This is a genomic window from Pseudomonas sp. rhizo66 (assembly GCF_031931925.1).
Taxonomy (GTDB): Bacteria; Pseudomonadota; Gammaproteobacteria; order Pseudomonadales; family Pseudomonadaceae; genus Aquipseudomonas.
In genome coordinates this window covers 1-55999 of the sequence record NZ_JAUJWZ010000029.1, presented here as the reverse complement: position 1 = coordinate 55999, position 55999 = coordinate 1, and the positions used below count along the sequence as shown (strand labels likewise).

General features: G+C 58.3%; 58 protein-coding genes, 2 tRNA genes and 1 pseudogene (1 of these 61 cut by a window edge). 33 read left to right on the top strand and 28 right to left on the bottom strand.

Annotated elements, in window-relative coordinates:
* The 6 genes in view from QZR14_RS26425 to QZR14_RS28190 are tightly spaced (at most 56 nt apart) and all read right to left on the bottom strand, a layout consistent with a single transcriptional unit that may run on beyond the window.
* Positions 1–489 carry the beginning of a putative porin gene (locus QZR14_RS26425; protein ID WP_311998149.1) on the bottom strand. It extends 1209 nt beyond the left edge of the window, so the window shows 489 of its 1698 coding nt (coding positions 1–489); the start codon lies at positions 487–489; the stop codon falls past the left edge of the window.
* A 39-nt stretch (positions 490–528) separates the two neighbouring features.
* The gene (locus tag QZR14_RS26420) at positions 529–1233 is read right to left on the bottom strand and encodes an energy transducer TonB family protein (protein ID WP_311998148.1); all 705 of its coding nucleotides are present in this window, start codon (positions 1231–1233) and stop codon (positions 529–531) included.
* Positions 1234–1236: 3 nt separating this feature from the next.
* A complete protein-coding gene (locus QZR14_RS26415) occupies positions 1237–1662 on the bottom strand; it encodes an ExbD/TolR family protein (RefSeq protein WP_003201710.1) in 426 nt (141 codons plus the stop codon).
* An 11-nt stretch (positions 1663–1673) separates the two neighbouring features.
* Positions 1674–3470 carry a DUF2341 domain-containing protein gene (locus tag QZR14_RS26410; RefSeq protein WP_311998147.1) on the bottom strand — a complete coding sequence of 599 codons (1797 nt, stop codon included), beginning with the start codon at positions 3468–3470 and terminating at the stop codon, positions 1674–1676.
* A gap of 14 nt (positions 3471–3484) precedes the next feature.
* Positions 3485–5083, bottom strand: coding sequence for a ShlB/FhaC/HecB family hemolysin secretion/activation protein (locus QZR14_RS26405; RefSeq protein ID WP_311998146.1), 1599 nt, complete (start codon positions 5081–5083; stop codon positions 3485–3487).
* Positions 5084–5139: 56 nt separating this feature from the next.
* On the bottom strand, positions 5140–5751 hold the full coding sequence (locus QZR14_RS28190) for a transposase (protein WP_442967428.1): 612 nt from the start codon (positions 5749–5751) through the stop codon (positions 5140–5142).
* 542 nt (positions 5752–6293) lie between these two features.
* On the opposite strand from QZR14_RS28190, the gene QZR14_RS26395 reads away from it, so the two are divergent.
* Both QZR14_RS26395 and QZR14_RS26390 read left to right on the top strand, forming a co-directional pair.
* Positions 6294–8576, top strand: a complete 2283-nt coding sequence (locus QZR14_RS26395) for an AAA family ATPase (protein WP_311998145.1) — start codon at positions 6294–6296, stop codon at positions 8574–8576.
* Complete coding sequence (locus tag QZR14_RS26390) at positions 8563–9372, top strand: hypothetical protein (protein WP_311998144.1); 810 nt, start codon at positions 8563–8565, stop codon at positions 9370–9372. The genes QZR14_RS26395 and QZR14_RS26390 overlap by 14 nt, the downstream gene beginning before the upstream one ends.
* Positions 9373–9508: 136 nt before the next feature.
* Here QZR14_RS26390 and QZR14_RS26385 read toward each other — a convergent pair whose 3' ends face one another.
* The 4 genes from QZR14_RS26385 to QZR14_RS26370 all read right to left on the bottom strand — a co-directional run bounded on the left by QZR14_RS26385 (position 9509) and on the right by QZR14_RS26370 (position 12920).
* Positions 9509–10717: a DSD1 family PLP-dependent enzyme gene (locus tag QZR14_RS26385; protein WP_311998157.1), complete on the bottom strand. Its 1209-nt coding sequence runs from the start codon at positions 10715–10717 to the stop codon at positions 9509–9511.
* A 74-nt stretch (positions 10718–10791) separates the two neighbouring features.
* Positions 10792–12120: a D-arabinono-1,4-lactone oxidase gene (locus tag QZR14_RS26380; RefSeq protein ID WP_311998156.1), complete on the bottom strand. Its 1329-nt coding sequence runs from the start codon at positions 12118–12120 to the stop codon at positions 10792–10794.
* Between the two features lie 76 nt (positions 12121–12196).
* Entirely contained in the window at positions 12197–12550 is a 354-nt protein-coding gene (locus QZR14_RS26375; protein WP_250604883.1) for a c-type cytochrome, read from the bottom strand.
* A 166-nt stretch (positions 12551–12716) separates the two neighbouring features.
* Positions 12717–12920 carry a hypothetical protein gene (locus QZR14_RS26370; protein WP_311998143.1) on the bottom strand — a complete coding sequence of 68 codons (204 nt, stop codon included), beginning with the start codon at positions 12918–12920 and terminating at the stop codon, positions 12717–12719.
* Between QZR14_RS26370 and QZR14_RS26365 the strand changes: the two genes are divergently transcribed.
* The 4 genes from QZR14_RS26365 to QZR14_RS26350 all read left to right on the top strand — a co-directional run bounded on the left by QZR14_RS26365 (position 12919) and on the right by QZR14_RS26350 (position 17091).
* Complete coding sequence (locus QZR14_RS26365; RefSeq protein ID WP_311998142.1) at positions 12919–14544, top strand: NADP-dependent glyceraldehyde-3-phosphate dehydrogenase; 1626 nt, start codon at positions 12919–12921, stop codon at positions 14542–14544. The two genes, QZR14_RS26370 and QZR14_RS26365, sit on opposite strands and share 2 nt — an antisense overlap.
* A 129-nt stretch (positions 14545–14673) precedes the next feature.
* Positions 14674–15024: a DUF3302 domain-containing protein gene (locus tag QZR14_RS26360; RefSeq protein ID WP_250604878.1), complete on the top strand. Its 351-nt coding sequence runs from the start codon at positions 14674–14676 to the stop codon at positions 15022–15024.
* Between the two features lie 5 nt (positions 15025–15029).
* Positions 15030–15989 (top strand): HlyD family secretion protein, encoded by a 960-nt coding sequence (locus tag QZR14_RS26355; protein WP_250604876.1) that lies wholly within the window; start codon positions 15030–15032, stop codon positions 15987–15989.
* Between the two features lie 61 nt (positions 15990–16050).
* The gene (locus QZR14_RS26350; protein ID WP_311998141.1) at positions 16051–17091 is read left to right on the top strand and encodes an FUSC family protein; all 1041 of its coding nucleotides are present in this window, start codon (positions 16051–16053) and stop codon (positions 17089–17091) included.
* 3 nt (positions 17092–17094) lie between these two features.
* Here the strand turns inward: QZR14_RS26350 and QZR14_RS26345 are convergent, their stop codons facing one another.
* Complete coding sequence (locus QZR14_RS26345; RefSeq protein ID WP_311998140.1) at positions 17095–17988, bottom strand: DMT family transporter; 894 nt, start codon at positions 17986–17988, stop codon at positions 17095–17097.
* Positions 17989–18137: 149 nt separating this feature from the next.
* Between QZR14_RS26345 and QZR14_RS26340 the strand changes: the two genes are divergently transcribed.
* Entirely contained in the window at positions 18138–18575 is a 438-nt protein-coding gene (locus QZR14_RS26340; RefSeq protein WP_311998139.1) for an Lrp/AsnC family transcriptional regulator, read from the top strand.
* A gap of 147 nt (positions 18576–18722) precedes the next feature.
* On the opposite strand, the gene QZR14_RS26335 is transcribed toward QZR14_RS26340, so the two are convergent.
* Positions 18723–20078 carry a hypothetical protein gene (locus tag QZR14_RS26335; RefSeq protein ID WP_311998138.1) on the bottom strand — a complete coding sequence of 452 codons (1356 nt, stop codon included), beginning with the start codon at positions 20076–20078 and terminating at the stop codon, positions 18723–18725.
* Between the two features lie 403 nt (positions 20079–20481).
* Positions 20482–21153 carry a Bax inhibitor-1/YccA family protein gene (locus tag QZR14_RS26330; RefSeq protein ID WP_007915443.1) on the bottom strand — a complete coding sequence of 224 codons (672 nt, stop codon included), beginning with the start codon at positions 21151–21153 and terminating at the stop codon, positions 20482–20484.
* Positions 21154–21275: 122 nt separating this feature from the next.
* On the opposite strand from QZR14_RS26330, the gene QZR14_RS26325 reads away from it, so the two are divergent.
* The 3 genes from QZR14_RS26325 to QZR14_RS26315 all read left to right on the top strand — a co-directional run bounded on the left by QZR14_RS26325 (position 21276) and on the right by QZR14_RS26315 (position 22037).
* Positions 21276–21363, top strand: a tRNA-Ser gene (locus QZR14_RS26325).
* A gap of 212 nt (positions 21364–21575) precedes the next feature.
* Positions 21576–21785 (top strand): hypothetical protein, encoded by a 210-nt coding sequence (locus QZR14_RS26320; RefSeq protein ID WP_311998155.1) that lies wholly within the window; start codon positions 21576–21578, stop codon positions 21783–21785.
* Positions 21786–21851: 66 nt separating this feature from the next.
* Positions 21852–22037 (top strand): hypothetical protein, encoded by a 186-nt coding sequence (locus tag QZR14_RS26315; RefSeq protein ID WP_095118629.1) that lies wholly within the window; start codon positions 21852–21854, stop codon positions 22035–22037.
* A gap of 133 nt (positions 22038–22170) precedes the next feature.
* On the opposite strand, the gene QZR14_RS26310 is transcribed toward QZR14_RS26315, so the two are convergent.
* Positions 22171–22428, bottom strand: coding sequence for a hypothetical protein (locus tag QZR14_RS26310; protein WP_311998137.1), 258 nt, complete (start codon positions 22426–22428; stop codon positions 22171–22173).
* A 341-nt stretch (positions 22429–22769) separates the two neighbouring features.
* On the opposite strand from QZR14_RS26310, the gene QZR14_RS26305 reads away from it, so the two are divergent.
* Positions 22770–22931, top strand: coding sequence for a hypothetical protein (locus tag QZR14_RS26305; RefSeq protein ID WP_191630981.1), 162 nt, complete (start codon positions 22770–22772; stop codon positions 22929–22931).
* A gap of 172 nt (positions 22932–23103) precedes the next feature.
* Here QZR14_RS26305 and QZR14_RS26300 read toward each other — a convergent pair whose 3' ends face one another.
* On the bottom strand, positions 23104–23442 hold the full coding sequence (locus tag QZR14_RS26300) for a hypothetical protein (RefSeq protein WP_311998136.1): 339 nt from the start codon (positions 23440–23442) through the stop codon (positions 23104–23106).
* Between QZR14_RS26300 and QZR14_RS28185 the strand changes: the two genes are divergently transcribed.
* The 3 genes from QZR14_RS28185 to QZR14_RS26285 are packed head-to-tail and all read left to right on the top strand — an operon-like array spanning position 23408 to position 25142.
* The gene (locus QZR14_RS28185) at positions 23408–23698 is read left to right on the top strand and encodes an ectoine synthase (protein WP_442967427.1); all 291 of its coding nucleotides are present in this window, start codon (positions 23408–23410) and stop codon (positions 23696–23698) included. The genes QZR14_RS26300 and QZR14_RS28185 overlap by 35 nt on opposite strands.
* Before the next feature lie 48 nt (positions 23699–23746).
* Entirely contained in the window at positions 23747–24958 is a 1212-nt protein-coding gene (locus QZR14_RS26290; protein WP_311998134.1) for an MFS transporter, read from the top strand.
* Positions 24933–25142, top strand: coding sequence for a hypothetical protein (locus tag QZR14_RS26285; protein WP_150652895.1), 210 nt, complete (start codon positions 24933–24935; stop codon positions 25140–25142). Before QZR14_RS26290 ends, QZR14_RS26285 begins: the two co-directional genes overlap by 26 nt.
* Before the next feature lie 9 nt (positions 25143–25151).
* On the opposite strand, the gene QZR14_RS26280 is transcribed toward QZR14_RS26285, so the two are convergent.
* Positions 25152–25565, bottom strand: coding sequence for a cupin domain-containing protein (locus QZR14_RS26280; RefSeq protein WP_311998133.1), 414 nt, complete (start codon positions 25563–25565; stop codon positions 25152–25154).
* 123 nt (positions 25566–25688) lie between these two features.
* Positions 25689–26588, bottom strand: a complete 900-nt coding sequence (locus tag QZR14_RS26275; RefSeq protein ID WP_311998132.1) for a transcriptional regulator GcvA — start codon at positions 26586–26588, stop codon at positions 25689–25691.
* Positions 26589–26696: 108 nt separating this feature from the next.
* Between QZR14_RS26275 and gstA the strand changes: the two genes are divergently transcribed.
* Together gstA and QZR14_RS26265 are read left to right on the top strand one after the other, a co-directional pair.
* Entirely contained in the window at positions 26697–27308 is a 612-nt protein-coding gene (gene gstA / locus QZR14_RS26270) for a glutathione transferase GstA (RefSeq protein WP_311998131.1), read from the top strand.
* 86 nt (positions 27309–27394) lie between these two features.
* The gene (locus QZR14_RS26265; RefSeq protein ID WP_134177145.1) at positions 27395–27775 is read left to right on the top strand and encodes a RidA family protein; all 381 of its coding nucleotides are present in this window, start codon (positions 27395–27397) and stop codon (positions 27773–27775) included.
* Positions 27776–27916: 141 nt separating this feature from the next.
* Here the strand turns inward: QZR14_RS26265 and QZR14_RS26260 are convergent, their stop codons facing one another.
* Positions 27917–28387, bottom strand: a complete 471-nt coding sequence (locus QZR14_RS26260; RefSeq protein WP_311998130.1) for a hypothetical protein — start codon at positions 28385–28387, stop codon at positions 27917–27919.
* Between the two features lie 223 nt (positions 28388–28610).
* Here QZR14_RS26260 and QZR14_RS26255 point away from each other — a divergent pair, with 223 nt between their 5' ends.
* Positions 28611–30599 carry a peptidase U32 family protein gene (locus QZR14_RS26255; protein WP_311998129.1) on the top strand — a complete coding sequence of 663 codons (1989 nt, stop codon included), beginning with the start codon at positions 28611–28613 and terminating at the stop codon, positions 30597–30599.
* Between the two features lie 114 nt (positions 30600–30713).
* Here the strand turns inward: QZR14_RS26255 and QZR14_RS26250 are convergent.
* A tRNA-Gln gene (locus tag QZR14_RS26250) sits at positions 30714–30788 on the bottom strand.
* 319 nt (positions 30789–31107) lie between these two features.
* On the opposite strand from QZR14_RS26250, the gene QZR14_RS26245 reads away from it, so the two are divergent.
* A complete protein-coding gene (locus QZR14_RS26245; protein WP_311998128.1) occupies positions 31108–32142 on the top strand; it encodes an alpha/beta fold hydrolase in 1035 nt (344 codons plus the stop codon).
* A gap of 55 nt (positions 32143–32197) precedes the next feature.
* Here QZR14_RS26245 and QZR14_RS26240 read toward each other — a convergent pair whose 3' ends face one another.
* From QZR14_RS26240 to QZR14_RS26220, 5 genes are all read right to left on the bottom strand, one after another.
* Positions 32198–32554: a DUF6124 family protein gene (locus QZR14_RS26240; RefSeq protein ID WP_311998127.1), complete on the bottom strand. Its 357-nt coding sequence runs from the start codon at positions 32552–32554 to the stop codon at positions 32198–32200.
* Between the two features lie 119 nt (positions 32555–32673).
* The gene (locus QZR14_RS26235) at positions 32674–33039 is read right to left on the bottom strand and encodes a DUF6124 family protein (RefSeq protein WP_250604845.1); all 366 of its coding nucleotides are present in this window, start codon (positions 33037–33039) and stop codon (positions 32674–32676) included.
* Positions 33040–33638: 599 nt separating this feature from the next.
* A complete protein-coding gene (locus QZR14_RS26230; protein ID WP_311998126.1) occupies positions 33639–34664 on the bottom strand; it encodes a GlxA family transcriptional regulator in 1026 nt (341 codons plus the stop codon).
* Positions 34665–34789: 125 nt separating this feature from the next.
* The gene (locus QZR14_RS26225) at positions 34790–35950 is read right to left on the bottom strand and encodes a radical SAM/SPASM domain-containing protein (protein ID WP_311998125.1); all 1161 of its coding nucleotides are present in this window, start codon (positions 35948–35950) and stop codon (positions 34790–34792) included.
* A 124-nt stretch (positions 35951–36074) separates the two neighbouring features.
* Complete coding sequence (locus tag QZR14_RS26220) at positions 36075–36968, bottom strand: LysR family transcriptional regulator (RefSeq protein WP_250604840.1); 894 nt, start codon at positions 36966–36968, stop codon at positions 36075–36077.
* Between the two features lie 115 nt (positions 36969–37083).
* Here QZR14_RS26220 and QZR14_RS26215 point away from each other — a divergent pair, with 115 nt between their 5' ends.
* The 9 genes from QZR14_RS26215 (at position 37084) to QZR14_RS26175 (ending at position 44878) form a co-directional block, all read left to right on the top strand.
* Positions 37084–37485, top strand: a complete 402-nt coding sequence (locus tag QZR14_RS26215; RefSeq protein WP_311998124.1) for a RidA family protein — start codon at positions 37084–37086, stop codon at positions 37483–37485.
* Between the two features lie 73 nt (positions 37486–37558).
* Positions 37559–38116, top strand: coding sequence for a helix-turn-helix domain-containing protein (locus tag QZR14_RS26210; RefSeq protein ID WP_250604836.1), 558 nt, complete (start codon positions 37559–37561; stop codon positions 38114–38116).
* Between the two features lie 75 nt (positions 38117–38191).
* The gene (locus QZR14_RS26205) at positions 38192–38782 is read left to right on the top strand and encodes an HD domain-containing protein (protein WP_311998123.1); all 591 of its coding nucleotides are present in this window, start codon (positions 38192–38194) and stop codon (positions 38780–38782) included.
* Between the two features lie 139 nt (positions 38783–38921).
* Positions 38922–39641 carry an SDR family oxidoreductase gene (locus QZR14_RS26200; protein WP_250604832.1) on the top strand — a complete coding sequence of 240 codons (720 nt, stop codon included), beginning with the start codon at positions 38922–38924 and terminating at the stop codon, positions 39639–39641.
* 129 nt (positions 39642–39770) lie between these two features.
* Complete coding sequence (locus tag QZR14_RS26195; RefSeq protein WP_311998122.1) at positions 39771–40634, top strand: putative selenate ABC transporter substrate-binding protein; 864 nt, start codon at positions 39771–39773, stop codon at positions 40632–40634.
* Positions 40631–41428: a phosphonate ABC transporter ATP-binding protein gene (locus tag QZR14_RS26190; RefSeq protein ID WP_250604828.1), complete on the top strand. Its 798-nt coding sequence runs from the start codon at positions 40631–40633 to the stop codon at positions 41426–41428. Before QZR14_RS26195 ends, QZR14_RS26190 begins: the two co-directional genes overlap by 4 nt.
* The gene (locus tag QZR14_RS26185; protein WP_311998121.1) at positions 41422–42246 is read left to right on the top strand and encodes a PhnE/PtxC family ABC transporter permease; all 825 of its coding nucleotides are present in this window, start codon (positions 41422–41424) and stop codon (positions 42244–42246) included. The genes QZR14_RS26190 and QZR14_RS26185 overlap by 7 nt, the downstream gene beginning before the upstream one ends.
* Positions 42243–43010, top strand: coding sequence for a phosphonate ABC transporter, permease protein PhnE (gene phnE / locus QZR14_RS26180; RefSeq protein WP_311998120.1), 768 nt, complete (start codon positions 42243–42245; stop codon positions 43008–43010). Before QZR14_RS26185 ends, phnE begins: the two co-directional genes overlap by 4 nt.
* A 188-nt stretch (positions 43011–43198) precedes the next feature.
* Positions 43199–44878, top strand: a complete 1680-nt coding sequence (locus QZR14_RS26175) for an MFS transporter (RefSeq protein ID WP_311998119.1) — start codon at positions 43199–43201, stop codon at positions 44876–44878.
* Positions 44879–45326: 448 nt separating this feature from the next.
* Here QZR14_RS26175 and QZR14_RS26170 read toward each other — a convergent pair whose 3' ends face one another.
* The 3 genes from QZR14_RS26170 to QZR14_RS26160 all read right to left on the bottom strand — a co-directional run bounded on the left by QZR14_RS26170 (position 45327) and on the right by QZR14_RS26160 (position 48526).
* Positions 45327–46097, bottom strand: coding sequence for a DUF72 domain-containing protein (locus QZR14_RS26170; RefSeq protein ID WP_250605462.1), 771 nt, complete (start codon positions 46095–46097; stop codon positions 45327–45329).
* An 88-nt stretch (positions 46098–46185) separates the two neighbouring features.
* Positions 46186–47973: a thiamine pyrophosphate-requiring protein gene (locus QZR14_RS26165; RefSeq protein WP_250604818.1), complete on the bottom strand. Its 1788-nt coding sequence runs from the start codon at positions 47971–47973 to the stop codon at positions 46186–46188.
* A 277-nt stretch (positions 47974–48250) separates the two neighbouring features.
* Positions 48251–48526, bottom strand: a complete 276-nt coding sequence (locus QZR14_RS26160; RefSeq protein WP_311998118.1) for a DUF2798 domain-containing protein — start codon at positions 48524–48526, stop codon at positions 48251–48253.
* Positions 48527–48650: 124 nt separating this feature from the next.
* Here QZR14_RS26160 and QZR14_RS26155 point away from each other — a divergent pair, with 124 nt between their 5' ends.
* The 6 genes from QZR14_RS26155 (at position 48651) to QZR14_RS26130 (ending at position 55841) form a co-directional block, all read left to right on the top strand.
* Positions 48651–49577, top strand: a complete 927-nt coding sequence (locus tag QZR14_RS26155) for a LysR family transcriptional regulator (protein WP_311998117.1) — start codon at positions 48651–48653, stop codon at positions 49575–49577.
* Between the two features lie 88 nt (positions 49578–49665).
* On the top strand, positions 49666–50742 hold the full coding sequence (locus QZR14_RS26150) for an alpha/beta hydrolase family protein (protein WP_311998116.1): 1077 nt from the start codon (positions 49666–49668) through the stop codon (positions 50740–50742).
* A gap of 2 nt (positions 50743–50744) precedes the next feature.
* Positions 50745–51155, top strand: coding sequence for a GFA family protein (locus QZR14_RS26145; RefSeq protein ID WP_123450170.1), 411 nt, complete (start codon positions 50745–50747; stop codon positions 51153–51155).
* Between the two features lie 76 nt (positions 51156–51231).
* On the top strand, positions 51232–52071 hold the full coding sequence (gene yghU / locus QZR14_RS26140) for a glutathione-dependent disulfide-bond oxidoreductase (RefSeq protein ID WP_311998115.1): 840 nt from the start codon (positions 51232–51234) through the stop codon (positions 52069–52071).
* Between the two features lie 256 nt (positions 52072–52327).
* Positions 52328–54505, top strand: a complete 2178-nt coding sequence (locus tag QZR14_RS26135) for a TonB-dependent siderophore receptor (RefSeq protein ID WP_311998114.1) — start codon at positions 52328–52330, stop codon at positions 54503–54505.
* Positions 54506–54647: 142 nt separating this feature from the next.
* Positions 54648–55841: a GAF domain-containing sensor histidine kinase gene (locus tag QZR14_RS26130; protein WP_311998113.1), complete on the top strand. Its 1194-nt coding sequence runs from the start codon at positions 54648–54650 to the stop codon at positions 55839–55841.
* On the opposite strand, the pseudogene QZR14_RS26125 reads toward QZR14_RS26130, so the two are convergent.
* Positions 55838–55927: pseudogene (locus tag QZR14_RS26125) on the bottom strand (LysE family translocator); the annotation flags it as partial. The gene QZR14_RS26130 and the pseudogene QZR14_RS26125 overlap by 4 nt on opposite strands.
* Positions 55928–55999: the final 72 nt, after the last annotated feature.

The following is a 55999-nucleotide window of genomic DNA, read 5'->3' as shown; positions in this document are numbered from 1 at the left end:
CGGGCCGTTGTTGTTGAGCTTGGCGAAGTCGACGATCTCGTTGCTGTTGCTGTCCGAGTAGTAGCGCGATTCGTCACGCAGACGAATGTCGCCGTCGAAACTGATGCGCGCTGCCCATTCCGGGAAGCTGTTGGGCGCGGCCCAGTTTTCCTGTTTGGCGGTGGCCATGACTTCGGCTTTGACCTGGTCGCGAATCTGGTCACGCACCGCTGCCGGCACATATTGCACACGGACATCGCCCGGCGCCGCCACTGGCCCGGCCGCGACGGCGGTGGATGCCGCTGCTTGCTTCGCCTGGGCCGCTTCGTTCTGCGCCTGAGCGATCAGCGCGTCGGCCTTGTCCTGTTTCAGAATGCCCTGCTCGACCAGCAAGCGGATCAGATTGATCGTGGCGTTCTCCGAGGGCGCAGGCGCTGCCACGGCCTGACCGACCAGGGTCGCAATGACCATGCCGACCGCCAGGGACAATCGATTCACATTGGAAATCATCTGCACACAACTCCTTTTGCCGAAGCGTAAATAAGTGAATTAACCCGGACGCCGTCCTTGCAGGGACAGGCGCACAGGCAACGTGATGGAGGCCGGTGGCCGTTCGCTCAGCGCCGGCGCACCGCGTAACGCGGCCAGCACTTGCTTATCAATTTCGGGGTTGCCGCTGGGCTTGATCAGCTCGACCCGGGTGATCTCGCCGACGCTGCTCAGCCAGACATCGGCCTGCAGCGAGAACGCGAGGTTGCGCAGCTCAGGGTTCTCACGCAGCAAACGCTGGAAGGTGAACGCCAGAAACTGGCTGTACGTCCCCGTGCCCAGACGCCCGCCACCAGTGCCAGCCATGCCGCCACCCTTGCCCGCGCCGATGTTGAAAGCGTCGTTGCCGGACTGCGCATCGCCGTCCATTTGCATCGGGTTGGCCAGATCATCCGCCGGGGATGGCGGCGCTTCTTCCTCGGGCTTGACCTCCTCCGGCTCCGGCGTTGGCTCCGGCTCGACGACTTTTTCTTCCACCGGGGTTTCCGGCTCCGGTGGTTTTTCCGGCGGCGGTGGTGGCGGTGGCGGCAACGGAATGATCGTCGGCACCTTCGGCGCTTCGCGGCGGATGCCGCTCATGTCATTGGCCCACTGCCACAGAAACCATGCGGCGAGCGCACCGATGAGCAATCCGGCGCCCCACTTCGCGTAACGCAGCGCTGGTTTTTTCACCGGCAGTGGCTCGATCGGAAGTTGTGCAGTCATGACTCAGCCCTGACTCGGTTTGCCGGTGACGAGACCGACCTGGGACAGTTCGAGCCGGCGCAACAGATCCAGCACTTCGATGACTTTCTGGTATTGCACGGTCGCGTCGCCGCGCACGATCACCGGGAAATCCGGGCTCTGCGCCTTCTCGATGCGCAGACGTTCTTCGAGTTCGGCCAGGGTCACCGGGTAGGCATCGAGAAACACCTGGCCGCCGTCGTTGACCGAAATCGCCTTGGTCTTGGCCTCGGACAGCGACACGGATGCGCTGGCCTTGGGCAGGTTGATCTGGATCCCGGAAACCTGTGCGGTGGCGGTGAGGATGAACATCACCAGCACCACCATCAGCACGTCGACCAGCGGGGTGATGTTGATGCTGTCCACCGCGGCATCGTCATCATCGTCGTGGGAGGCATTTACAGACGCCATGTCAGTGCTCCTCAGGCCGGTACGGAGTGGTTGGCGTGATGGCCGCGATGCGCCGCCTCACTGAACTGGCTCTCGCCGTGCATCTCCGCCAGTCGGGTGATGAACTCGTCGACGAACACGCGCATGTCGGCGCTGACTTCCTTGTTGCGGGTAATCAAGCGGTTGTAGCCAAACAGCGCCGGGATCGCGACGAACAGGCCCATGGCGGTAGCGAGCAAAGCGGCGGCCATACCGGGAGCGATGGCGTTGATGTTGACGTCACCGGCCATCGCCGTGCCGAGGAACACCACCATGATCCCCAGCACCGTGCCGAGCAGACCGATGTACGGGCCGCCGGCGATGGCGTTGGACAGGGTCGAGAGCTTCGAGCTCAGTTGCTGGTTTTCACGGGTGCGCACGCCGTCCATGGAGCAGCGGATGGCTTCGATGGTCGCCGCAGACACCGACGAGGTATCGGCGCCCTGTTCGCGACGGGTGCGGATCTCTTTGACCGCCACCAGGTACAGGCGCCACAGCGACGAATGCTGCAAGCGCTGGGTGAGTTGCGCGTCGTCGGCGAACATCTCCAGACGTGTGCCGACCTTGGCGAACTGCACACGGAAGTCTTCGTTGGCGGCAGTGACGCGGCTGAGGCTGCGGTTTTTGCGCAGCATGATGATCCACGACTGGAACATCATCAGCACCAGCACGGCGATGATTACCCAGGCGTCGATTGGCACCGCGTTGAGCAGGAAGCCCAGGCTGCCGAAACCGAAACCGGATTGCTCTTCATCGACGCCGTAAGCGACCAGTTTCGACTCGGCGCCTTGTGAGGTGGCGTCGGCCAGCAACAGCGGCGCCGGACGGGCAACTTTCGACAGACGCAGTTCGTCGATAGCGCCCACGAAGGGCTGGAGTGAACCCTCGTGCAGATCGGCGCCGATCGCCATGACCGAGTTGAAGGCCGGCATCGCCTGGGCGAGCGTCGCGCCTTCGCGGCCATTGATGTACAGGGTAACTTTGGCGCCTTCAACGGTCAGCGCAACGTGTTGCCATTGGCCCGGATTCAGCGCTTGTGTGGCGACAGCACGTTGGCCATCGATCTCCACAAACGGCACGCCTTGGCTCGCACCGATCAGCAAGCTGTTGGCGCCTTCGCGACGAGCGAGAATCAGTTGCTCGCCACTGGCCTGATCCAGACGCAGCCACGCACTGAAGGTGAACGCGCTACCGGCGTTGTGTTGCAGCGAAGGACTGGCCGGCAGCAACAACGGCTGGCCGCTGAACTGCAAGGCGCGCCCGACGACGCCGTCAATCGCCGCACCGGTCGCGCTTTGTGCGGTATTGCCGTAGGCCGTGGTGTCTTTGGCCGGGGTGCCGGTGGCGCCGTCGAAGTGATAGAGCGCGGTGTAATTCGGGTCGAAGGTCAGTTGGCCGTTGCCGGTCGCCGGCGCCTTCTGATTGCCGTAGTACATCCAGATGTCCTGGCGCTGACCGCCCTCGACATTCGGCACATCGACCCAGATCAGTGCCATGCCCATCAGCGCATCAAAACTTTCGATCTGGTGGTTGAGCACGGTTTTGTCATCGGCGGCGACAAAGCGCAGGTCCGAACCGTCCTCTTTCACTCCGTCGAAAGTGAAGTTGCCGGTGTGCAGGCGCACCAGCAGCGCAGTGCGGCCAAGAGCCTGATTGATCGCCGCACCTTGCGGCGTGGTGTCGACGGCGATCTGTTTGCGGTAGTGCCAGTCGTCCTGCCACCAGGCCTGAGCCGTGGCCGGGAGCACGAAGCCCAGGCAGATCAACAACGAAAGGAAGAGGCGCTGCATGAACGTGCTCCTTGTCAGAAAGTGGCTTGAAGGTTGAAGTGCAGGCGCGATTCCTGTTTCGAGGTGTTCGGCCCTTCGAGTAGCGGAAAGCCCCAGTCGAGGCTGCCAGACAGCCATTTGCTCAGGCTGGCGCGGGTGCCGAGGCCGACGCTGGCCAGGGCGTAATTGGCGTCCTGGTCCGGCAGTTCGTCGCGCAGATACAGTTGCGCGCCTTCGGCGAAGGCGTAGAAACGCCAGTCCTGCATCCACGTGCCGGCGTACTTGGCCAGCGACGGCGTGCGCAGTTCCTGGCTGAGCAGCAAGCCGTCATCGCCGGTGCGTTCGGCGGCCAGATAACCGCGCACCGAAGTCGCGCCGCCAGCGGAGAATTGTTCGTTGGAAACCAGTGGCCCCGACGCTAACTGGAACGCCGCTTTGCTTGCGCTTTGCCAGTCGCTGTCGAAGGTCCAGGTGTAATTGGTGTCGCCCTTGAGCACGGCAAAACTCGGCTTGGCGCGGTAGCGCTTGTAGTCGAAATCTTCGTCGGAACTGCCGTAGCCGAAAATGCTGCGGGTGGCTGCCACCAGGCTCAGGCCGAGGCCGAGTTGGCTCTTTTCGCTGTAGCGATAGCCGTTGTAAGCGAAGGTGAATGGCGCGTACTGCAGGGGGACTTTGTCGCTCTCGCCGGACAGGGTCAGGCGTTCGTCGAAGTCCTTGAAGTCGATGCCGGCCGACAGCGAGTTCGACCAGTTGCCGCTCGACGGCAGCGTGTAAATCGCCGAGACGCCGTAGCTGTGGCCCTTACCGAGCACGTTGCTGCCACCGATGGTGGCGACGTTGCTGTCGGACTGGTAACCGGAGAACTGCACGCTCCAGCGCTCGCTCAGCGGCGCGGTGTAGGAGCCCGACCAGACCTTGGCGTTGTCGGTCTCCTGCGGCGCGGTGAAGTAGGTCAGGTTGATGCTGTGGCCGAGTTGCCAGAGGTTGTTGTAGCCGAGACTGGTGACGGTGCGCAGCTTTTCGGTGTCGGCACTGTAGTCGTTGTTGAGGCCGACGCTGGCGGTCCACGGGTTCTGGTCTTCGACCTGCAAATCGACGTCCATGGTGCCGGGGCGCTGACCTTCGCGCACCAGCGGCATGACTTGCCGGCCCGGGGTTTTGTTCAGTTGCGCCAGTTCGCCCTGAACCTTGGCGAAATCCGGTACCTCGCCTTCTTTCAGCGCCGGAACGTCGTCGCGGATGTCCAGCGGCGAATAGTGCTTGGCGCCGACTACACGCACGCGGCCGACCTTGGTTTCGCTGACTTGCAGATAAACGATGCCGTCGGCCACGGCTTGCTCCGGCAGCTCGACGAACACCGATTGGTAGCCGCGTTCCTGATAGGCTTTCTGCAACGCATCGCGTGCGCCTTCGATATCGCTGAGGGCTTTTTGCGGGCCGAGAAACGGGTACACCGCCTCTTCAATCGCCCGCGCATCGAGCACGGTGTTGCCGCGCACGAAGTATTCATTGACGTCGACCAGGCGCTGAGCCGCAGCGCTTTCGGCAGCTTCTTCGGCCAACGCCGGCTGCGCGCCCGCCGTCACCAGCAGCCAGCCCCACAGCGCCAGCCGTGACTTGAAAATCGGTTCCACACTACCCCCTGAATTCGCGATGACCTGTTGGCGTTTCGAACGCCGCGTGTATGGCGTCAATTGCTGGCTGTCGAGGCGCAGGCGTGTTTGCCCAGCCACGTGTGCAAAAGCGCAAAGTTCAAGGAGAACTCGGGCATTTGCAGCAACGCGCCGCAGAACACTTCGCCGATGATTTTTTGAATGAGCAGCACCGCCCGTGGCTCGTTGAGCAACGTGGCGATGTCGCGACTGAGGGCGTTGAAGCTCCAGACTTTCTGGTTCAGGCCCAGGCCGACGAACCAGCGGAACAGCAGGTTGTAATTGAGCTGTTCGTAGAGCTGCTGCTCGCTGGGCACCGAATACAGAAGTTGCAGGAGCAGGATGTGCATCACCGTTTGCGCGGGAATCAGCATGCCCGGCTCGGCATTGAGGTCGTGCAGGAGTTCGCGGTGGGCGTTGAGCAAGTCGTCGATCTGCGGGCGCAGCAACACCAGCGAATGCCCCGGCGGAATGTAGCTGGAGACCTCTTTCAAGGCGCCCTGCCAGTCATCCTGCGAGACAATCCAGACCCACGGCGCGCCGTAGCGATACACCGAAACCGGCTTCTTGCGCGCCGCTTCGACGATCTTCGACAGGCGTTGATCGAGTTCCTGCATGCCCACTTTCGAGTAGCGTTCCATAGTCCCCATTGCCTCACTCCCGGCGTCCCGCCTCGGCTTGTGAAAAGCGCCCCGTAGGGCCCCTCAAGCGCGTTACATAGGCATGACCGGACTGGCGATGTGCTACCGAACTTTTGTCATAAAAGCTTCATTACAGAGGGAGGGTATTACGCGATTTTTGCGTCGTACCTGGAGCATTATGTTGGGCGGGTTTGGTGTGTCAGCCAAATTGATGATGGCTGACAGGAAGCCTCCTCGAACCGGCGGACTCTTATAGGGATAGCGGCAGACTTGGCCTCAAATTCAAAGCGATTAATTTCGATGATATTGTCGGTACACACCTCCATTAACTATCCCACCTGCATCGAGCGATAACCCTATAACTTCCAGTAAAAATGACACGAAATCACTGCCTTTGCTTAAACGCACAACTGAGATTTCGACTCGGACCTTGCGCAGCACACTGAAAAACTGATATCAATATGCCACTCAAGAAAAAACTCCCGCAGTTTCAGTTTCTTGGCTGATGAATAAGCCGCCTAACATTATAGAAACGATTTCGGATATTAATTATGTATTACGACACACGCGAACTGAGATCACTCTCAATTCTAAGAAAGATTAAAAATACACCTAGCCTACTAGCTGTTTCAGAAAAAGATTTTTTCTACGCGTGCGCTTCAATAGTTTCTCATCTAATTCTTAGCAACCAGCCAGCAGCCAAAGGCCGAAATGAGTCTTCCCGGCAGATCGACGAAATTCAGAAGTGGGCAAGAGATTTTTCTTTCCCAGTAAATCATGAACTTCTAGCATTAACTCATTACCTGCTAAGCCGCCCACTAGAAACCCTAAACAAAATCGACCTTACGGACTTGCTTAATTATATTGTCGATCGTTTGATTGAGCTTATAACGGGACTTGATCATCGACACTGTAAAATCGTATCTGGTTTCGCCGGCTTTATTTTCAACCACACCCGCCACGATGTAATTGATGTATTACCCAACATTGCCGATCTGACGCTCGGTGTCCGCGACCATGGAATAAAATATTCATTCCTGATGTCCGGACAAATAGCAATCGACCAAAAAGAGCTAATCAACTTAAAGCTTAACTGCAACTCAATTCTTCCTCGATTCGTCTCAGATCTTGACGAGTTTTCTATTCCGAACACTGATCAAGCTTACCTGATCGACGCTATCTCCCAAGAAGCCGGACGTTCTAATCAAGAGCAACATATCAACAAAATGACCTCGGAAGAGATATACAAGAGAATCTCTGAAGGTTCCCGTGACGAGGGTTTTTATATATTGACGCGCACAGCAAGGGTGGCCAACTCTGCGAAATTCAAGCACCAATGGTCTTCCCACAGAGAAAAAATCGAAGCTATTATAGCTTTCGACAGTTACTATCAGGGTCGCGCGAGAAAGTTTTTATTTATCATCATCAACAATACGCCCAACCAAAGAAAACAGACGCTCTACATCAACATTTCTGACAACCCTGCGATAATCTCTCTTGATGCAATTGAGAGATCGATATTGGCCGCAGCCATTTATCTTTCCTGGAGATTTGAATCTTCACCACCGAACAACACACCTCAGAAAGTGACAAGCATACTTAATAGCCAGTTCAGAAATGGCTATCGGGATATCAATGGACTATGCAAAACAACTAATAGAACCCCCGCCTACAGCCACAACTTATTCAACGTCAACAAATATGTGAATCTCACACATCAGACGTCGCCAACTGCGGATTACAACAGCTTAGAACTCATTGAAAAACTAAGCCCAAAAGAAGCAGTAAGTTTGTATATCATTGGAAATAACGGTGCTGGCAAAAGCGTACTGCTCGGAAACTTGGCAACCCAACTAATAGAAGAAAAGAGATCTTCCACCGGCATTACGCTTTCGCAATCCAACCGATTTCCAAACCCTAAAGACGAGGAACACTTCAATTCTTTTTCCCCAACTAAAACATCCAGAAACCAGCTCATTGACATGATACCAAAATCATTCTCAAGAGTTTGCTGCGACACTAATAAATTACGAACTTTTTTACGCTGTTTAGAATTACTGAGTTTTACGCAAGATCTTTTTTTGGGCGCGAAACCACATTCAAAAAAACGCGCCACCGTCGACATTGAATCACTTATCACAATCAGCTCCGATGCCCTTGAGAACGACATCAGTTTGCGTGAAGTACACCAAGATTCCTCCACGCTCATATTAGTCAAGAAGAACAACCCTGATCATTATGTGTTTTTTTCCGATTTAAGCTCTGGAGAACAGAACGTCATCACACTGCTTACTCTTTGTATCGATAGCGCAAAATACGGAAAAGTTCTTTTGCTGGACGAGCCAGAAATCAGCTTGCATGTAAGCTGGCAGCAACTCCTCCCTCAAATCCTCGACATGATTTGCCAAGAACTGCAAACTTCAATCGTAACAGCAACCCACTCGCCGCTACTTATTTCAAACACCGCACTCGAACACACTTATTGCTATGTACTCGAAGACGGAAAGTTAAATTATATCGAGCCAAAAAATCGTCGCTCTGTAGAAACATCCCTAGTCTCAATCTTTAACACCTACACACCATTAAACAAGGAGATCTACGAGCGTTGCGCGCGCCTTGTTGCACTGACGATCCAGAGAAGAAATAGCGCTAACCCCATCAAACCAGAGGAGCTGAGCGACAGTTTAAAACAACTTGAGGAACTGGAAGAAACAGTAAAACGCTCTTCCGTTATCAACCAAGACAACCGACACAAAAGTGATCTTGAATTAATAAGCAAAGCAAGGGTCGCAATTATGGCAGTACGTGACGAGGATCAGCATGGCTGGATTTAAAACAATTTCAAACGCAAAAATAAAAGCACTGGCTAAAAGTTACGAAAACAATTGCATCAGTGACAAAGCCTATTTGGTAGAGGCTCAGGATTACATAAAAACCATGATGGAAAAAGCCATCACCGAGCATCAGCTTCGCCAGTCCGGATTCGGCATAAACACAACGACTCTATGGAGTGATTTTTTCGATTACGTTTCACCAACCAACCCAGGTGTAACGGGCAAAGCAATCAGGTCCCACATACGTGATCTTATAGAGAAAGATCAACGGCACCAATGCTGTTACTGTCGCCGCCCGTTATTAAACAGTGCTCACGCCAAGCCAATAGAACACATTCTCCCCCACAGCATATTCGTGCAACACACTTTCAACATTCTCAATCTCAGCATTTCCTGCGTTGACTGTAACGGCAAAAAAAAGGACCACGTATGGACCCACCACGAAGGAAAATTCCGACGTACACGTCACTATCCTCCAGCCACTGCTTTTTCGGACATGTACCACCCACGATTTCATAGCTATGATGAACATGTAAAATTCTTCAGAGTTCATTCCAATACACATTGCATTTCTATATATACAGGCTTGACCCCGCAGGGTAAAAACCTGTGTAGAAACTTATTGACTCACATTTCAAAGCTCGAAATATTCGTCAGCGCCAATTCCGAGTTAAAAAAACATATCGACACTATTCACGAGCAAGACTGCCAACCCGGTTCAGCTGCAGAGACTGCTATTACGGCTTTTCGAAAAGCATTTTTTGAAGCTACAGAAGCTATTCTCGAAGAGGTGTGAGAAAAGAATTAAGTCGCAAAGACCATGAGCAGTTGCCTTCGAAGGAAGCGTGGAAGTCAAGTAAGCTGTTGCCGACCTTGAGTGATCAAAAACGAGCCTGCACAAAGGTTTTAATGTTACTTGGAAGAGTTGGATTTCAAGTGTACACGGGCCAGGTGTCGACGATTTTGCCGCCGCGCACGGCCAGCAGGTCGCCGAATTGCAGCAGTACGGACTCGGTCTGGGTCGGGCGCAGGAAGACTTGATCTTCGATGGTCAGGCCCACGGCGTTGGAGCCATTGACCATCTCTTGATTTGAGCTGCGTCCGTAGACGCTGTTGCTCTGTAAACCCTGGGGCGATTCAAACTCGGCCATCCAGTTACCGCCGTAGATGAAATAGGTCTGGCGCTGATTCTGATCCCACCACGACAACAGCTTCGACTTGTCATCCAGCGCCGGAATATTCACCGCGCCTGTGCTTTTCAAGACTGGCGTGGCGATGTAAGTCGCGGGCACATGCTCGGTCAGCGACGGCAAATCGTAGTGCGTCGGTTTGAGCATCGCCGTACCCACGGAAACCTCGGTACTCAGTTTTTCGTTTTCGTGAATGCGATAACTCGGGCTGCCGGCGGTGTTCAGGCACAACCCGTCGTGCCACAACGCCGGAAATTGCTGCCGGGTGAAATCGACGCAACGCTGATAAATCAGCATGACCCTGGCGAACAACTCTTCCGACGAACCAAGAATCCCCGGCACGCCCATGCCCACGAACGGGTCGTAACCCATGAACCCGGCGAATTCCAGATGCTGGGGGTTGGCGCTGATCAGCGTGAGCATCTGCCCCAACACCGTGAGGTCGCTGACCCCGCCGCGATGCAGGCCGACATCCAGTTCAATGTTGATGCGCATCCGCGTGCCCAACCCCTGAGCGAGCGCGAGGTATTGCTGCAGGCGCTCCGGCCCGTCGAGCAACCATTGCAACTGCTTTGCGGGATCGAACGGGCCTTTGTGGGTTTGATAGAACAGCTCGGCCGAGCGCACCGGCAATGGCTTGCCCAGCAAGATGTCGGACTGCGGAAAAACCTGCGCATCGTGATTGAGAAACGGCTGATGAAACGACATCAGCTTCTGCGTTCCGGCACGTTGCGCGATGTAGCTCAACAGTCCCGGTGATGGCAGCGACTTTTCCACCAGACGCAACTGCTTGCCGCCGCGTCTGACCGACTGCAGCACCACATCGATGTTGTGATCGAGGCGATCCAGATCGATCAGCAGCACCGGGCGCATTGGCCCCTTTTCCTTCAATTCCTTGTTCAGCGCCCGGAAGTATTCGCTGTAAGGCGCGCCACGATCCCCCGGCCGCAACCACGCGCCAACGCCGACCAACAAAGCACCGACACCCAATGTGCCGAGGAGGAAATTACGTCGATTGACCGCCATCAGCTCACCCCCAGAATCGACGCCAGATGCGCATTGAGAAACCGTCCACTCGGATCCAGCGCCTGGCGCACGTCGACAAATTCGCGCCAGCGCGGATACAGCGGTTGCAGATTCTTTGCATTGAGCGTGTGCAATTTGCCCCAGTGCGGGCGGCCGTTGTACTTCCAGAAGATCGGCTCGACCGCGGCAAAAAAGTTGTGATGATCCATCTGATAATGCTGATGCACCGAGATCGAACAACTGTCGCGGCCCTCGAACATGCTCAGCGGAATGTAGTCAGCCCTGACGTAGCGGTACTCGATGGGAAACCAGGTACGCAGGTCCTTGTCCTGAATCAGCTTGAGAATCTCGCGCAGACAGGCCGGGCCGTGTTCGGCAGGCACTGAATACTCCATTTCGTTGAAGCGCACCGTGCGCACGTTGGCGTAGATGTCGAACGAGTCGCCGACGCGCTCATCGAAACTCGCCAGATGACGCAGGCTGTTGAGCAGCGTGCGGCGCAGGTCGGGAAAGTCGCTGCCGTACTTGTCGATCTTCTCGATCAGGGTGACGAACTCGTTACCGCCCTCTTCTTCCGGTGGAATCGGTGGCGTGGCCGGGTCTTCGGTTTCGTTGAGGGCGATGGACAAGGCGTAGTCGGAATGCGTGACGACGAGCATTTCCCAGTGCTGGTTTTCGCGGGTGTTGTTGTCGATGTCCTCAAGCAGTTCCTCGGTCTTGGCGATCCACTGGCGTTCGCGCAGGCGATAGGCCGGGCGGTTTTGCAGGCGGATTTTCGTGGCGACACCGAGCGCACCGAGTGAGACGCGGGCGGCGTTGAACACCTCCGGGTGGCGCTGACTGTCGCAGTCCAACACTTCGCCGCTGGCGGTCACCAGTTGCATGCCGCAGACATGCGCCGAGTACGACTGGAAGTTTTTCCCGGTGCCGTGGGTCGAGGTGGCAATGGCCCCGGCGAGGGTCTGGTAATCGATATCGGCCATGTTCTGCAGGGCCTGGCCGATGTCTTTCAGCGGCTGGCCCATGCGTGACATGGGTGTGCCGGCGGCGAATTCGGCTTGCAGGGTTTTCGCATCGTGATCGAGCAGACCGCTGAAATAGCTCAGCGACAACAGCGTGCCGTCGGTAGGCACCAACGCACTGAACGAATGCGCGGAGCCGACCGGGCGGATCTTGCCTTGTGCTTGTTTGATGACGGCTGTCAGTTCATCGAGACTCTTCGGCGCCAGTCGCGCCGCTGGCAGGCAACTTTGCCCGCCCGACCAGTTGCGCCACGGAATCAACCGTGGCGCACGCAGCAATTGACCCAATGCCGGATGGCTCGCCAACGCACTGAACGCGCCGACGATGCTTGCCCGCTGCAACAACTGACGCCGTGTCAGATCCATCGTCATGCCGGCCACCTTATTGTGGGAGCGGCTGGTCGGCCATGAAGCCGATCAGTTGCAGGAATTGTTCTTCGCTGCACTCGACGCATTGGCCCATCGGCGGCATGCCGTTGTAGCCGTTGATGGCGTGATCGAGCAGCGTGTCGGTGCCTTGCCGGATGCGCGGTTCCCAGGCTTTGCGATCACCGGTGAGGGGTGCGTTGGCGGCGGGATTGGCGTGGCAGAGCTGGCAGCTGTTGGCGTAGATCTGCGCCAGTGCCGGGTCCTTGGGCATGGCGTTGCTGGTGGGGGCCGGAGGTTTGGGGTCTTCGCCGCAGCCAGGCAGCGCCATCGTCAACGCCAGCAGTAGAGTGAGTCGGATTGCCCGCATAACGGCCTCGCTTATTGTTGTGCTCACACATTAAGGCAGGGTTTGCAGCAGGTTGAGGGCATTGCGGGACAGCGAGGGGGGCAAACGGGGCCAGCCAAGACTCGCCTCGGGATCGGCTATAGACACAAAACCCTGTGGGAGCTGGCTTGCCAGCGATAGCGGTGTGTCAGGCAATGAAGATGTTGAAAGTACCGGCCACATCGCTGGCAAGCCAGCTCCCACAGAGTTCGCGGTGTTGCCAGCCCCTCTGCTGTGCGCCTTTGCGTGACATTCGGGTGACATTTGCGGGATTAAATTCCGGCGCATTCAGGCGTATAACCTGTGAAGGCTTTTTGATCTGCATACGGACATCAACACGGGGTAGCGACATGACCACAGCAAACATCCTTGGCAACCTGTTCCCTTCTGTCAGCGACATCCCGGAAAAATACCGCCTCGACGGTCAGGTCGAGCAACGCGAATACCTCGTCGACGGCCAGTTGCGTCGCTGGGACGGCCCGCTCGCGCAGGTGCGCAGCCCGGTCTATCTGAAAGGTGACAACGGCGACGAACAAGTGATCCTCGGCAGCACGCCGCTGCTCGATGCCGACACCGCCCTTACTGCCCTCGACGCCGCCGTGCGCGCCTATGACCGTGGTCAGGGCCTGTGGCCGACCATGCGCGTGGCCGAACGCATCCAGCACGTCGAGGCCTTCCTCGGCCGCATGCGTCAGCAGCGCGATGCCGTGGTGAAATTGCTGATGTGGGAAATCGGCAAGAACCTCAAGGATTCGGAAAAAGAGTTCGACCGTACCTGTGACTACATCGTCGACACCATCAATGCGCTCAAGGAACTCGACCGCCGCTCCAGCCGTTTCGAGCTGGAACAGGACACGCTCGGGCAGATCCGCCGCGTACCGCTCGGCGTCGCCCTGTGCATGGGTCCTTACAACTACCCGCTGAATGAAACCTTCACCACGTTGATCCCGGCGCTGATCATGGGCAACACCGTGGTATTCAAACCGGCCAAGCTCGGCGTGCTGCTGATCCGTCCGTTGCTCGAAGCCTTCCGCGACAGCTTCCCCACCGGCGTAATCAACGTGATCTACGGCAGCGGCCGTGAAACGGTCAGCGCGCTGATGGCCAGCGGCAAGATCGACATCTTCGCCTTCATCGGCACCAACAAAGCCGCCAGCGACCTGAAGAAACTCCACCCCAAACCTCACCGTTTGCGCGCCGCGCTGGGTCTGGACGCGAAAAACCCCGGCATCGTCTTGCCGGAAGTCGATCTCGACAACGCCGTCAGTGAAGCAGTCACCGGTTCGCTGTCGTTCAATGGTCAGCGCTGCACCGCTCTGAAAATCCTCTTCGTCCATGAAGATGTGGTTGACAGCTTCATCGAAAAATTCAACACCAGACTGGCCACGCTGAAACCGGGCATGCCGTGGGACAGCGGCGTGTCGCTGACACCGTTGCCGGAGTCGGGCAAGGTCGATTACCTGCACGGCCTGGTGGCGGATGCACGCAGCAAAGGCGCCGAAGTGGTCAACCCCAATGGCGGTGAATCCCGCGAGTCGTTCTTCTACCCGGCGGTGCTGTACCCGGTGAATCCGCAGATGCGCGTCTATCAGGAAGAGCAATTCGGTCCGGTCGTGCCGATCGTGCCGTACCGTCATCTCGATACCGTGATCGACTATGTGCTGGAGTCGGATTTCGGCCAACAGTTGAGCATCTTCGGCACCAACCCGGTGGCGGTCGGCCGGCTGGTCGACACCTTTGCCAACCAGGTCGGGCGGATCAACCTCAACGCGCAATGCCAGCGCGGGCCGGACACTTACCCGTTCAATGGCCGCAAGAACTCCGCGGAAGGTACGCTCTCGGTGCACGATGCATTGCGGGTGTTCTCGATCCGTACACTGGTGGCGACCAAGTTCCAGGACAGCAACAAGGACCTGATCAGCGAGATCATTCGCGGGCGTGATTCGAGCTTCCTGACCACCGATTACATCTTCTGATCACTGTCACCCGCATCATGAATAAGCAAGAAGGCGACCACATGCGGTTCTGATCCAAAGTCGCCAAGCGCCCGGCAAATCAGTGTCTACACTGATGCCAGCACTGTGCTGGATGCCGGGAGCTTGATCATGCTCGATTACTTCGCGTTAGGCGTGTTGGTGTTTGCCGGGCTCGTGCTGTTTTACGGGATCATCGTGCTGCATGACATTCCGTACGAAATTGCCGTTCATCGTAACCACCCGCATCAGGATGCGATCCATGCCACTGGCTGGGTCAGTCTGTTCACCCTGCATGCGCTCTGGCCCTTCCTGTGGATCTGGGCGATGGCCTATCGGGAAGATCGCGGCTGGGGCTTCGGTGACGGCAAATCCGTGCAAAACCATGTCACTCGCCTGGAGCAACAGGTCGTCGAACTGCAAGATCGCATCGAACGACTCGAAGCGCTGAATGCCACTGCCCCTCACAATCGGGAGGGCTGAGCGCCATGGATCTGCTCCTTATCCTGACTTACGCCGCGATCTGCGTCGCAGTGTTCAAGATCTTTCGCATCCCGCTGAACAAATGGACGGTGCCCACCGCCGTACTGGGCGGCATCCTGATGATAGGCGCCTTGATTTTCACCATGAACTACAACCATCCCTACTCCGAGGTGGCGCGCACTTACTTCGTTTCCGTGCCGGTCATTCCCATCGTCAGCGGCCAGGTCATTGAAGTGCCGGTGAAGGGTAATGAACCGCTGGAAAAAGGCGATGTGCTGTTTCGCATCGACCCCACGCCGTTTCAAAACCGGCTGAAATCGCTCAAGGCGCAACTGGTGGCGGCCAAGGGTGATCGCTACCGCATTACCGAGTTGATCCGGCGCAACTTCGGCACCCAGCGCGAACTGGATGCCGCGATCGCCCGCACCGATGATCTGCAGGCGCAACTGGACAACGCCCAATTCGAACTGGACAACACCACCGTCCGCGCGCCGAGCAAAGGCTTTGTTACCCATGTTTCGCTGCGGCCGGGGATGATGGCGAGCAAGTTGCCGTTGCGCCCGTCGATGGTGTTCATTCCCGAGGAGGGCCAATATTTTGCCGCGTGGATGCGCCAGAACAGCCTGCTGCGCCTGACCGTCGGGGACGAGGCGGAAGTCGCGTTCGACGGCATTCCCGGCAAGGTGTTCGCCGGCCGGGTGAAAAACGTCATCGGGGTGATTGCCGAAGGTCAGGTGCAACCTTCCGGCACGCTGATCGGCTATACCGGTTCGCCGCCGGCCGGGCGTGTGCCGGTGATCATCGAAATCACCGATCCGGCCTTCGCCCAATACAGCAAACTGATGCCCGGCGGTGCTTACGGGCAGGCCGCGTTGTACAGTCAGCACTTTCACCACATTGGCACGATGCGCAAAATCCTCCTGCGTATGGCAGCATGGATGAATTACATTTTCCCTTTCCATTGACCTGAAGCCCAATCACGAGAGGCCCGCACTGAGTACTTACAGCACCCATCGACTTCCGCCCTTGCTGCGCCGTGTCTTGCGTCCTTTGCTGGATCCCTACCGACGTTACCGACACGCGCGACTGATCCATGCGGTGCGCGTTGCCCTCGGCTTGCTGGCGACGATTCTGCTGACCACCGGCATCAACCTGCCCCACGGCGAATGGGCCTCGGTGACCATGCTGGTAGTGATCGGCGGTTTGCAGCATCACGGCAACATCGGCAAGAAAGCCGCTGAGCGAGCCACCGGTACGTTGATCGGCGCGGGTGTCGGTTTGTTGCTGGTGGCGCAGCACGCGTGGCTCGGCATGCCGTGGCTGACGTATTTCGCGATGGCGGTGGTCTGCGGTTTCTTCTCTTATCACGCCATCGGCAAGGGGGGTTACACCGCGCTGCTCTCGGCGATTACCGTGTTCATTGTCGCCGGGCATGGCGACAACCCGATCACCGATGGTTTGTGGCGCGGGGTCGATATTCTGATCGGCATCGCCCTCGCCCTGGCCTTCTCTTTCGCCCTGCCGCTCTACGCGGTGTATTCGTGGCGCTACAACCTCGCCGATGCCCTGCGCGATTGCGCCACGGTGTACGGGCGGATCATCAGCGGCCAACCGGTCAGCGCCGATGAGCATTTGAAATTGATGGGCCGGCTCGGCGCGGTGATGGTGCAGTTGCGTTCGCTGATGCCGTCAGTGTCCAAGGAAGTGAAGGTGTCCATGACGGAACTCGATGCGATCCAGCGCAACTTGCGCATGTGCATCAGCACGCTGGAGATTCTTGGCAACACGCGACCGGATGCCAACGACCCCGAGGCGATGGCGCATTTGCAAACAGCGCTGAAAGCCGAGCATCGGCAAATTCGCGTGCAATTGATCGGCATGGCCCGGGCGTTGAAAACCGGTGCTTCGCAACGTCTGGACAGGCCTTTGGAATTGCCGGAGACCAGTCTTGATGCGCCGGTTTACAGCGCGCTGGATGGCTATCGTTTGTTGACCCGGCAATTGGCGGCGAACATCGGCGAGATGCGCCAGCGCCTGGCGAAAACCGCGCCGCGCTGGAATATCTGAGGGTTACTGCGCAGCCAGTCGTCGGGGCTTCAGGCCCCAGCCCTGTTGCATCCCGGCGGCAGCCAGCAGGATCGCCGCCACGCCAACCCATTGCAGGATTTCCAGGCGATGGCCGAAGGCGAACCAGTCGACGAATATCGCGGCAATCGGGTAGATGAACGACAGCGCGCCGGTCAATGCGGTGGGTAATTTCTGGATGGCGCCGTACAGCAGCACATACATCAGACCGGTGTGGACGATGCCTAACGTCAGCAGGCTGGCCCAGGCACTCGGCGCTTGCGGCAACGCGCTGAAGTGCGCAAATGGCGCCAACAGCAGAACCCCGGTGCAGACCTGAATCAGCGCAATCAGATGCGGAGGCGTGCCGGTCAGGCGCTTGATGATCAGCGCTGCAATCGCATACAGAAACGCCGCACCCAACGCAAACGCGATGCCCATCAGATAGTCATTGCCGCTCTCACCCTGAGTACCGTGGGCACTGACAATCGCCAACATGCCCATGAACGAAATCGCCAGCCAGAACAGCTTTTGCAAGGTGATTTTCTCGCCGAGAAACAGCGCCGCCAAGCCGACCAGCATGAACGGCTGCACGTTGTATACCGCCGTGCCGATGGCAATCGAAGCCCTTGAATAAGAGGCGAACAACAACACCCAGTTACCGACAATCGCCACCCCGCTGAGCACCGCGAGCAGGAAGGTGGTGCGGGTCAGAATGCCTGGCCGCAGAAAGCCGAATGCTGCGCAAATCAGCAGCAAGGTGCCGGCGCCGAACACGCAGCGCCAGAACACCACGTCCAGCACCGGCTGGCCGGATACCAGCACGAACCAGCCGATCGTCCCGGATATCAGCATGGCAGCGGTCATTTCCAATGAGCCGCGACGCAGTGTGTTGTCCATCATCCATCTCCTGAGCATGTGGGGAAAGCGTGGCAAAAGTATGCCAAGCCAGCCGCAAAGCACTCCAGCGCAAAAAGCAGGCTAAACTCGATGAATGCCTTTTTTATCGAGGGTGATAACTTGAAATCGCCTAATCCTGGAGTTTGCGCATGACCGACGATATTGATCAGATACTTATCAGCGCCCTGATGGAGGATTCGCGGCGATCACTCAAGGCCTTGGCGCAAATCAGTGGTTTGTCTTCGCCGAGTGTGGCCGAGCGCTTGCGTCGTCTCGAGGAACGCGGCGTTCTCAAGGGCTACACCGTCGAAATCGACCCCAAGTGCTTCGGCTATCAGTTACAGGCCATCGTCCGGGTTCGCCCGCTGCCGGGGCAGTTGCAGGAGGTGGAACGGCAGATTCTGGCAATTCCGGAATTTACCGAGTGCGACAAAGTCACGGGCGAGGACTGTTTTATCGCTCGACTGCATGTGCGCTCGATGGAACAGCTGGATACCCTGCTCGACCGGCTCAATACCCTGGCTGAAACCAATACTGCGATCGTCAAGAAGACTCCGGTGAAGCGTCGTTTGCCGCCGATGGCCTGATGTGTTTTTTTTGCACGTTAGGCGTAGATAGAGGTTTTTCCGGCGAAGGATGGGCGGTAATGAGAATTCGGGCAATGGTGCTGTAACAGCAGACTGATCAACTGAAAAAGCCTGCGCACGCCGAAACGTGCGCAGGCTTTTCGCTTCTTACTCCAGCAGTTGCTGCAGGCTCGGGTCACGAATGACTTTCTGCAATGGCTGCGGCGTGGCGTTGTTGGTTGAATTGAGCATTTTCAGTTTCATGTCCGACGCTTTGCTGCAGGCGTTCTTACCGTCGGCGTAGATGCCACTCATGTCGCATTTCCACTCGAAGTAATTCACCAGACCGCCGGACAACTGCAGGCTGTAGTCAGTGCTTTGAGTGCCCGGCGTGAAAGCATGACCGGCGGGAATGTTCTGGAACCACTTCATCCATTCAGGCGACCCCGGCTGCGGCGCATTGGCCTGGAACGTTGGATTCATGATCGCCACTTGCGGCGTTTCAGCGGTCGCATGGCAGCTCAGGCAAGAACTGTTGGGGTTGTCCACCGGACCATTGAGGCGACCATTCCAGCCCAAATGGGTGGGCGGCAATTCCTTGGTATTAGCGTTGATCGCAGTCTGTTGCAGTCCGCTGTTGATCTTGGTCACCGTCGGTTGCGGATTGGTGTGATCATTCCCGGTGTTTTGCGGATCATTGCCCCACATGATCCCCACCGGCACCAGATTGTCCCAGCCAGGCTTGCCGGTTTTCTCACCGTTGTACTGGAAGGTACCGAAGATCCACCCGGTGTCGCTCATGCGCGTATCACGCACGGCGATGTCCATCTGGATCAATGCGACGTCTTTGACCTTGCGATTGGCCGACGTGAACGTTTCGGTGACATAGCCCTTCCACAACACCGGGTTCACCAGAAACGGCACGGTGCTGCGATCGATATCGGCGAACAGTGCTTTGCAGACGACGGTGCCGTCAGGGAAACTGTTGGGTGCCGAGGTGTACTTGGGATCTGGATTGTTCGGGTCTTTCCAGACTTGACCAATCGTATAGGCGCCGATGTCGTTATAGATACCCACCGCGTATGTCTGGCCAGTGGCGGTTTGTGTCGCCGCCAACTGCTTGACCTGGATCTGCGCTTCTTTGGTCAAGCCGTGAATCCCTTCGCGCCCCAGCGGGCCGTAGTGCTGCCACGGCATGTGATACCACTGACGCTTTTTATTGTTCTGCACGTACCAATCAGCCTCGACGTTGCCTTCGAGGCAATAGGTTTTGACTTCCTCCATGTACGCACGCCAAGTCTCAAAATTGTTATCTGGCTTGGTCGGCAGATTCTTGAAAAAACCGGGTAGAGGTACTTTCGGCGCTGTTGCCGGGTAATTCTGGCTCAACTCAAACAGTGGGCCAGAGTATTGGCTGGAAGGCGGTTGATAGCCGAAGTCAGGATAGACGCCGGCCAGAGTTGACGCGCTGAACAGTGCGGTGGTGACGGCCAGTACAGCCAGTTTTCCTTGGGGCTGATTCATCGATGATCTCCTTGATTGGGACAACGCCTGCAATGGCAGGGCCTCCATTATTTTTCTGGTATCAGGGTCCCGGTCGTTCGCCGGGATACGGTCACGGTGCATGGAATTTGGCGTGGTTCACCTCCCGGTTTTCACTGGACGAATGAATACAGTCGCTCTCGACCGAAAGGCCTGGCGATCAACAGCAAGGGAAGTGAATGCGAGGGACGCAGGAATCACACGTGGGGTGCTGGTTACCGACTCCTGTCGATCAGGCTACTGCTCTTCCTTGGTATTTAGGTGTAGGTGATTTCCAAAAAGACGCCACTATTTTCAGATCATTTTGTAGGTAAAAGGCCACTACGCTTTTCGGAGAGCAACAAAAAACCCGCCGAAGCGGGTTTTTTGTTGAAACGACTAACGATCAGTCGTCGCGGCTCATGATGCCGAAGATCTGCAACAGGCTGATGAACAGGTTGTAGATCGATACATACAGGCTGATGGTCGCCATGATGTAGTTACGCTCACCACCGTGGATGATGGCGCTGGTCTGGAACAGGATGCACACCGACGAGAACAGCACGAAACCTGCGCTGATCGCCAGTTGCAGGCCGCTGACCTGGAAGAAGAAGCTCGCCAGCGTTGCACCCAGCAGGACGAAGAAACCAGCGGTGATGAAACCACCGAGGAAGCTCATGTCCTTGCGGGTGATCAGCACATAGGCCGACAGACCACCGAACACCAGTGCGGTCATGGCGAACGCCGAGCTGACCACTTCAGCGCCGCCCTGCATGCCAAGGTAACGGTTGAGGATCGGGCCAAGCAGGAAACCCATGAAACCGGTCAGTGCAAACGCAGAGACCAGGCCCCACGCGGAATCACGCAGTTTGTTGGTAAGGAAGAACAGCCCGTAGAAGCCGATCAGCACCACGAAAATGTTCGGGTAGCCAACCCGCATCTGCTGCGCGACGAAAGCCATCACACCGCTGAATGCGAGGGTCAGAGCCAGTAGGCCGTAAGTGTTGCGCAGAACGCGGCTAACCTCTAGCTGCTCAGCCTGCACGCTGTTATTAACTGCGTAATCCTGTTCGCGCATGGCGACACTCCTGTTGGTTTGAAACGTTCAGTCGCAAAGATCATAACAGACGCTCTGTAACAAGCCATGCAGAGAGTTTGACAGTGTGTTTCATTCAGGTATTATGGCGCCCGCAACGCAACGGAGGTGTGGCCGAGTGGTTTAAGGCAACGGTCTTGAAAACCGTCGACTGTAACAGGTCCATGAGTTCGAATCCCATCGCCTCCGCCATATTCTGTACCGACAAAGCCCTGATTATTCAGGGCTTTGTCGTTTCTGGCGTCCTGAAAAATCTCCGCCTAGCCGAATGCGTTCCATAACTTTTGTGGACGCGTTCCATAACTCGACCGAGTTTTCCCCTCTCCGGCGTCCTGCCAATCGTTAAGACACTCTTCATGTAACACGGTGCTACGCTGACTCCTTGGCTGCCAAGGAAACCAAAAATACCCAAATCCGACCTGCTCCCTTCCCTTCTCTTCAAAATCAACGAAAACCAACTCGCCCTCGAAGCCACCATCATGGAGTTGTCGAACTGGGTCGAACAACGCGGATCGGCAGACGTCGCCGAGAATGTGCGCGGCGCGCTCTGGGCGATCGACAAGAACGAAGAGTTCATCAAGATGACGCTTGCAGTGCTGATGACGCCCGACTGACGAATAGACAGCCTGAAATATCGTTCGGAGATATCTAGGAACACGACTAGGAGGCGTGAGGGTCAAATGGACTTCATTTTCGATTTGATAGCTCATCGTGTTGGCGTCTACGTACTGAGCCTCTTGAGTGGCGGCCGCTTCAAGGGAGAAAGTGGTTTTGCCTGGGGCTGGGCAGTTGTCGTCGGCGCGCTGATTCTGATCTCTCCATTCGCAGCATTCATAGCCTTGCTCATCTACACCAGTGGCCCGTGAAGTGATGTCTCGCATGGGTCAATAACCGCACTTCGCGACAGACGCCAGTCGGCCAAAAAGCTGACGGTACCTACAGGCAGCAATCGACCCACAGCTGCCATTTAGATCTGTTGTTATCTTTGTTAGAGCGGGCTTACCCGCGCGTAGGCTGCTTGAGCAACGCACATACTCTTCGAGCGATCTCATCTGCGCCATCGGGAATGACCACTGAAATGCCTAAATAGTGTTCAAGGTGCAGGGTAAGCGTGTGTTCATCCACCAGCAGATCCCAATAGCGCTGGTCCGGGCTATCGAGCCTCTCTTTCCAGCAACCGCCCAGCCCTCTCTCAAGAACCCGAGCCACGTCCTCGAAAAGCTTCCAGTCGGCTTCTTCTGATACTTCAATCCTCACTATGCGTCACCTCACCACCAATAGTCCTCCGATTTTGGTGGCTCCTGCGAATGGCCGCAATCTACTGGGCACTATCAGCTGGTCAATCTTCAACTTCGAAAGTGATGAGGTGAAGGTGTGCAACGGCCCATCAGCCCTCAATTACTGTGGAGACGCTGTGCCCCTATAGGTTCAAAAACAGCTCACTGGCTCTGCGCTGCGAACTCGTACGTTTTGAAAATCTTCCCTGCGGCGCCGTATCACAATTAAAGAGCCAGAGAATGAACATACGTTCATCGAAAACATGGTTCGATGCGTCTAGGCTGCGGTTTCCGACATAGTGACTACAGGAGTAACCCACCATGTTCTCGCACGAAAGCGTCCCGCTCATCATCATCTTTGTCATCATGCTCATAGGCGTGCTTACGGCCTTTTTGCACCCGGTGCATGCGCTCTTTAGCTGGCTTCGGAGGCGCAGGGAAAGATCGACCGTCAAGATCGCAGAAGACATGAACTCGCGCTGAATTCTTCCATTAAGGGCCCGGATGCGTCTGGGCTTTTCACGCCTGAGACGAAGAAAAAAACACAGCAGAACAGACCGTTATTGCTTTGAGCATTCTGCTCTTCCTTGGTGTAATTCTTGAATGTGTCCCGTCACTCCGCCGAACGCCGCATCTCCTCCCGTGTAGGCATGGTCTAGTCCGAGGCGCGTCGTTCATAAATAGAGTCGGGCTTCTGCTCTTCGTAGCTGAACATCAATAAGTAAAGCCCCAGCGCCACTGCAGCCAACAGTGCCCTGCCGATCGGGTTGGCATCCCTCGGCAGTCCACCGGGGCCGATTGCTACCCAGCCCCCGCGAAGGTAAGCAAACACGGCTTGGGTAAACCACGCTTGCGCTCCTACGCATGTCCAGAACTGACTCCAGCCGCCGGTATAGCGCCAGAACGCGTTAACCAAGGACGCGATCACCATGACCGCCAGGATCAAATAACGAAAACGCTTGAGAGCGCTCAGAATACGGCTGCCCTGCTCCATATCCGCCCTGTTTTCACTTCAAGAAAAAAGATCCGATTATACCGTCGAGACTGCAAATATCGGCCAGCCGCCGGCAAACAGCTCGCTAAAATTGCAATCACTCAACCGACGTTTTTTTCTTGTACTCGACCAACACGATCGTCATTACCTACGCGGGGGCAAGGAGCAAGACCTGATCCTCGCCAGCGTATTCAACCCGCCCAAGCGCGGGGATGAGCGGCATAATCTCAATGACAGCCTAGGATCGGCATACTGAAGCACAGCTGGCCGCACGGCCTGACCGTCAATAACAAGGAGCTTCACTTTGCGCAAGGATTACCTGGCATTTTTCACCTCGCTGTTCCTCTCGCGACTGGCGGATCAGATTCTATTGTTCATCGTGCCGTTGGTGGTGTTCCAGACCACCAACAGTGCTGCTTGGGCGGGTTTGGCGTTTTGCGTCGAATCGCTGCCACGGTTTCTCGCGTTTCCGCTGTGCGGAGCCTTGTGCGACAAGTTTTCGCCCATCAGGATTCTGCACATCAGCCAGGTTTACCGGGCACTGCTCTGCCTGATCGCGGTGGCAATGTTTGCCCTCTTCGGCGGCATCGCCTGGGTCGTGGTGTTGTCAGCGCTGTGTGGCGTGCTGACCACTCAGGGCATCATGGCCCGCGAGGTGCTGATGCCGCATATTTTTCAGCACTACAGCTACACCAAGACGTTGTCCTATTCGCAGATCGCCGATCAGACCGGACTGGTTCTCGGGCCGCTGATGGCTGCGCTTTTGCTGGAGGTATGGGCTTGGCACTGGGTGGTGCTGTGGGTCGCCGGGCTGTTCCTGCTGGCGGACCTGAGCATGCTGGTATGGCAACGCCTCAGCCGTATTACCCTGGAGGTGTTCGAGCAGCATCAAGACATCTGGCTGCAACCGCTGCGTATCGCGTTCGGCCATATACGTGAACTGGCGGAACTGAAGAAAATCATCCTGCTGGCGGTCGGGGTCAACCTGATCGTCGGCGTCACCCTGGCCACTTCGGCGGCGATGGTGATCGGCGAGTTCAGTGCCGGCAAGGATGCCTATGCCGGGCTACAGGCAGCGGGCGCGATCACCACCATCGTGATTCTGTTCTTCCTCGCCCGGGTGGAACTGCCCCAGCGGATAATGGGCGGGCTCGCTTACTCGATGATTGCCGCGGGTGCGCTTGTCAGCGCCCTGAGTCCGAATCTGGCCGGTTATGTGCTGGGTTTCCTGCTGATCGTCGGCTTCGACAAGATGTTCAACATCTACATGCGCAGCATCCGCCAGCGGGTGATTCCGGCCAAGGATTTTGGCAAGACCGTGGGCGTGATTACCTTGCTCAACAACCTCTCGCAACCATTGGCGGGTTTGCTGGTGGCGCTGTTGGCCTCAAGCGCAGGCACGCAAGGGGTGATCCTGATTCTGGCCGTGCTGACTATGCTGCTGGGTGCCGTAGCGGTATGGTGGTTTGCCGTCAGCAGAGGAACCCTGAATGCCGAAGAATCCACCGGCCCCTGAAAACAAAGCTACCGCCGCCGACATCGAGCGCTCGATCCAGGCTTTAAACAAAATGGCCGAGCGCCTCTGGGGCGAAGGTCGAGAGGCCGAGGCCAAAGCCCTGCTCGATGCCCTCGATGCGTTGAACCGGGCGCTCGATCGAATCAGGATTGGAGAAAGTCGCCGAGCGGCGACGCTCCATTAAGCCAAGGGCCTAAGGCTTGAGTATCAGCAACGGCTCGCCCTTCTTGACGATGTAAGTCGCCAACTCCGAGCCCTTGTCCGCCCCCACATTCTTGGCGACATGCGCCACCCCTTGCGGAATAAACAACGAATCCCCCGCCTTCAACGTCACCGGCGCCCGGCCCTCCAATTGGTATTCGAAGGTGCCGCTGATCACGTAAGCGACCTCGACACCCGGATGCGCATGCCGAGGCGAGGTCACGCCGGGTTCGAAATCGACGCGCGCCTGAATCACTTCGCGATCGGCAGCTCCCAGATCCTGGCGAACCAGATCGGTGCGGCTCAAGCCTTGTTGCCAGCTCTTGGCCGGCGCGTCAGCCGCGTGGGCGATGCCGATGATAGAAGCGAGTAGCGCAGCGCTGGTCAGTAACAGTGGACGATGCATGATGTTGCCCTCTCAAACGCAGTGGTGGTGTGACCGCTACTTTGGGAGCCGCGTGTGTGGCGGATGTGTCGTAAACCCCGGGTTTATTGTTCGCGTGTGTCTGCGCAGCAACTTGATACACGCTTATACAAACGCGTCTTTGCCGGGCGGCAGTGCCAACAGCCATGTCCGGAACGCGACGATCTTCTTCGCTTCCGCCGCTTCATGGGGCGCTACCAGATAGAAACCCAGTTCATCCTTCAAGCGCAGATCGAACGGCACCACCAGATGCCCGGCCCGCAGATCGTCCTCGACATAGGTGGATCGGCCGATACAAACGCCCTGCCCGTCAACCGCTGCCTGCACCGCCATCAGCGCCAGATCGAAGGTCAGGCGCGGGCCTTCGGCGAGTTGCGGCGGCTGACCCGCGGCACGTAGCCAGGCGCTCCAGTCACCGGCCGTCGCGCCACTGACTTGCAGCAATGTCTGATTGGCCAGGTCGGCGGGTGTGCGCAAGGTCTTCGCCAGTGCCGGACTGCACACCGGGAAAATTTCATCGGACATCAAAAAATCGCCACGCAAGCCTTTCCAATCGCCGCGCCCATAGCGAATGGCGGCATCGATAGCACCTTTGCGAAAATCGACTAATTCAGTCGACGCACTGATTCGCACATCGATAGCGGGAAACGCCAGCTGAAAGGACGGCAAGCGCGGCAACAGCCACTTCGATGCAAACGACACCAGGGTACTGATCGTCAGCACGCTTTTATTGCGAGACTCGAGCAACTGTTCAGTCGAATAGCGCAGTTCCTGAAACGCCGCACGCACACCCGGCAAGTAGGCGTGCCCGTCCTCGCTCAGTGCCAAGCCCTCGTTGAGCCGCAAGAACAAAGGCCCGCCCAGTTCAGCTTCGAGTCGGCGGATTTGATGACTGACGGCGGTCTGGGTGACGTTGAGTTCTTCGGCTGCCTTGGTGAAGCTCATGTGCCGGGCGACCGCTTCAAAGGCACGCAATCCATTAAGCGAGGGAAGTCGGACGGTCATGGTGTTTTATTGCTCATGAGATTTTGTCATACGCTAGCACCGCAAATGACCTTTGCGAAAGCCGCTTCGGCAATGGAATCTGGCGCCCTCTTTCAGCAAGGAAGTGCCATGAAACTGTATTTCGCCCCCATGACCTGTTCGCTTTCCCCGCACATTGTGCTGCGGGAACTGGGTTTGCCGTTCGAACTGGTTCGCGTCAATAACCAGAGTAAACGCACCGCTGATGGCCATGACTTTCGTGAGATCAACCCGAAGGGCTACGTTGCCGCGCTGGTTCTGGATAACGGCGAAGTGCTGACGGAGGGGCCGGCGATCCTGCAGTTTCTGCTCGATCAAATGCCCGGGAGCACGCTGGCGCCACCCCAGGGTTCGTGGCAGCGCACGCGTCTGCAGGAACATCTGAACTTCATCAGTACGGAAATTCACGGTGGCAGTGCACCGCTGTTCAATGCGCAGATTCCGGAATCGGTCAAGACGATTTTCCGACACACACTGTTCAAGCGCCTCGACTACCTGAATCAGCAACTGTCGGATCGGGACTATCTGATGGGCAACTTCGGCGTCGCCGATGCTTATCTGTTTACGGTACTGAGGTGGCTGCCGACCTTTGCCATCGACATACAAGACTGGCCGGCACTTGCCCGCTATATGCAGCGCATCGGCGACCGCCCCTGCGCCCTTGCAGCCCTCGCGGCGGAAGCGGCGACACAGCCTGTCTGACCGATTTCTGTAGCCATGGAACGGGCCACGTCGACGCTGTGTCTGTAAACTGCGGGCCTCTTCACTCGCTCAATCAAAGGATCAGCATGGCTAACCAAGACATCACCTTCACTCCGGATCCGGACGCCGACTCGATTTCTTCGGACGTCACCACGTTCAACGGGATCATGATGTCCACGCAAATCCCGACCCGTGCCGACGGCAGCCTGGAACTGGGCGATATCACCGCCCAAAGCGAATGCACCCTGCAAGCGCTGAAAGTTGCGCTGGAACGAGCCGGCAGCTCGATGGATCGGGTCATGCACCTGACCATTTACCTGACCGACATGGCTGACCGCGCGGCATTCAACGAGGTTTACCAGCGTTTCTTCGCCAAGCCGTGGCCGGTGCGTGCGGCAGTGGGCGTTGCTTCGCTGGCGGTTGAAGGCATGCGCGTGGAAGTGACTGCGATGGCGGCCAAGGCCTGATTTTTCGAGGTGATCGCAGGCTGCCCCCGCGAATGCGGGGGCCGTCAAACGCAGATATAAATGAACGAGGGAGCGATTCAAATACGACGGGCACGTTAATAGAGCCATTTGCAAAGCGCTGACTATCGTTGCCAACGCTGCCTACAGAGGGCCAGTTGCTCCAACAAACAACTTCCCTTCTTTTACTTGATATTTTTGTTGATCGAACTCGACCTCAAAGTTGAATGTTGCCGTAATCGAATCGTTCGCATTGTCGCGGATGAACGTAATTTCTCCTGTACTTGCATATAAAACTCGCGACGACATAGTCATCACCCCCTGCACAGGACTACCGGCACCGCCAATTTTATGTGTGCCGTCTTTCAGGTCGCGACTTATTACAAATGAAATGATTTCAGCCACTTCGGGCGTAAAATATTGACCAATAACACTAAAAGTTGTTTTAGACCCGAAATAAAGATGCCGGGTAGCAGAGAATATCGGTTCGCCAATGCCAGGGTGTTGGGGAGAAATGATTGCTTTGTAATAATCCTCGCCCGAGTTCGCATGCCGCGATTTCAACAGATCAAAATCAGTGAGACCAAGCGCAGTAAAATCGCTATTACTTTTCATTTAATGAATCTCCGTTTTAATGTTGCATTTTGCTTCGCGTGCCTTTCCTGTTGCCTCCTGATATTTATATTTCTAATCCGGCAGCACAACTGACAGACTTTACAGTTACGCCCTCTCCTGAATTGTGTTAAGCGCTGCTTACCTGATATCGGCACACGGGTGCCGGTCAGCCGTTTCGCAGGTACAATGCGCGCCTAACCGTGACAGCCTGACTAAAAAAACTATGTCCTTGCCCAAGCATCACCTGGAATTGCTCAGCCCTGCCCGCGATGTCGCCATCGCCCGTGAGGCGATCCTGCACGGCGCTGACGCCGTATACATCGGCGGCCCGAGCTTCGGCGCGCGCCACAACGCCTGTAACGAAGTCAGCGAAATCGCCGAGCTGGTGGAGTTCGCCCGCAAGTATCACGCGCGCATCTTCACCACCATCAACACCATCCTGCACGACAACGAACTGGAGCCGGCGCGCAAGCTGATCCATCAGCTGTACGACGCCGGTGTCGACGCGCTGATCGTTCAGGATCTGGGCGTGATGGAGCTGGACATTCCGCCGATCGAACTGCACGCCTCGACCCAGACCGACATTCGGACGCTGGAGCGGGCGAAGTTCCTCGATCAGGCCGGTTTCTCGCAACTGGTACTGGCCCGCGAGCTGAACCTGCAGGAAATCCGCGCGATCGCCGACGAAACCGACGCCGCCATCGAGTTCTTCATCCATGGCGCGTTGTGCGTGGCCTTCTCCGGCCAGTGCAACATTTCTCACGCGCAGACCGGGCGCAGCGCCAACCGTGGCGACTGCTCCCAGGCGTGCCGCTTGCCGTACACCCTCAAAGATGAAAAGGGTGGCGTGATCGCCTACGAAAAACACCTGCTGTCGATGAAAGACAACAACCAGAGCGCCAACATCCGCGCCCTGGTTGAAGCCGGTGTGCGTTCGTTCAAGATCGAAGGTCGCTACAAGGACATGGGCTATGTGAAGAACATCACCGCCTATTACCGCCAGCGCCTCGACGACGTACTCGAAGATCGCCCGGACCTCGCCCGCGCTTCCAGCGGCCGCACTGCGCATTTCTTTCTGCCTGACCCGGAAAAGACCTTCCACCGTGGCAGCACCGATTACTTCGTCACCGATCGCAAGATCGACATCGGCGCTTTCGATTCGCCGACCTTCACCGGTCTGCCAGTGGGCACGGTCGAGAAAGTCGGTAAGCGTGACATGCAGGTCGTGACCCACGAGCCGCTGTCCAACGGTGACGGCCTCAACGTGTTGGTCAAACGCGAAGTGGTCGGTTTCCGCGCCAACATCGCCGAAGCCAAAGGCGAGTTCGAAGAAGACGGCGAGAAGCGCTACCGCTACCGCGTCGAGCCGAACGAGATGCCGGAAGGCCTGTTCAAGCTGCGCCCGAACCACCCGTTGAATCGCAACCTCGACCACAACTGGCAACAGGCGCTGCAAAAGACTTCTTCGGAGCGTCGCGTGGCCTTGAGCTGGGTCGCACGCCTGCGTGAAGAACAGCTGGAAGTGACCGCCACCAGTGAAGAAGACATCAGCGCCAGCGTCACCCTCGCCGGTCCGTTCGGTGTGGCCAACAAGCCTGAGCAAGCGCTGGAACAATTGCGCGATCTGCTCGGCCAGCTCGGCACCACGCAGTACCACGCCACCGACATCAAGCTGGATGCGCCACAGGCGTTCTTCATCCCGAACTCGCAGCTCAAGTCGCTGCGCCGTGAAGTGATCGAAGCCCTGACCGCCGCTCGCGTCGCCGCGCACCCGCGTGGCAGCCGCAAGGCCGAAACCAGCCCGCCGCCGGTGTACCCGGATTCGCACCTGACGTTCCTCGCCAACGTCTACAACCAGAAGGCGCGCGACTTCTACCACCGTCACGGCGTGAAGCTGATCGACGCCGCGTATGAAGCGCACGAAGAGGCGGGCGAAGTGCCGGTGATGATCACCAAACACTGCCTGCGTTTCTCCTTCAACCTGTGCCCGAAACAGGCCAAAGGCGTGACCGGCGTGCGCACCAAGGTCGCACCGATGCAGTTGATCCACGGCGATGAAGTGCTGACGCTGAAGTTCGATTGCAAGCCGTGCGAAATGCACATCATCGGCAAGATGAAAGGCCACATCCTCAACCTGCCGCAACCGGGCAGCGTGGTCGGCCACATCAGCCCCGAAGACCTGATGAAAACCATCCCGCGCGCACCGCACTGAGTGGTTGGCGAGTGCGGCGCTTCGGCGCCGTACTTGCCCGCCCTTCTGCGAACCCACCAAATCGCAGGCATAAAAAAACGCCAACTTCTTGCGAAGTTGGCGTTTTTTCGAATATGGCAGGGGCGGCTGGATTCGAACCAACGCATGGCAGGATCAAAACCTGCTGCCTTACCGCTTGGCGACGCCCCTACTGCTCTTTCCAGCTACTTCGTTGGTTTCGCTGTGAGAACGGGGCGCAATTTACCAAGGTTTTTTTGCTTTGGGAAGCGCGAAGTGAAATATTTTTTGTTTTAAAACAGCGACTTATTATTTCGCCCTGAATCAGGTCCAGGGGGAGTCGGTTTAGCCGCCGTGTATCACACTGTGTACGACCCCCACCGCGACACATCGCCTTTCAACAAAGCCGTTCTTCGACACAGACCCGATACGTCCCCACGCTCAAATGCACCCAAGGTTTCAAGGGTTCATTCAGACCTCTTGGCCAGAGGCTCGCACAGGAGACGTCACCATGAAGATGGCACTGCACACCCGCAAAACCGCTACTGCACTCGGCATGTCGATTATGGCTGTGGCGCTGTTCGGCGCTTTTGGCAGCGCTCAGGCGCAAACCACTGAATCGGCCGCCGTCAGCTATTCCGCACCCTCGCCTTTCGGCCCGCTCAAGCATGTGAAGGCCGGTGTGCTCGACGTCGCCTATGCCGAAACCGGCCCCGCGAATGGCCCGGTGGTGATCCTGCTGCACGGCTGGCCCTACGACATTCACAGCTACGACGAAGTCGCGCCGCTGCTCGCGGCCAAGGGTTATCGCGTGTTGATGCCGTATGCGCGGGGTTATGGCGATACGCAGTTCCTCTCCAAGGACACCTTGCGCAATGGTCAACCAGCGGCGCTGGCCAGTGACGTCATCGACTTCATGGACGCGTTGAAAATCAAGCAAGCGGTGCTTGGCGGCTATGACTGGGGCGCGCGTTCGGCGGACATCGTTTCGGCACTGTGGCCGGAACGCGTGAAGGCATTAGTTTCGGTCAGCGGTTATCTGATCGGCAATCAGGCCGCCGGGCAAAACCCGCTGCCGCCCAAGGCGGAATTGCAGTGGTGGTATCAGTTCTACTTCGCCACCGACCGTGGTCGTGCCGGTTATGAAAAGAACACTCACGACTTCGCCAAGCTGATCTGGCAACTGGCCTCGCCACAGTGGAAGTTCGACGACGCCACGTTCGACCGCAGCGCCAAGGCGTTGCAGAACCCCGATCACGTCGACATCACCGTGTTCAACTACCGCTGGCGTCTGGGTCTGGTGCAGGGTGAGGCGAAATACGCGGCGCTGGAGCAGAAACTCGCCACCGCACCGTCGATCAGCGTGCCGACCATTACCCTTGAAGGCGACGCCAACGGTGCGCCGCACCCAGCGCCGGAAGATTACGCCAAGCGCTTTACCGGCAAGTATCAGTTCCGCTTGATCAATGGTGGGATTGGCCACAACCTGCCGCAGGAAGATCCGCAGGCGTTTGCCAAGGCTGTGATCGACGCCGACCATCTGTAGAAACAAAAAAGCAGCCAGCCGCGATGGCTGACTGCTTGATCATTAACGTGCGTGATTATTCAGTTGGCAAAACGAGATCCAACGCTTTGTTCACCGCCAACTCCCCCAACATGACCACTTGCGCAATGCCCAACAGGGTATGGCGGTTTGATCCCTCCAGCACGCCAGCAAAATTGCCGAGCATGACCGAGGCGGACGCCAAAGATCCGCAAGCGTTGGTCAGCAACTCCTCGGTGTCTGCTTGCGGGTTGGCCATGAACAGCGCGTTGGGCGTGTAGGCTGTGGCCATGACCGCAGCAGGCAACAGGTAATGGTCGAGCGCACGTTCTGCCGCTTCGTGGAGCTTTCTTGAATTGGGTGATGCGTACGGCGACACCAGATCTGTGACCGGTGGTTCGGGTGGCTGGGACATCAGCTGAAACTCCAGACAAGAACCGCGTCAGGTTCTTTGATAGAAGGCGTGAAGCGTCGCGTTCGCGGACGCTTCTGTGCAAATGAGGGGGCGCGCCCCCTCACCTATCTGCATCGCTACTACTGCGGCAAACGCTGGTTATCCAGAACTCGGCCGACCACCAGCTCGCTGAGCATGATCACCTGTTGCAGGATCAGCATCTTTTTGCGCTGTGAAGGGTCGATCGAATCGGCGAGATCTCGGGCCATGTCATTGGCGCAGGACAAGGTTTCAGTGGCTTCGACGAGCAGGGTTTCGTTGTCCACCGACGGGTCGATCAGGTAGATTTTGCCGGTTTTGCGGGTGGGTATTGAGGTCTTCAGCGCGGAAGGGTTGAGGTAGAAATTGATCGCGCGGTCGGTGGCCTCTTTGATGTTTTGAGGTTCGAGCGCGGCGTCGTAGGGGATTGGATCGGTTGCTGGCGGGTTTGGCGTAATTTTGAACATAGATGACACTCGCTTAACAAAAAAATAAGGAGCCATCACTCACGCTACCAAACGAGGTGGTGACCATTGCGCAGGTTGGTAGACCGGTCTAAGCGAGTAAACCCCGGCGCTCCCGAAGGAGCCCCACGCATGGCCACCATATAAAACCGAGCCCCAAAAAGAGACTGCATATAGCGGCGCATAACGCTTAGAAAACGGGCTACCAAACCCGATCACTGTTTTGCAGTGACAGGGAAACGATACAGCCCGCCTCAAGGCGCGTAAGCCGGCGGATTCTGGCGTACGCGTAGGTAACGGCGCAAGGTGTTGTAGCCGTTATGGCGTAACAGTGCGTGTAAGTTAAACGTGTGTGGGTATCGGTGTGTAAAAGCCCCTCACCCTAGCCCTCTCCCAGAGGGAGAGGGAACTGACCGTGGTGTTTGGGCGAGGTACGCCGACGTGAGGTATCGCGGTGAATTCTGGTGACGAAGCGGTTAGTGCCGCCTGCAAATTCCCTCACCCTGGCCCTCTCCCAGAGGGAGAGGGAATTTACCGTGGTGTTTGGGGGTGGTACGCCGACGTGGGATATCGAGGTGAATTCAGGTGGGTAACGGCCGGGGTTATTTGACCAGCCGTTTTTCTTTGGAAGGTCTGTAGCCGAAATATGAGCTGTAGCACTTGCTGAAATGGCTCGGCGAGACGAAGCCGCAAGCCACCAGCACTTCCACCTGCGACAGCTCGGTGTGCTGCAGCAAGCGTCGCGCTTCGGTGATGCGCAGCTCCAGGTAATAGCGCTGCGGCGTGGTGCCCAGTTGCTCCTTGAACAGGCGCTCCAACTGGCGGCGGGAGCGCCCGGCGTACACCGCCAGTTGCTCCAGCTCCAGCGGCTCCTCCAGATTGGCGTCCATCAGTTTCACCACCTCACGCAGCGGCGCACTGACGCAGAGGTTTTCATCCGGTTTGATCCGCCGGTAGCGCGACTCCTCGAACGCGAGGATGTCTTCGATACCCTCGACCAAGGCTTTGCCGTGCAAGCCCTTGATCCAGTCCAGCGCCATATGAAAAGCGCCGGACGGACTCGACGCCGTGAGACGATCGCGATCAATCACATAGGGTTCGCTGCTGACGTGGGTGGCTTTGGCAATCTCGGTCAGCGCCGGGCGATGCTCCGGGTGGATCGCGCAGCGATAGCCATCGAGCAACCCGGCGCGGCCGAGAAACCACGAGCCATTCCATAACCCGGCGAGCGAGATGCCGCGCTCCGCTGCCGATCTGAGCAAGCCGATGAACTCATCACTCGCGCGCAGTTCGGTGCGATAACCGCCACATACCACCAGCAGATCGAGTTGCTGAAGTGCGGCAGCATCAAGACGTGCATCGGGCCGGATCACCAGGCCCAAGTCACTGATGACTTCGCCGTCGCCCAGGCCAAACGTGCGCGACGAAAACAATCCCGGGCGCAACAGATTGGTGGTGACAACGGTGTCCAGCGCCTGGGTGAAGGCCGGCAGTGAAAAGTGTTCGAGCAGCAGAAAACCGGTGCGGGTCAAGCGCGAGTCATCCGCGCCTTGCTCGTTCAGATAGCGGAGGTTTTTCCCCTTCATGCCTCCGCTGAATTGGCGTCGTTCGATCAAGTTCGGGTCCATCGGTGTGTTGTTATGCGCCGATAGTTGGCTTTGTCCGTCAAAGAGTCAATCACGCCAGCGGTGGATGGCGGGTGACGCAGTGACCTGCGCCACCACTGGGCGATGGCAGCGATCCGAACCCTGCCTCAAACAGCCGAGAAAAACCCGGCCCCCAAACGCCCCTCAAGACGCCCACACAACACGTAGTGCTGATAGCCGCTGGAGAAAGCCCCCTGGGAGATCGCAATCCTGACATCGTCATTCAATCGAAGGTACTGGGCTTCATCAAAGTTTTCTGCGCTGACTTCGCCGGCACGCCCGAGCCGCTCGCTGTCCACGGTGAGACCCTGGCTGGCGAAGTGCTCGAAATCGATGATGCGATTCACCGCGTGCCGCTCCAGCACACCCTGATTGGGATGCATCGAGTAGATATGCAGGCCTTTCTTGGCGCAGCGGTCGCACATGTCGACACAGTTTTTCTGCGTCGATTTACGCCGCGTCAGCTCTTCAAGCGGCATGTCGAGGTACTTGCCAACCTGATACTCGGTCTGATTGAAGATCGTGCAGCAAAGCACCGTGTTGCCATTGCAGTCGATAACCAGCCAGTCATCCTTGAGCGTGCACGCCATCTTGGGAAATTGCTGGATAACGTTGACGAGATCGTCGTACGGCGGCAGTGCGAGGCGCTTGAGGGTGTCAAGGTCCGTAGCCGTGACAGACGGGTCACGCTCGACAATGGCCAGTGTCTTCTCCAGCGGCATCATCACCGAGTACCCGGTGGTGAAGATGAAGCCAAGACGCTCACTGAACTCGCGCATCAGTGATTCTTCTTCGATGTTATCCAGGTAGCGGTGATAGTAAACATCCACACGGGTTCTCAGACCCAGGCGCTGTTTGATCTCGTGCAGGGCAATCATGTTTTGTTTTACAACTTCGATATCGCCGCCGACATGGCCCTTTTCGTAGGTCTCCTGGTAAAAACCCGAGAGCGAAATACGGAAGTAACTCGGCTCGGCCATCAAGGCCTTTTCCATATTCTTGGCGAGATTAAGGTTGGTGCTGATGCCGCTGCCCATGCCGGCAGCGTTAATGATCTCGATAAATTCGCCAATTTTTGGATGAATCAGCGGCTCGGTCCAGTTATAGAGGTAGATGGTGTCGACGCCCTCTGTCTTGGCCTTATCGACAATCTGCTTGAACATGTCGAGCTGCATGGCTTTTTTGAAATTGAGATTTTCCGAGTTGCCCATTGGGCAAGACGGGCAGCTCAGATTGCACGCACCGACGATATCGATGTACATATTCATGCGGGTGAAGCTCCTTGACTTGAAAGCCACGCATCTCATCACTGCAGTCTTTCAAGTCGCCTGATTGTGTTGGTTTTTTGACGGCACTGGCACACCGGCTAGCAATAACTGCACCACAATCCTGTTACGCCATTAACTCAACGACCCAATCGATGAACACACGAAGCTTGAGGCTGACATGTCGATTGGGTGGGTAGGCCAGATAGAGCGGCATCGGCTCGAGCTGCCAGTCTTCAAACAACGGCACCAACTCGCCGCGTGTCACATGCTCTTCAGACATGTATGTGGGCAACCACAGCACGCCCATCCCCGCCAGACCTGCCGCGAGATAGGCATTGCCGTCATCGACCGCCAGCACGTGACGCCCTTTGATTTGCAGGTTTTCACTGGCGTTGTGCAAGGCATACGGCACCGGTTTGCCGGTGCGTGCCCAGAGAAAACCGACCACGCGATGGTGGCTGTCTTCCAGGTCTCTCGGGTGCGCGGGAATGCCAGCGCGCGCCAGATATTGCGGTGCGGCAAACACCCCCAACTGCAGATCGGCGACCTTGCGTGCCATCAGCGACAGGTCCATGAGTTCACCCCCGCGCACCACGCAATCGACGTTCTCATCAATGATGTCGACGATGCGGTCACTGACGCCCATGTCGATCTGGATATCCGGATAGCGCGCGTGAAACTCGGGCAGCGCCGGCACCAGAATCAGCCGCGCGAACGGGCTCGGGACGTCCACGCGCAGCCGGCCCGAAGGTGATGCCGCCGCGCCGGGCAGGCTGGTTTCGGCATCATCGAGGTCGGCGAGCAAGCGGATCACGCGTTGGTAATACACCGCGCCATCAGCGGTGACGTTGACCTTGCGCGTGGTGCGATTGAGCAACTTGACCCGCAGGCGCGCCTCCAGTTGCTGAACCAGTTGGGTCACCGTGGTCTTGCTCATGTGCAGGGTTTCGGCGGCTTTGGTGAAACTACCGGCCTCGACCACTCGGGCGAAGGCCTGCATTGCGTCAAAACGGTCCAAGGTGCGCCCTCGATTGTTTGGATTTCACAAACAGTGAACGCCAAGCTTGCGCGTTTATCGCTGGCCTGCAAATACCTACAGTGGCTCCATCAACTCAAATGAAGGAGACACTTCCATGACTCAGCGCGATGTTGTTTTTCCATCCGCACGCCGCACGCTTTACGAACGCCACCGTTACTCGCCCGCCATTCGTTCCAACGGTTTTCTGTTTGTCTCGGGACAGGTCGGCAGCACCGAGGACGGCACGCCAGAGCCGGACCTGAAAAACCAGGTGCGTCAGGCGTTCACTAACCTCAATGCAATCCTGGAAGAGGCCGGTGCCAGCTTCGATGACGTGGTTGATGTCACCGTATTCATCGTTGATCCCCAGTCGAAATTCGAGACGATCTGGAATGTGGTGCTGACCGAGTTCTGGGGCGAGGCGCCGCATCCGACCGTGACGGCGGTTGGCGTGACGTGGCTGTATGGGTTTGATTTCGAGATCAAGGTGATTGCCAGGTTGCCTGAGGCGGCCTGATCGTCAGATCGATTTGCAGCAAGGGTCGGCAGTCTTCAGACTGGCGGCCCTTTAGTCCTTTCCGACAGCCGTCATGTCAGTTTCATTGCTCAAGCCTGCCCTCCCCGGCATCGCCCTGCGTCGTTGGCGCTTGCTGCATCGCGTCAAGCAAAGCCACGCCGCGCAGATGTTCAACGTCACCCAATCGACCATTTCCCGCTGGGAAAGCGGCGTGCTGGCGCTGGATCCGGCTGCGCATCTACAGCTTGAGCAACTGTTGGCCGCGCGCCTCGACACGGCGGCCGATCAGGCTCTCGCCCGGTTGGTGTGCGAAAGCGCACGACCGGTTCATCTGGTCTGCGACCTGACCCACCGTTTGCTGGCCTGTTCCTCGGCCCGCGCCGCGCAGTTCGCCAGCCCGCTGAGCGAATTGCTCGGACAATCTCTATGGCGCTTCGTGACGCCGGAAATCGCCAGCAACGAACGGGCGCTCGACACACTGGGCTGGCGCGAATTGCAGGCACCTCCGGCGCTGGAATTTGTCACCGGCAGCAACGACTCAGACCTCGTGCCGATCCGCCAGAGCCTGTGCCGCTGGACCCGCATTCCACTGTCCGACGGCACTGCCGCGCGGCTGGTCGAGACGCTCTGAACGCATATTTTATGCGTGGACGCTCAACCGCATCGGCCCTAGGCTTGCTGCTCGGCTCCACCACCGGGCAAGTTCATGGACCTCGAAAAAATCAGCGCACGCCTCGAATTCCTGCGTGAAGCAGAAAAGCTCAAGGACGTTCTCAGAAGCGCACACACATCCAGTGGGCGCACCGAAAGCACCGCCGAACACAGCTGGCGCCTGTGCCTGATGGCGATTGTCTTCGCCGATGAGCTGGCCGGGCTCGACCTGCTCAAAGTGCTGAAGATGTGCGTGATTCACGACTTGGGCGAAGCGATCAACGGCGACATCCCGGCGGTCGATCAGGCCACGTTCCCCGATAAGGGCGAACAAGAGCGCAACGACCTTCTGCTGCTCACCCGCGCGCTCGATAACCCCCTGAGAAACGACATTCTCGCGTTGTGGGACGACTACGAAAACGCCCGGTCGGCCGAAGCCAAAGCGGTCAAGGCACTGGACAAACTTGAGACTCTGCTGCAACACAATCAAGGCCAGAACCCGGCCGATTTCGACTACCACTTCAATCTGACTTACGGCAAGAAACACACCAGTGCCGCCCCGATTTTCGCCGCACTGCGCGCACTCATCGATCACGACACTCAAGAAAGAATCGACATGAACCTGACCTTGCAACGAACTCAGTGACGACATCGACACCATCGCGCAACAGGTGTTGTCACCCTGGTCGCTCGTAAATATCCGGACACACCCAAGCGTTTGCCATTTCATAGGTCGTCTGTTTGCATGCTCTGCGAAATCAGCATTCAGATCAGGGAGACGATCGATGAATATTTTGGTGGTGGGTGCCAGCAAAGGTTTGGGCAGGGCTTTGATCGAAGGTTTGGGCAACGCGGGAGACACGCTGACCGGCGTTTCCCGTTCACGCCCCGAGGGATTGATAGCGGTTGCCGAGCGATCTGTACGCTGGGTGGAGGCCGATCTAAGGGATTCTGCTAGTGCTGCGCATGCTATCGAGCAAGCCGTCGCGGACGACGGGCTGGATACGCTGATCTACAACCTCGGCATCTGGGAAGAATTGGCCTTCGATCCGGCCTATGACTTTCTCGACAGCCCGGACGACGAAGTACAAGCCATCGTCAGTTGCAACATCACCTCGACTATTTTACTGATCAAGCGCCTGCTCCCTTTGCTGCTGAACAGTACCCACCCCAGAATCATCCTCACCGGATCGACTTCAGGCCTGCCGCAAAGCGGGCGTCCGGAAGTCGCCTTCGGCGCCTCCAAATTCGCCCTGCGCGGGATTGCCGATACGCTGCGCGAAGGCTACCGACAGCAGCGTCTGGCGGTGACTTGCCTGAATCTGGGGTATCTCAACACCGAGGATCGGCTGAGCACGCCGCGAGATCTGGCTGCGCAGCGTGGCGAGGGTCAGCTGATTCCAGTTCACGATGTCGTTCAGGTTGTGCGCATGATTCTGAGTCTTTCTTCGGCCAGCTACGTCAAGGAACTCACCCTGCCGGCAATACTCGACGAACGCTTTTGACCGTTCCTGCCCTGATGGCGCTGGCCTTTACGCGTGCGAATACGTATAACCTCGCCGATTCGTCTACCCTCACGTAGCGCCCTGGTTCAGCTCTTCACACTTTTTGACGCTCACGAAACGGAGAATTCCATGCTCAAACGAACACTGGCACTGACCGCCGGCCTGGCCCTGTCCTTTTCTGCATTCATGGCCCAGGCGGCCGACGTTTTGCGCGTCAGCGCGATTCCCGATGAAGCCCCGACCGAGCTGCTGCGCAAGTTCGAACCGCTGGGGGCTTATCTGGAACAGCAATTGGGCATGAAGGTGCGGTTCGTGCCGGTGGCCGACTATCCGGCGGTGGTTGAAGCTCTCGCGACTGATCGCCTCGATATGGCCTGGCTTGGCGGCTTCACATTCGTGCAGGCGCGCTTGAAGACCGATGCGACCACGCCGGTCATTCCGTTGGTGCAGCGGGAACAGGACGCGCAGTTCACCAGTAAATTCATCACCGCCGACCCGAATGTGCATAGCCTCGCCGACCTGAAGGGCAAGACCTTCGCTTTCGGTTCGGTGTCGTCGACTTCCGGCAGCCTGATGCCGCGATACTTCATGTTGAAAAACGACGGCATCAAGCCTGAAGGTTATTTCAGCCGTGTCGCCTACTCCGGCGCCCACGATGCCACTGTGGCCTGGGTGCAGGCCGGCAAGGTCGATGCCGGTGTGCTGAACGCCAGTGTCTGGCAGAAACTGGTCGATGCCGGCAAGGTCGACACCAACAAGGTCAAAGTCTTCGCCACCACCCCGACCTACTTCGATTACAACTGGACCGTGCGCGGCACCCTCGACCCGGCACTGGCCGCGAAGATCAAGAAAGCCTTCCTTGATCTGGACCCGGCCAACCCTGAGCAGAAGAAGATTCTTGATCTGCAAGCGGCCAGCCGCTTCATCGACACCAAGCCCGAGAACTACAAGGGCATCGAGGAAGCCGCCCGCGCTGCCGAACTGCTGAAATGACCCTACGCCTCAATCAGGGCAACCTGCGCCACGCCAATGGAGTCGACGCCCTGCGCGGTGTCGATTTGCAGATTGGCGTCGGCGAACAGGTCGCGATCATTGGACCGTCCGGGGCCGGCAAGTCGAGTTTGCTCAACCTGCTGGCCACCGCCCTGCGGCCCAGCAGCGGAGAGATTGAAGTGCTGGGCGAACGTGCCTGGCACTTGTCGGCCCGCCAACGCCAGCGTCTGCGCGCGCGGATCGGTCTGGTGCATCAAGCGCCGCCGCTGCCGCCGCGTCAGCGTGTGGTGACGGCGGTATTGGCCGGCAAGCTCGGCCAGTGGAGCTTGGGTAAAAGTCTCTTGAACCTGTTGCACCCACTGGATGTGGCCGGTGCCCGCGCGGCGTTGGCGCGACTGGATCTGGGCGACAAGCTGTTTGCGCATTGCCAGCAATTGTCTGGCGGCCAGTTGCAACGCGTCGGCATTGCCCGTGTGTTGTATCAGGCGCCGGAAATCCTCTTGGCTGACGAACCGGTGTCGGCAATGGATCCGGTCATGGCCGGGCACACACTGTCGATCCTCTCGCGGCATGCCCGCGAGCACAACGTCACACTGGTGGCGAGCTTGCATGCGGTGGATCTGGCGCTTTCGCACTTCCCACGGATCATCGGTCTGCGCGACGGGCAGATTCTGTTCGACAGCCCTTCCGGTCAAGTCAGCCACGCGATGCTCGACGCGCTGTACGCCAACGAAAAACTGCAATCACCGACCGCTGCGGTGGCGCCTTTGACTGTGCAGATTCCACGATGCTGAAGGCGGATTCACGAGACCCCGCGGCATGGCCACGGCTGCTGCTGACGTTGCTGGCGATTGCGTTGCTGTGGCCGGGCATTCAGCTCAGCGAGTTGAACCTGGGGGTGTTACTCCCAGACAGCCAGAATGAAATGGGCCGTTTTGTCGCGCAGTTCTGGCCTCCTGCGCACGACGAAGCGTTTCTGCAGCTATTGCTCAAAGCCACCCTGCAAACCCTGGCCATCGCCACCGCCGGCATGGCTTTGGCGCTGGTATTGGCGATACCGGCGGGCCTGGTTGCCAGTCGTTCGCTGTCGCTGTCCGCCGCTTCACGCGGTGGCGTGCCCAGTCGATTGGGCCGTCTGTTGCGCTGGCCGGTGCGCGGCTTGCTGATTTTTTTGCGCAGCGTGCCGGAAATCGTCTGGGCGCTGTTGTTTGTCCGCGCTGTCGGATTGGGCCCGGCGGCCGGTGTGCTGGCGATCGCAATCACTTACAGCGGCATGCTCGGCAAGGTCTACGCGGAGATTTTCGAATCGACCGATCAGCGTCCGGCGCACGCGCTGTTGCAGGCTGGCAGTGGAAGGCTGGCAGCGTTTGCTTACGGCACGTTGCCCAACGTCGCGTCAGAACTGCTCTCGTACACGGTCTATCGCTGGGAATGCGCAATCCGCGCTTCGGTGGTGATGGGGTTTGTCGGCGCCGGCGGTCTCGGTCAGCAGATCGACCTGTCGATCCGCATGTTCGCTGGCGGTGAAGTCGCCAGTATTCTGCTGTGCTTCCTGGTGCTGGTTCTGGTCGCCGACCAACTCAGCCGCTTGCTGCGCTGGAGGCTGACATGAACCGTCTGATCAACCTGTTGCTGATCGCTGGTATCGCGTTGGCGGTCATCGCGTCCTTCGCTTATCTGGGACTGGATATCGGCGAACTGGGCAGCGCCACCAGCCTCAAGCAGATGGGCGCGTATGTGCAGCGTTTTCTCAGCCCGGATCTGAGCGCGGATTATCTTAAAGCAATCTTGCACGGGTCGATGGAAACCCTGGCCATGTCGGCGCTCGGCACCCTGCTCGCCGCTGTGTTCGGCATTGTGCTCGCCCTGCCTGCCGCCGGGCGTTTCGGCTGGCCACTGCAAAGTGCTTCGCGCCTGCTGCTTAATGCCTTGCGGGCAATACCGGAACTGGTCTGGGCCGCGCTGATGGTACTTGCCGCTGGCCTCGGCCCGAACGCCGGCACCCTAGCCCTCGCCCTGCACACCACTGGCGTGCTCGGTCGATTGTTCGCCGAAGCACTGGAAAATACCCCGCCACAACCGGCCGAAGCCATTCGCTTGCAGGGCTGCAACCCGATTCTGGCCTTCTGCTACGGCACCCTTCCGAACCTTGCGCCACAACTGCTCGCCTACGTTCTGTACCGCTGGGAAAACAACATCCGCATGGCCAGCGTGCTCGGTTTTGTCGGTGCCGGCGGGCTTGGGCAGATGCTTTATGTGAGCCTGAGCCTGTTTCAGGAAGCCAAGGCCAGCACAGTGATTCTGGCCATGTTGGTGCTGGTGTTTGTGGTCGACTGGTTGAGCGCCTGGAGCCGCCAGCGCTGGGTGAAGGCCTAGTACGCAGGCGTGCGAGTGGATATCTGACAAAAGCTGATTATGCTTCAGGAAAACTTGCAGCAATGCGAGGCGGTCAGACTGTGCAGGTTTCACGCGGGAGCAATGGCGGCATTTGCCACAAGGCCAGAGTGCGACAAGCAGTAACGGGGGACTCCGGCCTACAACAATAAGCACGACGGAGAATACCCATGGCCACAATCGACACAGCATCCACCGGCAGTCCACCGCGCAGCGGCGGCATCACCAAGGAGGAGCGCAAGGTTATCTTCGCTTCATCCTTGGGCACGGTTTTCGAGTGGTACGATTTTTATCTCTACGGCTCACTGGCGGCGATCATCGCCAAGCACTTCTTCGCTGGCGTTAACGAAACCACCGCGTTTATCTTCGCCCTCCTCGCCTTCGCCGCCGGGTTTGCGGTGCGGCCGTTCGGAGCGATTGTGTTCGGCCGGCTCGGCGACATGATCGGGCGCAAACACACGTTCCTCATCACCATCGTCATCATGGGCGTCTCCACCGCGATTGTCGGCATATTGCCCGGTTACGCGACCATCGGTGTCGCTGCCCCGGTCATTCTCATTACCCTGCGCTTGTTGCAAGGCTTGGCGCTGGGTGGCGAGTATGGCGGCGCCGCGACCTACGTGGCCGAACACGCGCCGCGCAACAAACGCGGCTTCTTCACTTCATGGATTCAAACCACCGCGACCCTCGGCCTGTTTCTGTCGCTGCTGGTGATCCTCGCCTGTCGCACCGCGCTGGGCACTGAAGCCTTCGAAGCCTGGGGCTGGCGGATCCCGTTTCTGCTGTCGATCCTGCTGCTGATTGTCTCGGTGTACATCCGCCTGCAGCTGAGCGAGTCGCCGGTGTTCCAGAAGATGAAGGCTGAAGGCAAGGCGTCGAAAGCGCCGCTGACCGAATCCTTCGCGCGCTGGGACAACCTCAAAGTGGTGATCATGTCGTTGCTCGGCGGTACGGCCGGGCAAGCGGTGGTCTGGTACACCGGGCAGTTCTATGCGTTGTTTTTCCTGCTGCAGACATTGAAGATCGACCCGCAGACCGCCAATCTGTTGATTGCCGGATCACTGTTGATCGGCACGCCGTTCTTCGTGATCTTCGGCAGCCTCTCCGACCGCATCGGGCGCAAGCCGATCATCATGGCCGGGTGCATTCTGGCGGCGTTGACCTACTTCCCGATCTTCCACGCACTGACCCAGTACGGTAACCCTGACGTGTTTATCGCCCAGGAGAAGAACCCGGTCAAAGTGATCGCCAACCCGGATCAGTGCTCGTTCCAGTTCGACCCGGTGGGAAAGGCCAAATTCACCAGTTCCTGCGACCTGGCCAAGACATTGCTGGCGAAACGGGCGATCCCGTATGAAAACGTGATTGCAGAGCCGGGCACCGTCGCGCAAGTGCGCATCGGCGACAAAGTGGTCGAAAGTTTCGAAGGCAGCGCCCTGCCAGCCGCCGACTTCAAGACCCGTAACGATGCGTTTACTGCAACCCTCGGCACCGCGCTCAAGGAGGCCGGTTATCCGGAGAAAGCCGACCCGGCGAAAACCAATTACCCGATGGTGCTGCTCCTGCTGACCGTGCTGGTGATCTACGTGACCATGGTCTACGGCCCGATCGCGGCGTGGCTGGTCGAGCTGTTCCCGACCCGCATCCGCTACACCTCGATGTCGCTGCCGTATCACATCGGTAACGGCTGGTTCGGCGGTTTCCTGCCGACGGTGGCTTTTGCCATGGTCGCCGCGACCGGGGATATCTACTACGGCTTGTGGTACCCGATCGTGATTGCGGTGATGACAGCGGTACTCGGCACGTTCTTCCTGCCGGAAACCAAGGATCGCGACATTCTCAAGGATTGAAAACCGTCAGCGCGCCCTCTCCACCGCGGGAGGGCGCCATTCTGCACAACCCGGCAAAAATATCGAACGCCTGCCGCACTGCCTGCCTCCAATGTTTACACCACTGGAGGTCACCAACATGAACAGCGACGATAAAACCCCGAACGCCCCACCCACCGACACGTCCGGCGAACCGGTGAATGTGGTCGAGCGCGATCTTGGAGACCGAGACGCTACAGCGCAAGATCGATGAGATAGAGCGCAAAGTGGCCGATGGTAATTAGTGTTTTGCAGGCGATCGCAACAGCCTGCTGGATCTACCCCCTCACCCCAGCCCTCTCCCCCAAGGGGGCGAGGGGGAAAGGGAGCCGATTTGTGTGCTTTTCAAATCTTGCGTTCAACTCGGTATTTCAAGTCGGCGTTACTTGCACAAACACCTCGGTCAGTCCCCTCTCCCCCTGGGAGAGGGCTAGGGTGAGGGCTTCTTCGCCAGATTGAGTTTCACGGCCGCACATATCTGCTCCCATTCGGCCGTCAGTGTGGCCAGCGCCAAGGCATTGCCCAGTGCTGCGCCACTGGCAGTGTTGTCGAAAATGCACCAGGTCGCCGCACCTGCTGCAGCCACTGATTGCAAGGCTTGTACGAGACTTTGCAGGTAAGGAGAATCGTAGGCGCTGTGGTAAATGCGCGGTGCGCCGTGCAGACGCCAGTAACGGATTCCCGCCCAGCCACTGGGCGCTGCATCACTGCTGATGCGCGAGGGATCGACGACCGCTTGGGCGATCTGACAAGTCTTCAATATTGGCTCAGCGCTGACCCACGATTCATGCCGTGGCTCAAGCACCACAGGGCCAGAGAAGCGCTGACGCAATATCACGAAGAAGGCTTCGGCGATGGCTTCGTTGTACGCCAGTGATGGCGGCAATTGCACAAGCAAGCAGCCGAGGCGCTCGCCCAGACCACCGCATTCAGTCAGAAACTTGTCCAGCGCTGACTCGCACCCCGCAAGGCGCAATTCATGGGTGATGTGTTTGGGCATTTTCACCGAAAAGCGAAAGGTCTCCGGTACACCGTCGGCCCAACGTTCGTAGGTTTGCCGGCGATGGGGACGATAGAACGAGCTATTGATTTCCGCGCAGTTGAGGCGCGCGGCATAGCGCTGCAAGTGCGAGCCTTCCACCGCAAATGCCGGCCAATGCTCGCGACCCAGACTCCAGCCTGCACAGCCAATGAAAATCAAAAACACACCTCCTCACCTGTAGGCGCAGATCGTTCGGTGATCGTTCCCTCGTTCCGCGTGGGAACGATCAAACCTGTGTGCTAATCGGTTATTTTTTTCCGGGCAACACCGCGCCGAGCACCTGCTTGGCGGTTTGCACGATTACCCCGGCCTCATCCGGATCGCCCTTGAGCAGCGTCGTGGCGAATTTCTTCGCCTGCTCAAGCTTGATGTGCGGCGGCAAGGGTGGCACGTTCGGGTCGGTCTTGAACTCGATCACCACCGGCACTTCCGAGGCCAATGCCTTTTCCCAGGCTGCGGCAACGTCTTCTTCGCGATCGACAAAAATGCCTTTCAGGCCAATGGAAATGGCGAACAAGTGATAAGGCACATCCGGGATACTTTGCGAGGCTTCGAACTTCGGATCGCCCTCCATCACCCGCTGCTCCCACGTGACCTGATTAAGATCCTCGTTGTTGAACACCGCGCAGATCCATTTCGGACTCGCCCATTGCCGCCAGTATTTGGCGACGGTGATCAGTTCGGCCATGTTGTTCATCTGCATCGCGCCATCACCCACCAGCGCAATCACCGAACGCTCCGGATAAGCAAACTTGGCGGCAATCGCGTAAGGCACAGCGGCGCCCATGGACGCCAGACCACCGGACAGCGAGCACTGCATGCCACGGCGGATTTTCAGGTCACGGGCAAACCAGTTGGCGCAGGAGCCGGAGTCGCTGGTGATGATGGCCTCATCGGGCAAGCGCGGCGACAACTCGTACACCACCCTTTGCGGGTTGACCGGATCAGCCTTGGCCATTGCGCGTCTTTCCAGGGTTTTCTCCCAGCTACCGCGCCAGCCTTCGACTTTCTTGCGCCACTTGTTGGAGGTTTTCTGTTCGAGCAGCGGCAATAACGCGGCGAGGGTTTCTGCCGAGTCGCCGACCAGATTGACCTCCATCGGGTAACGCAGGCTGAGCATGTCGGGCTGCAAATCGATCTGCACGCCACGCGCCTGGCCTTCCTTGGGCAGAAACTCCGAATACGGAAACCCCGAGCCGATCATCAGCAAGGTGTCGCATTCGCTCATCAGTTTATAGCTCGGCTCGGTGCCGAGCAGGCCGATGCTGCCGGTGACCCAAGGCAGATCGTCCGGCAACACGGCTTTGCCCAGGAGCGCCTTGGCGACCCCGGCGCCGAGTTTTTCCGCCACCGCGATGACTTGATCGGTCGCCTGCAAAGCCCCCGCGCCAACCAGAATCGCGACCTTCTCTCCGGCGTTCAAAACCTCGGCGGCGCGCTGCAGATCCTCGTCATAAGGCAGCACTTTGGGTTTGGTGTAACCCACCCCGGAATGCGCGGTGCCATGGGCGCGCGCCGGAGCTTCGTATTTCAGCTCCTGCAAATCGTTGGGCAGAATCAGCGCGGTGACCCGGCGCTCACCCACCGCCGTGCGCACCGCACGATCGAGCAAATGCCGTACCTGCGAAGGCGCCGACGCCTGCTGCACAAATGCCCCGGCGACATCCTTGAACATCGACACCAGATCCAGCTCTTGCTGATAGTGACTGCCCAGCGCCGTGCGTGCCTGCTGACCGACGATGGCCAACACCGGCATGTGGTCCATGCGCGCGTCATAGAGGCCGGTAATCAGGTGCGAGGCGCCCGGGCCGGAGGTGGCGATGCACACACCTAACTCGCCGGTGAACTTGGCATGTGCCGAGGCCATGAACGCGGCCATTTCTTCATGCCGGGCCTGGACGAACTCGATCTTTCCGTTGGCCCGACTGAGCGCGCCGAACACGCCGTTGATACCGTCGCCCGGATAACCAAAAATCCGCGTGACGCCCCATTGGCTGAGCCGCTCAACCAGAAAATCTCCCACTGTCATCGTCATCTCGATCCTCGTCTTTCTCCGCTGTATGGAGCTGCCCCGGCAGAACATCCGTCGGGCACTGTAAGGGTCTGGACACTAGGTACGTTGGCGAAGTTTCGATGGATTTCCCCGAGTCGGTTCTTGTTTGCGAACCAGACTGTCAGGACAGCACAAGACCTCTCGGTCGGCGGCGAGGCCATTCGCGAACAGGCTCGCTCCCACAGGGAATCGAGTTGCAAATGTGGGAGCGAGCCTGCTCGCGAAGACGTCAGAACAGCCACTGATGACGCGGAGGCTTTCAACGATGCGGATGCACCGTGAACGCCACCAGTTTGATCACGATCGGCCGCACGACGAGAATGCACAGAAACGCCACGGGCATCGCCAGCTTGTAGGCGTGCAAGGCATTACTCAGGTAGTCGTTATCAATGCCCGAATTGGCGGCGGTGATCACCAGCGACATCAGAAACGCCATGATCGTCGCCATGTACAGCGCGAAAACATACGGCGTGGCGCGCGGTGACAGCTTGCGGCGGTTGATGTTCAGGGCTTCGGCGCGGGTTGGTTGATTCATATGGCTTTTCCATCCAGTGACAGGGAGACCGCACGTTAGCAAGGTCGCCCCCGAGCAACTAGACGCTCAAGCGCAGGTACTTTATAAAGCAGAACTTACGAATCAGCCCTCAGCGTGACGATGAATGAATCTGTTAGCGGCGATTGCCTGTTTTATCAAAGTGGTGGAATCAGGCTCGATTGTCGGCGCCGCGAAGATTCTCGGCGTCAGTGCGGCAGCAGTGAGCCAGACACTCAATCGGCTGGAAACGCACCTCGGTGTGCGCCTGTTGCAACGCACCACGCGCAGCATGGCGCTCACCGAAAACGGCGCGGTGTACTACGAGAAAGTCCGCCGGATTGCGGCGGACCTGGAAGCCGCGCAAAGCTCGATCAGCCGCGATGAGCGCGAGTTACAGGGCCGTTTGAGTATCGCCTCGACCTCCGCGTTCGGCCGTCATGTGCTGGCCGCGCTGATCGCCGGGTTTGCTGCGCAGCATCCGCGCCTGCTCATCGAACTCTCGACCACCAATGGCAAGATCAACCACATCCAGGACGGCATTGATCTGAGCCTGCGGATCAAGCCGCAACTGGAGGACGGCATCGTCGCGCGCAAGATCGTTTCGCTGCCCTTCATCATGTGCGCCGCGCCAGCCTATCTGCAGCGCGCCGGGTGGCCGCAATCGCCGGATGATTTACAGAACCACGCCTGCCTGGCCTTTCGTTATCCCTTGGACGGGCGGTTTCTGCGCTGGAGTTTTATCCGCGACGGCCAGCGTTTCGACGCCCCCATCAATGCCACCGCCATCAGTGATGACATTGATGCACTGGCGCAAATGGCGGTTCACGGTGCCGGGATCACGCGACTGGCGGAGTTTGTCGCCGCGCCGTATCTCGCAAGCGGGCAACTGGTGCCGCTGTTTGAACATAGCGGCGCCGCTCACTCCGTTGTCGAGCCGATGGACATCTACGCCTGCGTGCAGGAACGGGCGGCGATGACGCCGAAGGTCAAAGCCTTTCTGGATTATCTGACAGCACATCTGGCCACGCGCTGGCCGATGGAAAATGTTTAAGAGGCAGGGCTCATAGAGGCTCGCTCAAGCGCGCGAATTCGGGCAAAGTCCACCTCGCCCATTCGGCCCATCACGGAAGATAACAACAATGAAAAAGTCTCTCGGCGCTCTGCTCATGATCTGCTTGAGCAGCCCCGTGTTCGCGGACACCCAACCCGTTGGTTTCCAGTACGCCACGCTGGCGGATCCGCTAAATGAGCGCCCGGTAGAAATGGTCGTCTGGTACCCAAGTTCGCCCACCTCTGCGACGCCACAATTGTTCGGCGACAACCCGGTATTCGTCGGCGCCCCTGCGGTGCTCGACGCCCCGGCCGCCAAGGGCGAGCATCCATTGGTGGTGCTTTCCCACGGCAACGGCGGTAGCTGGATCAACCAGACGTGGCTGGCCAGTGCACTGGCCCATGAGGGTTACATCGTCGCGGCGGTCAATCATCCCGGCACCACCAGCCGCGACCGCAGCCCGCAAGCGGCGGCGCAGTTGTGGCAACGCCCCGTTGACCTCAGCCGCGCTATCGATGCGGTGACGGCACAACCGGAAAAGTTCGGCGCAGTGGCCAAGGATCGAATTGCCATTGTCGGCCATTCGCTCGGCGGCTGGACGGTCCTCGAAGCCGGCGGCGCACGCTTCGACCCCGAGCGTTTTGCCGACGACTGCAAAGTCCATCCACAACTGGCCAGTTGCACCGCTTACCAACAAATGAACACTGCAAACACCGCGCAAGCGAAAGCTCAATTGGCCGCCGACTGGCGTGACAAGCGCGTCACTGCCGTGGTTTCACTGGACCTGGGCCTGTCGCGCGGGATGACCGACGCCAGCCTCGCGGCCTACCCCGTGCCGATCCTGGTGATCGCTGCCGGCGTGCCGTCGAAAGAACTGCCCGCTGAACTGGAGTCCGTCGACCTCGCCAAACGTCTGCCAAAAACCTCATCGCATTTCGTCGAGATCAGCGACGCCAGTCACTTCAGTTTCATGGCAATCTGCAAACCTGGCGCCGTGGCCATGCTCGACGAGGATGTACCGGGCGACAGCATCATCTGCACCGATGGCGACGGTGGTCGTCCGCGTGCGGTCATTCAACAACAGGTGATTTCCCTGATCAGCGGGTTTCTGGCGCCGTCACCTGACCGCTTGAAACCAGCCATTACTTACCAGGAACCCCAATAACAATGCTCACGCCCTCCCCTCAGACCTTCCGGGGCAGTTGCCTGTGCGGAGCGGTGAAATACCAGATCCGTTCACGGCCCAAAGCGCTTTCGCACTGCCACTGCAGCCAGTGCCGCAAAAGCCACGGCGCAGCGTTTGCCAGTTATGGCAGCGTGCTGCGGCAGAACCTGGAACTGTTGGAGGGCGCCGAACAGCTCAAGGCCTATCAGTCTTCGCAATCGGTACAACGCCAGTTTTGCCTGAACTGCGGCTCGTCGCTGTTCTGGGCAAACAATCAGGGTGAGTACCGCGACTGGATCTCGGTAGCCCTGGGCACGCTGGACACGACGTTCACCACGGAAAAACAGCAACACGTCGAAGTAACGTCGAAGGCGCCATGGTTTGAAATCAAGGATCAATGGCCGCAGCGTTGAGTCTCACCCTGTTTCTGTGGTGTCCTGTCTATTCTCAGCAGGTATTTTTCCACTCGCCAACGATGAGGCCCCTTTCATGAGCAAAGCGCCGTACGTTCCACCCCAGGTCTGGAAAAACGAAGCCCCGTCCGGTGGCCAGTTCGCCAGCATCAACCGGCCGATTGCCGGGCCGACCCATGACAAAACCCTGCCCGTCGGCAAGCATCCGTTGCAGCTCTACTCGCTGGCCACGCCCAACGGCGTGAAGGTGACCATTCTGCTCGAAGAGCTGTTGGCGCTGGGGCACAGCGCTGCCGAATACGATGCGTGGCTGATCCGCATTGGCGAGGGCGACCAGTTCTCCAGCGGCTTTGTCGAGATCAACCCGAACTCGAAAATCCCGGCGTTGCTCGATCGCAGTGTCGAGCCACCGATTCGCGTATTCGAATCGGGTTCGATCCTGCTGTATCTGGCCGAGAAGTTCGATGCTTTCCTGCCGAAGGATCCGGCGGGCCGTACCGAAACGTTGAACTGGCTGTTCTGGCAGATGGGCTCGGCGCCGTATCTTGGCGGCGGTTTCGGACATTTCTATGCCTATGCGCCAGAGAAAATGGAGTATCCGATCAACCGTTTCACCATGGAAGCCAAGCGGCAACTGGACGTGCTCGACCGTCGTCTGGCCGAAAGTGCCTATCTGGCTGGCGACCACTACACCATCGCCGATATCGCGGTCTGGCCGTGGTACGGGCAACTGGTGCGCAACAACGTTTACTCGGCGGCCGAGTTTCTCGCGGCTCACGAATACACCCATTTACAGCGCTGGGCCGAGGATATCGCCCAGCGGCCGGCGGTCATTCGTGGGCAACGCGTCAATCGCACCTGGGGCGATGAAGCAACCCAAGTACCCGAGCGTCACGAGGCTAAAGATTTGAACTGACAGCCCTTTCATCACCTTCAGCAGCGGGCCGATCACAAGCGTTTGTGATCGGCCCGTTTTGCCTCTGTCTCGCCCCCGAAAAACCGCGACTCTGCGCCAACCCGCGACGCAGAGCGCCCGGCCGATTGTGAAAAATTCGTTAACTAACTGAGCCGTACGGCTTTCTTCACCCGGAATGATCTGACACACTAATGCGAATAATTCCTACACGCACTCGCACTGGATTCGTCTTCGTATCATTTGGGGAAGCAGATTGATGTCGTTTCGCACCATTCACCGCCGCTCAAACCGTTCACCGAACCTGCTCGCACTCGCCATCTGCATGGCCGGCGTCACATCGGCGCTGGCCGACGAGGCAACATCCGCCACGCCTGAAGCCGCCGCACCGGCCACGCTGGAACTGGACGCAACGGAAATCGGCGCGACCCAGATGAGCAGCACCACCGAAGACACCCAGTCCTACACCACCGGCCCGATGCGGACGGCGACCAAGCTGTCGCTGACCATGCGCGAAACGCCGCAAGCGGTGACGGTGATCACCCGCCAGCGCATGGACGACCAGAACATGACCAGCATCAACGACGTGGTGAAAGGCACGCCGGGACTGTTCCTCAGTCAGGCCAGCGGCCCGGGCCGGCAGACCTACAGTTCGCGCGGTTTCGACATCGACACCATCATGTACGACGGCCTGCCGAGTTCCTATTCGCCCTTTTCGATGGCGGTGCAACCAAACCTGACGATGTTCGACCGTGTTGAAATTGTCCGTGGCGCGACCGGTCTGGTCACCGGCGCCGGCAACCCTTCGGCGGCGATCAACCTGGTGCGCAAACGCCCGACTGCCGATCAGCGCGTGACCCTCACCGGCGCCGCCGGCAGTTGGGATGACTACCGTGGCGAGATCGACGCCTCCAGCCCATTGAACGAAAGCGGCACCCTGCGTGGTCGAGTGGTCAGTTCCTATCAGGGCGCCGACAGCTTCCGCGACAAGGAAGAAAACGACCATGGCCTGTTCTACGCCATCGGTGAAGCCGACCTGAGCGACAGCACCACCGCGACCCTCGGCTTTTCGCGCCAGAATGAGCAGACCAACTATTTCTGGGGCGGCTTGCCGATCGGCACCAACGGCCACCACCTCGATCTGCCCCGCTCTACCTACCCGGGCACCGACTGGGAAAACCGCAAGCTGCAGATCGACACGGTGTTCGGTGAAGTCGAGCATCGTTTCGACAACGACTGGAAACTCCACGTCGCCGGCTCGTCCTCGACCCTCGACGGCGAGTTCTCCGGGACTTACCTGTCGCGATACGCCGGGCCGCTGGAAACCACGGCCTACCAATCGCACCACACCGACAAGCAGCGTTCGCTCGACGTGTTCGCCAGTGGCCCCTTCGAAGCGTTCGGCCGCAGCCACGAATTGGTGGTCGGCGCCAGCAACCGTGTGTATGACGCGACCACCAAGGAATACGATCCGTACACCACGGCCTGGCCGATTGGTGCGCCCAAGCCTGATTTCGTCCGTGACGGCAAAACCCGCAACGTCACCACCCAGGACGCGGTGTACCTGACCACGCGCCTGAGCCTGGCTGATCCGCTGACGCTGATCCTCGGCAGCCGTCTCGACTGGTACGATTACGATGACCGTTCCGGCGATGGCGACTACAAAGTCACCCGTAACGTCACCCGTTATGCCGGGCTGATCTACAAACTCGACGACCATCACTCGGTCTATGCCAGCTACACCGACATCTTCACCCCGCAAACCCAGAAGGACCTGAGCGGCAAGGTGCTCGAGCCGATCGTCGGTGAAAACTACGAAGTGGGCATCAAGGGCGAGTATTTCGACGGCGCCCTCAACACCAGTCTGGCGGTGTTCCAGATGGACCAGACCGGCCGCGCCACCCTGGCCGACAATCAGTTCGGCTGCCCGGTCCTGACGTGCTACGGGTCATCGGGCAAGGTGCGTAGCCAGGGCGTGGACATGGAGCTGCAAGGCGCGCTGACCGACAACTGGCAGGTCGGCGCCGGTTACACCTACACCCGCGCGCACTACCTCAAGGACGAAAACCCGGCCAACAACAATCAGCGTTTCAAAACCGACACGCCAGAGCATCTGTTCAAAGTCTCCACCGTTTATCGCTTCCAGGGTCCGCTGCAACACCTGCGCGTGGGCGGCAACGTTTACTGGCAGAGTCGCATGTACAACGACGTCGCTCTGGCCAATAACGGTAGCTACCGCCTCGAACAGGGAGCCTACGCGGTCACCGACCTGATGGCCGGGTACGAGGTCAACAAACACCTGGATCTTCAGGTCAACGCAAACAATATCTTTGATCGCGTCTATTACTCCGCCATCGGCTCCAACGTCACGTGGGGCTCCAACGACAACTACGGCAACCCGCGCAGCTACATGCTGACGGCCAAGTACAAGTTCTGAGTCGCTGATGTTCTGATCGGCAGCAAAAAAACAAGGGCGCCCGGGAAAATCCACGGCGCCCTTGTACTTTCTGGCCTGTTCATTAGTCATGAGCCGCAATAACCGTTAGTCTCCAAGCGAATTCTTCACGAAGCATCGCGCCATGACCAATCCGGTATTCACCCCCGACATCGACGCCATCCGCAACATTGACGCGGTGCCGGTCATCCTGAGCATGGTCAAGCACCTCACGGGCATGCGTTTCGCCGCAGTGGCGCGGGTCACTGAAACCAACTGGGTGGCGTGCGCCGTCGATGACTCCATTGATTTCGGGCTCAAACCCGGTGGCGAGCTGGTACTTGAATCGACCATCTGCCACGAGATCCGCCAGCATCAGCAGCCGGTGATCTTCGGGCACGCCAGTGCGCACCCGGTGTTTTCGTTGCACCACACGCCGAAAACCTACGGGCTGGAAAGCTACATTTCCATTCCCATCGTCAAAGCCAATGGCGACTTCTTCGGCACGCTGTGCGCCATCGACTCGGTCCCGGCCAATATCGACGAACCGACCATTACCAAAACACTGACCCTGTTCGCTCAGTTGATCGCCATGAACCTGGACACGCAACGCCATCTGGAAGCGACCCAAATCGAGCTGAACAACGCCAATGAACTCGGGCGCCTGCGCGAGCAATTCATCGCCGTACTCGGCCATGACCTGCGCACCCCACTGAGCGCGGTGCGCATGAGCGCCGACTTGCTGCAAAGCAAAACCGAAGATAAACGTTCGCTCAATCTGATTGCGGCGATTCGCAACAGCTCGGTGCGCATGGGCGTGTTGATCGAAAACATCCTCGACTTTGCCCGAGGACGCCTGGGCGGCGGAATTCCGGTGCAGCGCAAGCTGGTGGATGACTTGCAGCACACCCTGCAATTGACCCTTGCCGAGGTACAAGCGTCCCATCCCCAAGCGGTGTTTATCCATGAGCTGAATGTGCCGGCGGGTATTTATTGCGATGCGCTGCGCATCAGCCAATTACTTTCCAATCTGCTGGGCAACGCGGCCACCCATGGCTCGAACAGCGCGCCAATCGTCCTCAAGGCGTATGCAGAAAATGACGAGATCGTGATCTCCCTGACCAACCAGGGCACACCGATTTCAGCGCAACTGATGCCACTGCTGTTCGAACCGTTCTCCCGGGCCGAAGCCGGGCAACGTTGCGAGGGCCTGGGGCTGGGGCTGTATATCGCCTCGCAGATCGCGATGGCACACAACGGCACCTTGAGCGTGACCTCAAGCGCCGAGGCGGGAACCTGCTTCGTGGCAAGATTCCCCGCCCGATACAAATGGCTTTAAGCCGCCCGCTGCCGCATCGTCAGCATCGCCGCGCCAAAACCGACCACACGACTGACCCAACGGGACAATACCGGACGGGTCAGCAACCACTGCGAAGGTCACCATCGAGTGAGCAACCATTTTTCTGCATACCCCCAAATCAAAAGCCCCTCACCCTA

Excerpts from the sequence above, each read along its gene's own strand:
- QZR14_RS26210 (WP_250604836.1), top strand. The coding sequence starts at position 37,559 with ATGTCAGTTTCATTGCTCAAGCCTGCCCTCCCCGGCATCGCCCTGCGT.
- QZR14_RS26155 (WP_311998117.1), top strand. The coding sequence starts at position 48,651 with ATGAATCTGTTAGCGGCGATTGCCTGTTTTATCAAAGTGGTGGAATCA.
- QZR14_RS26145 (WP_123450170.1), top strand. The coding sequence starts at position 50,745 with ATGCTCACGCCCTCCCCTCAGACCTTCCGGGGCAGTTGCCTGTGCGGA.
- QZR14_RS26230 (WP_311998126.1), bottom strand. The coding sequence starts at position 34,664 with ATGGACCCGAACTTGATCGAACGACGCCAATTCAGCGGAGGCATGAAG.
- QZR14_RS26315 (WP_095118629.1), top strand. The coding sequence starts at position 21,852 with ATGGACTTCATTTTCGATTTGATAGCTCATCGTGTTGGCGTCTACGTA.
- QZR14_RS26265 (WP_134177145.1), top strand. The coding sequence starts at position 27,395 with ATGGCTAACCAAGACATCACCTTCACTCCGGATCCGGACGCCGACTCG.
- QZR14_RS26195 (WP_311998122.1), top strand. The coding sequence starts at position 39,771 with ATGCTCAAACGAACACTGGCACTGACCGCCGGCCTGGCCCTGTCCTTT.
- QZR14_RS26235 (WP_250604845.1), bottom strand. The coding sequence starts at position 33,039 with ATGTTCAAAATTACGCCAAACCCGCCAGCAACCGATCCAATCCCCTAC.
- QZR14_RS26150 (WP_311998116.1), top strand. The coding sequence starts at position 49,666 with ATGAAAAAGTCTCTCGGCGCTCTGCTCATGATCTGCTTGAGCAGCCCC.
- QZR14_RS26285 (WP_150652895.1), top strand. The coding sequence starts at position 24,933 with ATGCCGAAGAATCCACCGGCCCCTGAAAACAAAGCTACCGCCGCCGAC.
- QZR14_RS26280 (WP_311998133.1), bottom strand. The coding sequence starts at position 25,565 with ATGCATCGTCCACTGTTACTGACCAGCGCTGCGCTACTCGCTTCTATC.
- QZR14_RS26305 (WP_191630981.1), top strand. The coding sequence starts at position 22,770 with ATGTTCTCGCACGAAAGCGTCCCGCTCATCATCATCTTTGTCATCATG.
- QZR14_RS26245 (WP_311998128.1), top strand. The coding sequence starts at position 31,108 with ATGAAGATGGCACTGCACACCCGCAAAACCGCTACTGCACTCGGCATG.
- QZR14_RS26360 (WP_250604878.1), top strand. The coding sequence starts at position 14,674 with ATGCTCGATTACTTCGCGTTAGGCGTGTTGGTGTTTGCCGGGCTCGTG.
- QZR14_RS26335 (WP_311998138.1), bottom strand. The coding sequence starts at position 20,078 with ATGAATCAGCCCCAAGGAAAACTGGCTGTACTGGCCGTCACCACCGCA.
- QZR14_RS26300 (WP_311998136.1), bottom strand. The coding sequence starts at position 23,442 with ATGGAGCAGGGCAGCCGTATTCTGAGCGCTCTCAAGCGTTTTCGTTAT.
- QZR14_RS26415 (WP_003201710.1), bottom strand. The coding sequence starts at position 1,662 with ATGGCGTCTGTAAATGCCTCCCACGACGATGATGACGATGCCGCGGTG.
- QZR14_RS26225 (WP_311998125.1), bottom strand. The coding sequence starts at position 35,950 with ATGAATATGTACATCGATATCGTCGGTGCGTGCAATCTGAGCTGCCCG.
- QZR14_RS26175 (WP_311998119.1), top strand. The coding sequence starts at position 43,199 with ATGGCCACAATCGACACAGCATCCACCGGCAGTCCACCGCGCAGCGGC.
- yghU (WP_311998115.1), top strand. The coding sequence starts at position 51,232 with ATGAGCAAAGCGCCGTACGTTCCACCCCAGGTCTGGAAAAACGAAGCC.
- QZR14_RS26200 (WP_250604832.1), top strand. The coding sequence starts at position 38,922 with ATGAATATTTTGGTGGTGGGTGCCAGCAAAGGTTTGGGCAGGGCTTTG.
- QZR14_RS26410 (WP_311998147.1), bottom strand. The coding sequence starts at position 3,470 with ATGCAGCGCCTCTTCCTTTCGTTGTTGATCTGCCTGGGCTTCGTGCTC.
- QZR14_RS26130 (WP_311998113.1), top strand. The coding sequence starts at position 54,648 with ATGACCAATCCGGTATTCACCCCCGACATCGACGCCATCCGCAACATT.
- QZR14_RS26355 (WP_250604876.1), top strand. The coding sequence starts at position 15,030 with ATGGATCTGCTCCTTATCCTGACTTACGCCGCGATCTGCGTCGCAGTG.
- QZR14_RS26185 (WP_311998121.1), top strand. The coding sequence starts at position 41,422 with ATGCTGAAGGCGGATTCACGAGACCCCGCGGCATGGCCACGGCTGCTG.
- QZR14_RS28190 (WP_442967428.1), bottom strand. The coding sequence starts at position 5,751 with ATGGGGACTATGGAACGCTACTCGAAAGTGGGCATGCAGGAACTCGAT.
- QZR14_RS26275 (WP_311998132.1), bottom strand. The coding sequence starts at position 26,588 with ATGACCGTCCGACTTCCCTCGCTTAATGGATTGCGTGCCTTTGAAGCG.
- QZR14_RS26375 (WP_250604883.1), bottom strand. The coding sequence starts at position 12,550 with ATGCGGGCAATCCGACTCACTCTACTGCTGGCGTTGACGATGGCGCTG.
- QZR14_RS26165 (WP_250604818.1), bottom strand. The coding sequence starts at position 47,973 with ATGACGATGACAGTGGGAGATTTTCTGGTTGAGCGGCTCAGCCAATGG.
- phnE (WP_311998120.1), top strand. The coding sequence starts at position 42,243 with ATGAACCGTCTGATCAACCTGTTGCTGATCGCTGGTATCGCGTTGGCG.
- QZR14_RS26395 (WP_311998145.1), top strand. The coding sequence starts at position 6,294 with ATGTATTACGACACACGCGAACTGAGATCACTCTCAATTCTAAGAAAG.
- QZR14_RS26345 (WP_311998140.1), bottom strand. The coding sequence starts at position 17,988 with ATGGACAACACACTGCGTCGCGGCTCATTGGAAATGACCGCTGCCATG.
- QZR14_RS26255 (WP_311998129.1), top strand. The coding sequence starts at position 28,611 with ATGTCCTTGCCCAAGCATCACCTGGAATTGCTCAGCCCTGCCCGCGAT.
- QZR14_RS26330 (WP_007915443.1), bottom strand. The coding sequence starts at position 21,153 with ATGCGCGAACAGGATTACGCAGTTAATAACAGCGTGCAGGCTGAGCAG.
- QZR14_RS26365 (WP_311998142.1), top strand. The coding sequence starts at position 12,919 with ATGACCACAGCAAACATCCTTGGCAACCTGTTCCCTTCTGTCAGCGAC.
- QZR14_RS26390 (WP_311998144.1), top strand. The coding sequence starts at position 8,563 with ATGGCTGGATTTAAAACAATTTCAAACGCAAAAATAAAAGCACTGGCT.
- QZR14_RS26160 (WP_311998118.1), bottom strand. The coding sequence starts at position 48,526 with ATGAATCAACCAACCCGCGCCGAAGCCCTGAACATCAACCGCCGCAAG.
- QZR14_RS26190 (WP_250604828.1), top strand. The coding sequence starts at position 40,631 with ATGACCCTACGCCTCAATCAGGGCAACCTGCGCCACGCCAATGGAGTC.
- QZR14_RS26215 (WP_311998124.1), top strand. The coding sequence starts at position 37,084 with ATGACTCAGCGCGATGTTGTTTTTCCATCCGCACGCCGCACGCTTTAC.
- QZR14_RS26340 (WP_311998139.1), top strand. The coding sequence starts at position 18,138 with ATGACCGACGATATTGATCAGATACTTATCAGCGCCCTGATGGAGGAT.
- QZR14_RS26370 (WP_311998143.1), bottom strand. The coding sequence starts at position 12,920 with ATGTCGCTACCCCGTGTTGATGTCCGTATGCAGATCAAAAAGCCTTCA.
- QZR14_RS26260 (WP_311998130.1), bottom strand. The coding sequence starts at position 28,387 with ATGAAAAGTAATAGCGATTTTACTGCGCTTGGTCTCACTGATTTTGAT.
- QZR14_RS26135 (WP_311998114.1), top strand. The coding sequence starts at position 52,328 with ATGTCGTTTCGCACCATTCACCGCCGCTCAAACCGTTCACCGAACCTG.
- gstA (WP_311998131.1), top strand. The coding sequence starts at position 26,697 with ATGAAACTGTATTTCGCCCCCATGACCTGTTCGCTTTCCCCGCACATT.
- QZR14_RS26420 (WP_311998148.1), bottom strand. The coding sequence starts at position 1,233 with ATGACTGCACAACTTCCGATCGAGCCACTGCCGGTGAAAAAACCAGCG.
- QZR14_RS26240 (WP_311998127.1), bottom strand. The coding sequence starts at position 32,554 with ATGTCCCAGCCACCCGAACCACCGGTCACAGATCTGGTGTCGCCGTAC.
- QZR14_RS26205 (WP_311998123.1), top strand. The coding sequence starts at position 38,192 with ATGGACCTCGAAAAAATCAGCGCACGCCTCGAATTCCTGCGTGAAGCA.